This is a genomic window from Marinibacterium sp. SX1 (genome assembly GCF_050389775.1).
GTDB lineage: Bacteria > Pseudomonadota > Alphaproteobacteria > Rhodobacterales > Rhodobacteraceae > Marinibacterium.
The window spans coordinates 57,672-112,956 of the sequence record NZ_CP177148.1 but is presented as its reverse complement, the minus strand read 5'-3'; the positions used below and the strand labels follow the sequence as shown (position 1 = coordinate 112,956).

The window sequence follows — 55,285 nt, the reverse complement described above, 5'->3', positions numbered from 1 at the left end:
GGCCAAGCTGCTGGCGCTGACCAACGACATCTCGCGGCGGCTTGGGGCCGGGGCCACCAGCCGCTAGGAGCCCATGAGCAAATCCGGAAGCGCGGTGACGGTCTGTGGCACCAGCACCAGCAGCATCAGCACGGCCAGAAGAGCCAGGAAGAATGGCCAGGCCTCGCGCAGGAAGTCCCCCACGGTCACATTGAGCACCGAGCAGGACGTGAACATCAACGTCCCCACCGGGGGTGTGACGCCCCCGATCGTCAGGTTTACCACCATCACGATGCCGAAATGCAGCGGATCGATACCCAGCTGGGTCACCGCCGGCACCAGGATCGGGGTCAGCAGGATCAGCGCGGCGGTTCCTTCGATCAGCATGCCGATGAACAGCAGCAGCAGGTTGATCAGCAGCAGCAGGATCAGCGGGCTTTCAGTGAGGCTCAGCAGCAGGGCCGCGCCCTTTGAGGGGATCTGCTCCCACGTCATGTAGAAGCCGAAGGCGCTGGCAGCGCAGATGATCAGCATGACGACGGCGGTGGCCAGCACGGTCTCTACGATGATTGCCGGGAAGGCCGAGAGCGTCAGTTCGCGATGCACCAGGAGGCCGATGATCGTGGCATAGACCACCGTCATCGCCCCTGCTTCAGTGGGGGTGAAGATGCCTTGGCGGATGCCGATCAGGATGAAGGCGATGATCGACAACGCCCCGAGCGCCTCGACAAAGGCCTTGCCCAACTCGCGCGGGGGCGCCCGCTCGGGACGGGTGGGGCGGTATCCGCGCTGACGGGCGCGCAGCCGCACCACCGCCATCAACGCCAGGGTGATGAGCAATCCGGGAAGGACGCCGGCGATGAACAGCCGGCCCACGGAAACATCCGCCAGGAAGCCGTAGAGGATCAGGCCGATGCCCGGCGGAATGATCGGCGTGATCACCGACGAGCAGGTGCAGACCGCCGCTGAGAAGCCCGGGGAATAGCCTCGCCGGACCATCTCGGAGCCCAGCATCTTGGCCTGCATCGCCGCATCGGCGTTGGCCGAGGCCGACAGCCCGCCCATCAGCGCGGACAGAACCACGTTGGCCTGCGCCAGACCGCCGACAGTGTGGCCCACCAGCGCGTCGGCAAAGCCCAGCAGGCGCCGGGTAATGCCGGCGTGGTTCATGATCGTGCCGGCACAGATGAAGAAGGGCACCGCCAGCAGCGGGAAGCTTTCGGTGGTGGCCGCCATCTTCTGGATGAAGGCGGTGACCGGCAGGCCCCCGCCCAGGACAAAGAAGCTCAGCGCCGCCATCGAGATGGCAAGGGCGATGGGTACGTTCAGCACGAAAAGCCCCAGGAGGATCGCGATCGGTGTCAGGCCCATGCGTCGGCTCCGTCGGTCTTGTCATCGGTCTGGTCGCCGTCCTGCCCGTCAGGCGTGTGGCCGCCGCGCCACCGGCTCCAGGAAAGAGCCGCATAGCGCAGCGCCATGCAGGCAAAGCCGGTCATCACGGCGGCGTAGAGCACCGCGCGCGGCCACCGCAGGATGGGCAGGGGATCGTCCATCGAGGCAAGGCAGAAACCGACACCGAGCCAGGTGGCATAAACGAGAAAAGCCAACACCAGAACATCGACAGCCGCCCCCAGCCAGCGGCCGAGAGCGCTCGGCAGCAGACGCCAGACAAGGTCTATGCTCATGTGCATGCCGTGCCGGAAGGCTGCCGCCGCGCCCATGAAGATCAGCCAGGCAAAGGCAACCGACGAGATGTCGCCGACCCAGGCCGCAGATGTCTGCGAGACGTAGCGCGTGACCACCCCCCAGCAGACACTGCCGATCAGAACCAGAAGGGCGAGCCCGGCCACCACCTCTTCGGCGTGGCGCAGGACGCGAGAGTGAAGCAGGCTCATTCAGCGTCGAGGATTGCGCGGATCTCGCCATAGAGCCCGGGCGTCCAGTCGTCGAAGGCCTCGTAGACCCCGGCGGTCTTCTCGCGGAAGGCTGCAAGGTCCACGTCCTCGACGATGGTCAGGCCGGCGTCGCGGAACTGCTGTTTGTAGGTCTCTTCGCGTTCCAGCGTCAGGCGGGTCGAGAGTGCGCCCGCCTCCTCGCCGACCTCGAGCATGATGGCGCGAATGTCCTCGGGCAGGCCGTCGAAATAGTCGCTGTTGATGACCCAGAAGGTAAACGCGGTGAAATGGCTGGTCATCGACAGCGTGTCTCGGGTCTCGTGCAGTTTGGACCCCTGGATCGAGCCCAGCGGCGCCTCGGCGGCCTGCACGACATTCTGTTGAAGCGCGCTGTAGACCTCGGCCCATTCAACGGTGGTGGGGCGCGTGCCCATTGCTTCAAACGTCTTGATGAAGACGGTGTTCGGCGGCACCCGCACGGTCATGCCCTGCACGTCCTCGGGGGTGCGTACCGGCGTGTTGCTCAGCATGTGACGGGCTCCGAAAAGCGCATCGTCGACGAGGAAGGTGATGCCTTGCGACGCGAACTCAGCTCGGATGCCCTCGAACCACTCCGAGGCGACGATCTTGTCGAACTGGGCCGGATCATCCAGCAGGTACGGGCCTTCGAGCACGCCGAAATCCGGCACGAAGTCGGACAGGTAGCCCGAGGAGGTCACCGAGATGACCGGCGCGCCCTGGCGCATCATCTGGTTGACGTCCTTTTCGCTGCCAAGCTGCTGCGCGGGGAAGACCTGAATCTCGACACGCCCGTCGGTCCGTTTCGCGACCTCTTCGGCAAAGAAGCTGGCGGCGGCGTTTGTGGGCTCTCCCGGAGACAACGAGTTGGCGAGGCGAATGGTGTAATCCGCGGCCATCAGCGGACCGGCAAAGCCGAAGCAGGCCGCTGCAAGCGCGGCGAAAGTCAATCGTGTCACGGTATCCTCCCTGCCCGGCCACACTCACTTTTGGCAGCCGGAACTCTATATGAAAGTTAGTTTCACATATAAACTTTCAGCCTGTCAACTGCCCGCCGCCCGCTAGTGTCGTTGCATCGGGCGCAGCATTGCATCCCACGGCGGGCCGTCGCTGTGATCGTGCGGCTGAGTCAGGGGCCCTGCTTGAGGGCAAGGATCGCTGACCGCAGACCGTCGCGGTCATCAGGCTGTCCTGCGGCATGAAGCGAAAGACGTGGGCGGCGCCCGGCTTTCAAATGAAACCGCGATGGCCGACGAGCATTGCAGGTATGAACCCCGATACGTGGGCGTCATCATGCGCCACATTGCCAAGCCCGCCCTTTCGTTCATTCTTGTCGCCGACGCGGCATCGGCCCAGACAAAGACCGTGTCGTCCCAGCGCAATATCGACGATGCCGACATCGTGGGGGCGGATGCCAAAAAGATCGGTGACATCGAGGAATGAACTGCACCGGGTTTGCCGGAGGCTGCCTGTCTTTGGTCACAAGGCCATGTCGTCAGTTTCCAAAGCCGCGTAGCCGGCACGATGCGCTTCAACGAAAACCACCATTCCTTCGGCCGGCGGTCGAGCTCTGCCATCGCCAGATACGTTGAGCCCGTGCGAAGGACCTTGATCGCCCGGCGAAGGTCCCGGCTCTCCCGCTCCAGCGCCTTCAGTCTTTCGGCAATCTCGCTCCAGACACCTGCGCGCTTGCTGCTGTCCACCTGGGCCTTCTTGGTCCAGCCGCTCCACGTGTCCGCCGAGCAACCAATCTTCGTTGCAATCGAGGTGATCACCTGACGGCGAGATCCGTGATGGCCCTCGTTGTCGAGAACCATCCGCAGCGCGCACCCAAGAGGCAAACCTGTTCGAGGCCTTGCTCACGATGCTCCACCTTGCTCAGGAGTTGGAGCCTCCGGCAAACCCGGGGCGGTCCGGACGTTTGAGCAATTTGATGGCTCCCCTCCCGGCGCGCTTGGGTCTGGCAGGGAACCAGAATTTCCAAGTCCGACCTGCAAAGCCTCGTTTAGAATGAGCGATCAGCAGCGGGCAGGTCAGTCAGGGTGTCAGATGGGCTGAACATGCACGGCCAAAGCTGTTCACGGGGCCAGTTCTAGATGGCTCTTGCGCCGTGCGTTCGCCTAGCCTGCGGGATCTGACTGACTTCACATTTGCAGAATCCCGCCCTCATCGGGTGGGGCATGTTCAATTCCGATCATCTGACTTTTGCCCATCCTCCAAGTTCAGCTCAGGCGCCGCCAAGGTGCGTTGGACCGCTCTGTCCCCCCAAGGGGATGTGCTCACCGGGTCCCTCCCCGGCGCATGCCAATGCGCCCGCCCGATTGCAAACCACGGGGCACAAGTGCCGAGCCCCCTGCCGGCTTATTCGAGCGACCGCGGGCGCCTAGGTTCGGATGGATCTTGCCAACGGAGACCCACATGAACCTCTTCACCCTTGTCACGACCATCGCCGCCGGACTTGCAGGCGCAGCCAGCGCCGCAGATTTCGATGCCGCCCTGATGGCCCCGGTGCAAGCCTATGAAACGGCCGTGAATGCCGGGGACATTGCGGGCATCAAGGCCGTGTTCACGCCCGACGCCGTCCTGATGGCCCAGAACGCAATGCCTGTCGACGGTGACGCGGTCATCGCCTCATACCAGGGGCTTTTCGGCGCACTCGACCTCGATATCGATTTCACGTTCGAGGAAACAACCGACCTGGGCAATGGATGGGCCATCGTGCGCACCCGGTCGGGGGGCGGCGTCACGGTGAAGGCCAACGATGCGGACCTGCCCAATGCCAACCAGGAATTGTTCGTCCTGCAGGACATCGACGGCACCTGGAAGATCGCGCGCTACATCTATGCCACCACCGCTCCGATGCAGTGATCGTGTGGCTGCCATGCCAAGTCACCCGGCGCGGACAGGCGCCACGGCCGGGTGATCACATGTCAGGGAAGGGACCGCCATGGAAGGACACTGGTTGCTTGGGCCGATACTGGCGGCCATTGCGGCCAACTCCGCGACTGCAGATGTCGGTGCGGGCGCGACATCGGAGCCGATGACCGGCGCAGCGCCAAACCCGGTGGATACCAACCTGGAAGGCGCACAGGCAGCACGGCATGGGCAAGCCGGCGGGCCGATGCACGCCGACACCGACCCGCGAACCCCGGCGCGACAGCCGGATCCGGGCTCGACGGTATGAGCACCGGTGCATCCGGGGGTTGAGCGATGGACACAGTCAGGCCGGACCGTCGGACAGAGCGAGCCAGGCGTAAGGCCCGAACCGCCGCCCGGCGGGGCCAGGCTGGCAGGGCGACATTTCCGTCATCGAAGCGTTTCGTTGCGGTATCAGGCAATACCGCCCCGGGCATTGGGTCCGGGTCATGGTTTGCAGCAAGGTTGCTGGTGGATGGGGGGAGGCAGCGCAGCAAAGGGCCACGCACCCCCACGACCCGGACAATCAGGAGGAGAGACGTCTCATGGGTATCGTGAACAAGGACAACATCACCGACGTCGTCATCGAAAGCCTTGGCCAACACGGCGAGATCAGCGCACGCGATCGGCAAATCATGACAGGCCTGGTCAAGCACCTGCACGCCTTCGTCAAGGATGTGGAACTGCAACACAGCGAGTTCCTCGTGGCCTGCGACTACCTGGCCCGCGCCGGCAAGCTGTGCAGCGACAACCGTCAGGAGTTCATTCTGCTGGCCGATATTCTCGGGGTCGAAGTGCTGGTCGACATGATGACCAACCCGGTCGATGGCGACGAAAGCGAATCCACCGTGCTCGGCCCGTTCTACCGGGAAAACCCGCCGGTCCTGCCCAAGGGCGGCACGACCATCCAGATGCATTTCGACAACGAGGAAACGGCCTATTACGAGGGCTACATCCGCGATGCGGACGGCAAGGGCATCGCCGGGGTAACGCTGGATGTCTGGCAGGACGCGCCCAACGGGGTTTACGAGAACCTCGACCCGAACCAGCCCGAATACAACCTGCGCGGGCGGTTCGAGACCGACGAGACCGGCCACTACGCCTTCACCGCCGTGCGGCCGGTGCCCTATCCCATCCCCGAAGACGAAACCGCCGGGGAATTGCTGCGGTTCATGGGCCATCACCCGAACCGGCCCGGTCACATGCACTTCATCATCTCCAAGGACGGATACCGCCCGCTGATCAGCCAGATCTACGATGCCGACAGCGAATGGCTGGAAAACGACAGCGTCTTTGCCGTCAAGGAAAGCCTGATCGGCAGGTTCAAGCCAGCCCCGGCCGACATGGGCACCGATCTGCATTTCGAATTCGATTTCGTCCTCAAGTCGAAAGCCGGTGCACAGGCCGTGGCCGCAGAGTAACCCGGCCGATATCCCGCGAAAGCCCCCGATCCCGGGGGCTTTTTTCGTGCGGACACGGTATGGTGGAGTTCCGAGGGGGAAACGGGGGGAGCCGGTGAACTTCAAGCAACTGACCTATTTCATGGCCGTGGCCGAAGAGCTGCATTTCGGCCGCGCGGCCGATCGGCTCGACATGGCGCAACCGCCGCTGAGCCGGCAGATCAAGCAGCTGGAAACCGAGCTGGGCGCCAAGCTGTTCAACCGGGGCCGCAGCACCATTTCGCTGACCCAGGCCGGAGAACGGCTGTTCGAACGCGGCGGTTCGATCCTTCGCCAGCTCGACGACACCCGGCTGGAGGTCCGGCGGCTGGGTCAGGGTGCCGAAGGCCGGCTGCGCATTGGTTTTGTCGGTTCCGCGACCTATGGCATCCTGCCCAACATCGTGAAGTCCTTCCGGGCGAATTACAGGGACGTGAACCTGTCGCTTGTGCCGATGAACAATGCCCAGTTGCACCGCGCGCTGGTATCGCGCGAACTGGACGTGGCCTTTGCCCGGCCGGCCCTGAAGGATCCCGAGTTCAAGACGCTGGAACTTCTGGAAGAAAAACTGGTCCTGGCCCTGCCCGACACGGTGGACACCGACGGGCGCAGCGTGGCCCGGCTCGAACGCCTGGCCACGCACAACCTGATCCTCTATCCCGAATACCCCCGGCCCAGCTATGCCGATCTCGTGCTGAACGCCTGCATTGACGCGGGCTTCGAGGTGCCCTTGCGGATCTGGTGCATGGATCTTCAGACGGCGATGAGCCTCGTGGCGGTCGGTGAAGGTGTCTGCATCGTCCCGGAATCCGTGCGGTCTACCCCGCGGATCGGCGTCAAGTTCCTCAACATCGAGCCCGAGATTGCCCGCACGGCGCTATCCGTCAACTACCGGGTGGACGAGCAGGCCGTGCACGTCCAGCACTTCGTGCGGGTGGCCCAGATGGTGGCGCGCAAGGTGCTCTAGCCTCGCGCCCGCCAGCCGCTTCAGACCCCCAGCCAACGTGCCTGGGCCTGGGTGTCGCCCCGGATGCCCGCCGGATCGCCCGCCCACACCACCTGCCCGCGCGAGACCACGGCCACGTCATCGGCCAGCGAGGTTGCGAACCCGAAATTCTGTTCGACCACGATCATCGACAGCCCGCCCTGGCGCAGCTCCTGCAACTTGTCGTGGATCAGCCGCACGATGATCGGGGCCAGCCCTTCTGTCGGTTCATCCAGAATGAGCAGGCGCGGGTTCATCAGCAGCGCACGGGCGATCGCCAGCATCTGTTGCTCGCCGCCCGACAGCTGGGTGCCGCCGTTGTCCAGCCGCTCGCCCAGCCGCGGGAACAGGTCAAGCACCCGTGCCATGGTCCAGTCCCCACCCCCCCGGCCACGGAACCGGGCTTCGGCGATCTCAAGGTTTTCGCGCACGGTGAGCGACGGAAAGATGTCCCGTGTCTCCGGCACGTAGGCGATGCCATCATGGGCGACCCGGAAGGGCTGACGTTCGATCGGCTTGCCGTCGAAGGCGATGGCCCCCGATTTCAGCGGCAGAAGCCCCATGATCGTCTTGAGCGTCGTCGATTTTCCCGCGCCATTGCGGCCGAGAATGGCCAGCACCCGTCCGGCCTGGGCCTTGAGGGACAGGCCATGCAGCACCTGGGTTTCGCCGTAACCCGATTCCACGGTATTCAGTTCAAGCATCTTCCCAGCTCCCCAGATAGATGTCGGACAACAGTTTCGATCCCCGCGCCTCTTGTGGCAGCCCGTCGAATACAACCTCGCCGTAATTCAACACGGTGATCGTGTCCGCCACGTCGAAGGCCAGGTCCATGTCGTGTTCGATGATCAGCATGGTCAGATCGCGCGGCAGGTCGTTGAGCAGATCGTGGAACCCCCTGGACATTTCCGGGCCGACGCCGCTGGTCGGTTCGTCCATCAACAGGACCAGAGGGCGCGTGGCCAGAGCCACGCCGACTTCCAACTGGCGGCGCACGCCGTAGCTGATCTCGGACACCCGGGCATGCAGGTACGGCATCAATCTGACCTGCTCTGCCACCTCGGCCACGGTGTCGCGCACCTCCGGCCGGGTCAGGCTGTCGGACCACAGCCGCGTGGCATGCCCGGCCTTCACCGCGGCCGCCAGCCCGAGGTTTTCCTCGACGGTCAGACCGTCGAAGAGGGTGTTTTTCTGGTAGCTGCGCGACAGACCCCGGCGGCTGCGCAGGGCGACGGGCAACGCGGTGACGTCTTCCCCGGCCAGCAGGATGTCTCCGCTGTCGGGCGTCAATTCGCCCACCAGCAGGTTGAACAGCGTAGTCTTGCCCGCGCCGTTGGGCCCCAGTATCACCCGCCGTTCGCCGCGTTCCAGCTTCAGCGACACATCGCGGGTGACGTGGATCGAGCCAAAGCTCTTGTCCAGGTTCCGTGTCTCAAGCATCGGTCAGCGCCTCCTCGGACTTGGTCTTGCGTGTCGCCTCGGTCAGCCGGCAGTCAAGCCGATCCCCCCAGCGGGCTTCGACCCAACCGAAGATCCCGTTGGCCCGGCTCATCACCACGGCGATCAGGACCAGGCCGACCACGAGGTGCCAGTAGCTGGTCAGCGCGCTGACCTCGTGCTTGAGCAGGACAAAGGCCGCCGCTCCGACAAGCGGCCCGACCAGCGTGCCCAGCCCGCCAAGGATCACGACGACGAGCGCCTCGCCCGAAACGGTCCAGCCCAGCAGCCCGGGCGAGATGTACATGATATGCTGCGCCGCCAGCACGCCGGCCAGGCCCGCGATCATGCCCGACAGGCCGAAGACATCTGCCTTGACCCGCCAGACGGTCAGCCCCAACGCGCGCATCCGCTGTTCGTTGTGCATGACGCCGCACAGCGACCGGCCCAGTCCGGAGCGCAGGATCAGCACCGCCGCGCCATAGACCGCGCCCAGCACGGCCAGGCAGAACAGAGCAAAGCTGCGGCTGTCGGTCAGGTCGATGCCGAGCCCGGTCAGATCCAGCCGCGAGATGCCGCCCAACCCGTCGTCGCCACCGAAGACGGGCGCGTCAAAGATCCAGGAATAGGCCATCTGCCCGAAAGCCAGCGTGGCCATGATGAAATAGATCCCGTGGCTGCGCGCGCAGATGGCCCCGATGGCCCATGAAACCACCCCGGTCAGGGCCACCGCGCCGGCCATGGCCAGCGGCGGCGCCAGCCCGGCATGGGTCGACATCATTGCATAGCCATAGGCGCCGATGCCCATCAGGGCGCCATGGCAAAGCGACACCATGCCCCCGAACCCGGCGACCATGTCCAGTGCCAGTACCAGGATGGCCAGGATCAGGATTTCCGTGAGGATCTCCAGCCCGAAATACTCGGCCGAGAAGGCCTGAAACAGCGCGGCAGCCAGAAGCAGGGCCAGCGTGGCGTAGCGCAGGGTCGTGTGGCGGAACATGGCTTATCCCCTTGCCGGAAAGAGCCCGACAGGGCGGATCACCAGGATCGCGGCAAGCAGGGCGTAGATGAGAACCGAGGCCAGCTGCGGCGCAATCACCGCGCCGAAGGTCTGCACGAAGCCGTAAAGCAGCGACCCGGCGATGGCTCCCTTCAGGGATCCCAGCCCGCCGATCACGATGACGATCAGCGTCGGGATCAGGATCTGCAGGCCGATCTCGGGCGTGACGCTCAGCAGCGGGGCGGCAACGGCCCCCGCGAGACCGGCAAGCGCACATCCCACGCAGAACACCACGAAGAAAAGCCGTTCGACATTGATGCCCAGGCAGGCGGCCATGGCATCGTTGTCGACGCCCGCGCGGATCATCGCACCGATCTGCGTGCGGCCGAGGACAAAGGCCAGCGCACCGAAGACCGCGAAACCCAGCAGAATGATGAACAAGCGATAGGTCGGGTATTCGACACCCAGCAGGTTCAGCCGCCCGTCGAGGACCGCGGGCACCTCGATGGCCAGGGCCAGGTCGCCCCAGATGATGCGGGTTAGGTCGAGCAGGGCGAAGATCAGACCGAAAGTCACGAGAACCTGCGCCATCGGCCCGGATTTGCGCATCCGCCGGATCAGGCCCGCGTAGAGCAACACGCCCACCACGGCGACCAGCAGGGGCGCCAGCAGGAACCCCAGCCAGTAACCGCCGATCCCGGCGAGCGTCGCCGCGAAATACGCGCCGAGCGCATAAAGTGCGCCATGGGCGAGGTTGACGAAATGCATCAGGCCGAAGATGACGGTCAACCCGATGGAAAGCAGGAAGAGCAACATGGACAATTGCAGCGCATTCAGCGCCTGCAGGGTCCAGAAGCCGAGATCGTGTGCCATGGATGGCCCCCTTTCGGATGAATGGTCCGGCCGCGCGATGGCCGCCGGACCGCTGCGCCTCAGTTCGAGACAGGCGCCATCTGGCAGCCGTTGACCGGATCACGCTCGGCCGGCAGCTCGGCCAGGACGGTCTGCGTCATGCCTTCGGCCCCTTCGACCGTCTCGTAGACATAGATCGGCTGGACGACATTGTTGGTGGCCGGATCGATCGACAGCTGGCCGCGCGGCCCCTCGAAACTGACCTGCCGCAGCGCGTCGGCCAGCGAGGCCCGGTCGGTCGCGCCGGCCTTGGTGGCTTCGATCAGGGCCCGGGCCGCGTCATAGCCCTGAACGGCGTATTCCGACGGCACGCGACCGGTCTCGGCGGTATAGGCCTCGGCAAAGCTGCGGTTGGCCGCGGTGTCGATGGTCGGCACGTAATGCAACCCGGTGATGACACCGGCCGCGGCCGGTCCTTCGGCATTGACGTATAGCGGTGAGGTCAGGAAGCCCGAGCCATACAGCGGCAGATCGGCCTTGAGTCCGAAACTGTCGTATTGCTTGACGAAGGATATCGCCTCGCCGCCGGCATAGAAAACAAAGACCGCATCCGCCCCGCTGGCCTTGGCCTGTGCAAGGTAGGGCCCGAAATCCTGGGTCTTCTGGAAGGGCGTGAACTCTTGCCCCACGATCTCGCCACCTGCGGCGGTGAAGGTCTGGACGAAACCGTCGATCATCTGCCGACCGGCCGCGTAATCGGGAGCCAGGGTATAGACTTTCCGAATGCCCTGTTCGTGCATCCAGGTGCCCATCGGGCGGTTCACCTGACCGTTGGAAAAGGACATGCGCGTGATGTAGGGCGAGCAGTCTGACCCGGTGGCATCGTCATTGCCGGCATTGGCCACGATCAATGGCACCTGGGCGCCGTGAACAAGGTCACGCACCGCGCCCAGCACGCCCGACGACACGATACCGGCGATGACGTCGACCTTGTCCTGCAAAATCAGCTTCTTGGCCTTGCCAAGGGCGACCGGCGGCTTGACCTCGGTATCCTCGCGCACGATGTCGAAGGTTGCGTCGGTTTCGCTCCCGAACTGGGCGATGGCCAGGTTGAACCCGGCTTCGATATCGTTGCCGAGCGCGGCATAGACCCCGGAATAGGGCAGCAGCAGACCGACCTTGATGTCCTCGCCCGCAACCGGCGCGGCCAGGCTCGTGGCAAGCCCCAGGGCTGCCAGGATTGCACGTTTCATTTGGTTCTCCTCCTGTTGTCGGGTGGCCCCCTCCGCAGGGCCTATCCCAGGTCTCCGCCCCCGACCGGCACCGTGACGCCGGTGATGTAGGACGCATCATCCGACGCCAGGAACAGGATTGGCCCTGCCTGTTCGTCGAGCGTTCCGTATCGCTTCATGAAGGACGACCCGACCGTCTGATCGACGATGGTCCGATACCAGTCCTCGCGCTGTTCCTCGGCCGCATTGGGGTTGCGCGGCACGATCCTGGGTGGTGCCTCGGTGCCGCCCGGGGCGGTGGCCACGACGCGGATGCCCCGTTCGGCCACTTCCCATGCCAGGCTGGCGGTGATCGCGTTTACACCTCCCTTGGCCGCGGCATAGGGCACACGGTTCAGTCCGCGCGTCGCAATCGAGGAGACGTTGACGATCACCCCGGCCCCCTGCCCCAGCATGTGGTCGATCGCGGCCCGGCAGCAATACAGCGTCGGGAAGAGCGACCGGCGGACCTCGATGTCGATCTGTTTCGGCTCGTAATGCTCGAAGGGTTTGGCCCAGATCGTGCCGCCTACGTTGTTGATCAGGATGTCGATGCGCCCCCAGAGGTCGACGGCTTTTGCCATTGCCTTGTCGCAGCCGCTCCATGTTTCCAGGTTGACCGACAGCGCTTCGGCCGTGCCGCCGGCGTCCCGGATGGCGCGCACGACGTCCTTGCGGGCGGCCGAGCGATCGACGATCAGCACCCGGGCACCTTCGGCCGCAGCGCGTTCGGCGACCTGGCGTCCAATGCCCTGTGCCGCGCCTGTCACGACCATCACCTTGTCGTCGAACCGGCGGGTCATGCCGCGGCAGCTCCGGCCTCGGTGGGGTTGAACTTCTCGTAATGGAAGCTGGCCGGTTCGATGCCCAGCCCGCCGAAATGTGCACGCACCGCATCGACCATCGGCGGCGGGCCACAGAGATAGACATCGCAGTCACCACCGTTCAGGTCGTCGGCCCCCAGGTGATCGGTGACAAAGCCCTTGCGGTCATGTGTTTCGTCGGCGGCGGCCAGGATGGTCACGACGGTGACCTTGCCGATGCGGTCAGCCAGGGCCGTCAGCCGGTCAAGTTCCACCAGGTCGGCCGCGCGGGTGACGGCATAGTAAAGCGTGACCGGATGGTCGATGCCCTTGTCGGCCACCTGCTCAAGCATCGACAGGAAGGGCGCCAGCCCGGTGCCACCGGCCAGCCACACCTGTGGGCGTTCGACGGGACGCAGGTAGAACGCGCCCATCGGCCCGGTCAGGGCCAGGGCGTCACCAGGCGCGGCACGCTGACCAAGATAGCTGCTCATGACACCGCCGGGCAGGTTGCGGATCAGGAAACGGGCCTCGTTGGACCCGGGCGCCGAAGAGAAGGAATAGGACCGCTGGGCATCGGTGCCCGGCACGGTGACATTGACATACTGGCCGGGCAGGAAGCTCAGCGGGCGGGCCAGTTTCACACGCAGGCCGAAGGAGGTATCCGACAGCGCGTCCACGCCCAGCACCTCACCCTCGACCGTCTCGGGCGCGGTCTTGCACAGGGCCGACGTGGCGGGCACCTGCAGCACGCAGTCGCTTTCCGGTATCATCTGGCAGGTCAGGACGTAGCCTTGCTCTGCCTCCTCGTCGCTCATGGATTCATCCATGTAGAATTCAAGCTCGTACTCGCCCTTTTCGGCGAAGCACTTGCAGGTGCCGCAAACCCCGTCGCGGCAATCCATCGGCAGGTTGATCTTCTGCCGGAATGCGGCGTCGGTCACCTTTTCGTCGTCATCACACTGGATGACCCGGGTGACGCCATCCTCGAAATTGAGGGCGATCGTGTAGCTCGTCATTGCATGCTCCTCCCTTGTCCGCGCGCCCCGGGACGGGGCGCGCGCCTGGTCATGGTCGGTCCGATGGGCCGGGTCAGATGTGGTAGACGTCGATCACGTGGTGGATGTGGTCGTTCTTCAGAACGACTTTCTTCGACGTGATCAGCGGCTGCGGGCCACTGGTGTCGATGGTGTAGAACGACGTGCCCCAGTGCTGGTCCGACACCCCGTAGCGGAAGGTCAGCGTGTTCCAGTTGAAGCGCACCTCCAGCACCGCGCCCTCCCGGCCCGTCACCTCGATGTTCGAGATGTTGTGGTTGGTCCGCGGTTCCGGCAGCGACGTGGCAGAGGACCGGTCGGTCTTGATGCGGAACACCCGGTCCTCGATGCCCTGCCGGTTGGGATAAAACATCAGCGACATCTCGTTGGCCGGATCTTCGGTCAAGGTGTCGTCGTCATCCCATGCCGGCATCCAGAACGGGCAGTCCGCATGGTAGAAGGTCAGCCAGGTGTCCCAATCGCGGTCGTCCAGTGCACGGGCCTCGGCGAACAGAAAGCTCTGCAGCTGGTCGAAATCGAAGGCCGGCGCGGTGTCGGGGCGGTCGAGCGTTGCAAGGGTCATGCTCTGTCTCCTCACTCGGCGGCCGTGGCCATGTCGGGGGCACCATCGCGCTCGCTGGCAATGGCCTGCGCCATGCGCTGCGACCAGTTTCCGTGCTGGACGACAAACAGCCCTTCGTCCTCGGTCCGTGCTCCCGACAGCAGAGGCGACACGCCAAGTGCCCGGGCATCCTCGTCCGGCCCCTTGATCCACTGCGTTGCGCCACGGGTCAGGTCGTTCCACCGTGCGTGGCCGGCCCCGGCATACCCGCGCTGGGTGGCCCGGAATTCCTCGGTGTCGTCGGGGGTGGCCATGCCCGAGGCGTTGAAGAAATCCTCGTACTGGCGGATGCGGCGGGTGCGGGCCTCCTGGCTCTCACCCCGCGGCGCGATGCAATAGATCGTGACCTCGGTCCTGTCGACACTGATCGGGCGGAACACCCGGATCTGGCTGCTGAACTGGTCCATCAGGAAGACATTGGGATAAAGGCAAAGGTTGCGCAGCACGCCAACCATCCATTCCGCCTTGGTCCGCCCGTGCTTTGCGGTCCATTCCTCCAGCCGGGGATAAACCGGCCGGTTGGTCGGATCGGCCCATTCCGTCCAGAGCAGGATGTGGCCGTTTTCATAAGCATGGAACCCGCCGCGCTGCTTGGCCCATTTCGAGGCATCCGTGGCCTTGATGTTGTCTTCCTTGCCATCGTCCGTGCGGTGCGCGGTGGTTGCCACGTAGTTCCAGTGCACGGCCGAGACGTGGTAACCGTCAGCACCGTTTTCGGCCTGCAGCTTCCAGTTGCCATCATAGGTATAGGTCGAGGTGCCACGCAGCACTTCCAAACCCTCGTCGGCCTGGTCGACGATCATGTCGATCATCTTGCAGGCCTCCCCCAGATAGTCCTGCAACGGCGGCACATCGGCACTCAGCGATCCGAAGAGGAAGCCGCGGTAATTCTCGAACCGGGCGACCCTTGTCAGGTCGTGGCTGCCGTCCTTGTTGAACTGCTCGGGATAACCGGCGCCCTTGGGATCCTTGACCTTCAGCAGCTTGCCTGTGTTCGAGAATGTCCAGCCATGGAACGGGCAGGTAAAGGTCTTCTGGTTGCGGCGCTTGAACCGGCACAATTGCGCGCCCCGGTGAGAACAGGCATTGACCAGCGCGTGCAGCGCGCCGTCCTTGTCCCGCGTGATGACAACCGGCGTGCGGCCCATGTGAAGCGTGAAGTAGTCACCCGGCTCGGGGATCTGGCTTTCATGGGCCATGTAGATCCAGTTGCCCTCGAAAATGTGCTTCATCTCCAGCTCGAAGAGGTCCTCGTCGGTGAAGATGTCGCGCCGGCACCGGAAAATCCCCGCATCGGGGTCTTCCTGGATGGCGCCGTCCAGGCGCCGTTCCAACGCGTCGAGCGAGCCTTGGGTGAACATGTCTTGGCCTCCTCCTGCCTGCCGCATGGCGCCCCCGCGCCGCGGTCTGGTTGTGCCGTCCTGCGTCGCGGTTCACACCGCCGCGACGGCCTTGATGCTGGTGCCGCCATCGCGGCGGTAGAACGCGATCTTGTCGGGATCCAGCGCGACCCCGATGCCCGGCCCCCGGGGGATTTCGACGCAGAAATCCGAATAGACGATGGGGGTGGCCAGGATCTCGTCGGTCAGCAGGAGCGGGCCGAAGAACTCCGAGCCCCAGTCCAGCGTCTCGACCGTCGCAAACAATTGCAGCGCCGTCGCCGTGCCCAGCCCGGTCTCGAGCATGGTGCCGCCGTAGAGCCCCATGCCTGCCGCCCGTCCGATGGCCACGACCTCGGCTGCGCGTTTCAGCCCGCCCGATTGCGCAACCTTGACGGCAAAGACATCCGCCGCCCGGATTGCTGCAACCGACAGCGCATCTTCGGGGCCGTTCAGCGCCTCGTCGGCCATCACGGCAATCTCGTTGCCCGCGGTCAGCTCGGCCATGGCCTCGCGATAGCGGGCCTGCACGGGCTGTTCCACCAGTTCGCATCCGACATCCTGCAGGGCGCGCAGGCCATGGCGGGCATCGGTCAGGCCCCAGGCCTGGTTCACGTCGACCCGGACACTGGCCGCATCGCCGAGCGCAGCTTTGATCCGGGCGACATGGGCCACGTCCTCGGCCACCGCCCGCTTTCCGATCTTCAGCTTGAAGATGTTGTGGCGGCCGGTTTCGATCATTTCCTCCGCCTCGGCGATATCGGTGTCGCTGTTGCCCGAAGCCAGCGTCCAGGCCACCGGCAGGCGGTCGTGGACAGCCCCGCCGAACAGCTGGGACACCGGTGCATTCAGCCGTTTGCCCAAGCCGTCCCACAGCGCGGATTCAACGGCCGCCCTGGCTATGCGGTTGCCCTTGACCAGCTTGTCGACCAGGTTCAACGCGCCGTTGATGTCATCGCCATCACGCCCGATCAGCACCGGCGCGATGTAGCTCTCGATGGCCGACACGATGCTCTCGGGGCTTTCCGGGCCATAGCTCAGCCCGCCGATCGTCGTGCCTTCGCCCAGCCCCTCGGACCCGTCCGAGAACCGCAGGCGCACCAGCACGGCGGTCTGGGTCCGCATGGTGGCCATGGACAGGACATGTCCCCGGATGGTCGGGATGTCGAGGATGGTTGTCTCGATCAGGTCGATCTTGGTCACGGGTCTCACCGGGTCTTCTGGTTTCGGTTGACCCGCAGAGTGGTGCCTTCAGTGTCGTTCTGTCGATGACGGTTGGGGTCTCGGGTGATACCTCTCGATACAAGTTCGGCGCAGGCGGATCGGGGCGTGGCGCAACGAGACCGGCACGTGCATGCACCCCGGTGTTCAGGGGCAAGCGGTGTGACGCATCCTGTCAGGACGTTTCGACGCCAGTGCCCTGCTACTCGCGTGCTGCCCGCCGTGCCCGGGCGACACCGAATGCCCGGACTTGGCCGGCCTGGAATGCCAGGCCACCCGCCTCATTGGCCTCGGCCCGCAATTCGCCGGCATGCAAGCGCCGCCATCGTCGGACCACGAAACAGACCCATCCAGCCTGTCTGTCGTGCCCGCCGTCGACACCCCGCGTCCCAGGCGGATTGCGCAGCCTGTCCGACATCTCAACTGGAACCTGCCGAACGGCTCATGTCATCCCCCGATGGCACCGTCACGACGGGTACGAGGCTGCGCAATCGGACCGGTTGGTGCGCCTAGGTTGCCCGCGATGGCTCCTGACGGCGCGAAACCGGCCCGGCCCGCCCCTCACCCGCCGGAACGGCCGCCGCCGCAGGCCCCAGCGCCAGGACATTGTCGGCCGTATTGCCGATCAGCGCATGGTCATGGCTGACCAGCATCAGCGCAACGCCCTCCTGTTCCGCCGTATCGGTCAGCAGGGAAATGACACGGGCCTGGGTGATCGGATCCAGCCGCGAAGTCGGCTCGTCGGCGAAGATGAAAGCCGGTGCGCGCAGCAGGACCCGCAGCAGCGACAGGCGCTGCAATTCGCCCCCCGACACCGATCCGGGCAGGCGCGACAGCAGCACGGGATCCAGCCCGAGCCGGTCGAGCAACGGCGCAACCCCGCTGGCCGGACAGCCGGTGATCTTCAGCAGGTCGGCGATTGCATCGCCGATGCGGCGCTTGCGGGGAAAGGCCGCGATCGGATCCTGGTAGAGCTTCTGGAACGCGGTCGGCCGGTCGGCGGGATCGCGCAGGACCTGCCCCCGCGACGGCGCCAGCAGCCCGAGCAGCGCATCGCCCAGCGAGGACTTTCCGCAACCCGACGGGCCGGTCACGCCAAAGACTTCCCCCGCCCGGATCTGCAACGACACGTCCTCGAAAATCCGGGCCTCACCCCGGGCAACGGCCAGATCCTGCGCCCGGATGACCGGGTCACCGCCCCGGCCCGCGCCCGTCCGCTTTGGCCAGTTCTCGGGGTCGGCGGCAAAGAGGCTCTTGGTATAGGCCGCGCCCGGGGCGGCAAAGACCTGGGCCGTCGCGCCGCTTTCGACCACCTCGCCGGCGCGCAGGACGATCAGCCGCCCGCCCATCCGCCGGGCCAGGGCCAGGTCGTGGGTGATGACCAGGAGGCCGCCGGTTTGGCCCATTTCGTCCAGCAGCAGCCTGGCCACGTCGTCGCGGCGCGAGGCATCCAGCCCCTTGGTCGGCTCGTCGGCGATCACGATCCGGGCGCCGCCGGCCCGCGCTGCGGCAATCGCCACGCGTTGCGCCATGCCACCCGACAATTCATGCGGATAGCGCGCCGCCGCCCCGGCCAGGCCCAGGTCATTCAGGTCGGCCACCGCGCGCTGGCGCGCCTCGGCGGCGGGCAGGCCGCGCACCAGGGCATGGGTTTCGGCTACCTGCCCCCGCGCCCGCATCAGCGGATCGAGCGACAGCCAGGGTTCCTGCGGCAGCACGCCGATCTCGCGCCCCCAGAGCCCGCGAAACCCCTCGGGCGCGGCGGCGCTCAGCACGCGCTGGCCGATGGCCACGCGGCCCTTGGCGGCCAGCCCGTCGGGCAGAATGCCCATGATCGCCTGCGCCATCAGGCTCTTGCCCGAACCGGTTTCGCCCAGGATCACCAGCGGCTCGCCGGGATCCAGATGCAGCGACAGCGGCGACAGCAGCGTGTGGGCCCCGTCGCGGACGGAAATGTCCTCGGCTTTCAAAAGGCTCATGTCTCGCGGCTCCCGGCCAGAAGGGTGAGGCCCAGCAGAAGGGCAAATGTGGCGATGACGGGCGACAGCAGGGCCAGCGGGGCCTCGCGCCAATAGGGCAGCAGCTCGACCATCATCAGGCCCAGTTCGGGCGTCGGCGCGCGCATGCCAACATGGACAAACCCCAGCGCGGCAATGGCCATGATCGCCGTGGCCGTGCCAAAGGCCGCGGCAGTCAGCATCATCGGCGCGATCTCCGGCCAGACATGGACGCGAAATATATAGGCCGCGCGAAAGCCCAGCAGGCGCGAGGCCTGCACCGCCGGCGAAGCCAGCGTTTCGCGGGTGGCCGCGCGGGTCAGGCGGAAGAACTCGACCCAGAGCACCAGCGACAGCCCGGCCCAGAAGCCAAGCGCCGTGCCCGGCACCATGGCCAGCACGATCAGTACCAGCAGCAGGCCCGGCAGCGCCAGCAGGGCATCGGCCAGCGTCGACAGGATGCGATCGGTCCAGCCGCCCCTCGCGGCGGCCAGCGTGCCCAGCACCAGCCCGGCAGCGCCGGCGGTCAGGACGGCGGCCAGGGCGATCAGAGGCGACAGGCGCAGGGCATGGGCCAGGCGGTGAAAGACCGAGCGGCCCAGGTGGTCATGACCCAGCGGCGCCCCAGCCCCGGGACCCGACAGCGCGTCGAGCAGCGATTGCCGGAACGGATCGCCGGGGATGAGCAGCGGCCCCAGCAGGGCAAAGGCCGCGACCAGCAGCACCAGCCCCGCCCCGATCAGGCGAGTGACCGGCAGGCCGGGCGCGCGGGTCGGCGCAAGATCCAGCGCGCTCATGCTGCCGCCCTCGGATCAAGGCGCCGCACGGCCAGGTCGATGACCGCGTTGACCAGCACAAAACCCAGCCCCAGCACCAGCGCCGTGCCCTGCACCATCGGCACATCGCGCGAAAAGATCGCATGGACCAGCGCATGGCCGATCCCGGGCCAGCCGAAGACGGATTCGATGACGATGACGCCTTCGACCAGCGTGACGAATTGCAGGCCGAGATAGGTGATCAGCGGCACCGACACGTTGCGCAGCCCGTGGCGCATCAGGGTCTGGCGCTCGGTCAGACCCTTCCATTGCGAGAACCGCCAGAACGGCATGCCGGCGATCCGGGCCATGGCATCGCGGGTGATCCGCGCGTTGACGGCCGCCAGCCCAAGGGCCAGCGTCAGCGACGGCAGGATGAAATGGCGGGCCTCGCCATGGCCGGCGGCGGGCAGCCAGCGCAGCTGCACGGCAACGATGACGATCAGCACCAGGGCCATCAGGAAAAGCGGTATGGCCTTCAGCCCGGTCGAAGTGACCAGCAGCGCCCGGTCCAGCACCCCGCCGGGCCGCAGGCCGGCCAGGATGCCCAGGGGCGGACCGATCAGCAGCGACAGCAGGACCGCCACGAGGGCCAGCGCCGCCGAGGCGCCCAGCTGGTGCGCGATCTCTCCCATCACCGGCTGGCCAGTGACCAGCGAGGTGCCGAAATCCAGCCGGGCCAGGTCACCCAGCCAGCTGAGCAGCGCAGGCAGCGCCGGGCCGTCCAGCCCCAGCTCTGTGCGCACGGCATCGGCCGAGGCGGCATCGACATGATCATAGCCATACCGCCCGGCGGCGATGCGCCAGGCGGCATCTCCGGGCAGGCTGCGCATCATGACAAAGGTGGCGGTGCCGATCAGGACCGCGACCATCAGCGCCTGCACCAGGCGCGACACAAGGGTGTTCATTCCGCCCACCGGATGTCCTGCAGGCCAAAGCTGCGTTCGAACGGGTCGATGGTTGCGCCGTCGATGCGGTCGGTCACGGCCAGCGTCTGCTGGTACCAGGCGATGGGAATGATCGGCAGGTCGGCCTGCAGGATGGCGGCCGCCGCGGCCTTGTCGGCGTCGCCCCCGTCTCCGCGGGCGATGGCGCCGACCAGCGTGGTGAAATCCTCGTTCTGCCAGTTCATCGCTCCCCAGTCGCCATTGCCGACGTAATCGCCCAGCACCGTGCCGATCGGATCGGGGATCAGCGAGAAATTCCGCGCGATCAGGCCCAGGTCCAGCGAGCCGTCCTGGTGGCCGGCCGGGATTTCCGAGGAATTGGTCGTGTTGATCGTCAGTGCCACGCCGATGTCGCGGAACTGCTGTTCCAGCACGGCCGAAACCAGCGGCAGCTCGGGCCGGTCGGGATAGGTGGTCAGGGTCAGGGCAAAGGGCTGGCCATCGCGGGTCAGGATTCCGTCGGCGCCCGGGGTCCAGCCCAGGTCGGCCAGCAGGGCGCGGGCCGCTTCGGGGTCGAAGGCCAGCGGCGCCATCTCATCGTTGTGCCAGCCGGCGATGGACGGCGGGAACAGCTGGTCGGCCCCTTCGGGATAGCGCAGCACGGCCCGGGCAATCCCGGCCCGGTCGATGGCCAGGCTCAGCGCCTTGCGGGCCTCGGGCTCGGACAGGAAGGGATGGCCGGCATTCACCTTGATCAGCAGCGTGCGGGGGATGGCAACCGACAGCACCTCGACATCGTCCAGCCGGCCCAGCCGCGTGACGCTGGCCGGGTCGAGGCCGAAGACGAACTCTGCCTCGCCCGATTCCGCCATCAACGCGCGGGTCTCGACCCGGCTGACCCCCGAATAGGTCACGTCGGCGATATGCGGCGCGGCGCCCCAATAGCCGTCGAATGCCGTGGCATCCAGGCTGAGCGGCGGCTCCATCGCGGTGATCCGATAGGGCCCGGTGCCGATCACCGCCACGCCCGCGCCATCTGGGCCGTAGGAGTCCGGCGCCAGGATCTGGTAGCGGAAATAGGCCAGGTAGGCCGGGAAGGCGGCCAGCGGTTCGGACAGGGTGACGTCGATCGTGCCGTCGCCCGCCGCGATGCCGGTGATCGGCAGGTCGTTCAGCGGGCCGGGCTTGGCGCGGGCGATCTCCAGCGCGTTCAGCACGGTGTCGGCGGTCATCGGCGTGCCGTCGTGAAAGACAACCCCGTCGCGCAATGTGAAGGACCAGGTCAGCCCGTCTGCTGACACCTGCCAGCCGGTGGCCAGGCCGGGGGTCAGGTTGCCCTGGGAATCGGCGTTCACCAGGGTTTCGGCGATGCCCATGCGGGTGAAGATGTAACCGCTGGTCGAGGGTTCGGGCGACTGGATCTCGAACTGGGCGACCACGTCGAGCGTGTCGTCGGGCTGGGCGGTCAGCGGGCCGGCCAGCAGGGCAAGGGCGGCGCTTGTGGCCAGGAGCGATCGGATCATGGGGCGTGTCCTTTTCGACGGCCCCGGGGAACGGGGCAAGGGGATTGGCGGGGCTGGCGCCGGATGGGCCGGCCCTGGAACCGGCAACCACGGGGACACCTCGCGGGCCTGTGATGATATGTTATAACGTATCTCTTACTGGTCCGGCAAAACCGGGTCAATTCCCCCCGATGCCCGTTCCGCCGGCTTTCCCCGCGGTCATTCCGCGCGCCATGGCTTTCGCCGGTTCCACGCGGCCGGAAAGGGTTGCATCCCGCGCCTGCTTCGCGCATTCGGGCAGCCTGCCGGCCCGGCCGGACACGGCCCCGGGCCGGGCCATGCCTTGCATCGGCGGCGTGAGCACCATTGCCGCAGATCAGGCGATAGGGCCACGGGACGGCCCATTCACCGACAACTACATATTGACATCCCCACCCCGCAAACCCCAATATAGAGTTGCTTTGGTGCCCGTGATTCACGTCTCGGGCTAAGAGGGAAACCGGTGCGGCCCGATGGATCAGGTCCGGACAGCCCAAGCCGGTACTGCCCCCGCAACTGTAAGCGGCAAGCGACGCTGACATGCCACCGGCACCCCCCGGGAAGGCCAGCCGAGCGCCGAGCCGCAAGTCAGGAAACCTGCCAGGGCGAGGACAACGACGACCGTCGGCGGAGGGCCGCGGGATGCGTGACAGGACGGCCGGCCCCGGGCTTGCCGTTGCCTTGCGTGTCCCCCGTGCCCCGAGCCGGCCCAGAAGGGACATGGGATGACCATCACCGTCTATTCGAAACCGGCCTGCGTTCAGTGCACGGCCACCACGCGCGCGCTCGAAGCACGGGGCCTCGATTTCGAGGTCATCGACCTGACCCAGGACGATGCCGCGATGACCCGCGTGACCGAGCTGGGCTATCGCCAGGCGCCCGTCGTGATCGCCGGCGAAGACCACTGGGCCGGGTTCCGCCCCGACCTGATCGGCCGGCTGGCCTGATCCCTTGGGCGGGCTGGTCTATTATTCCTCGCGGTCGGGGAACACGGCGCGGTTCGTGCAGGCGCTTGGCCTGCCGGCCGACCGGATCCCCCTGGACGAGGGCGACCCGATGCCCGCCCCTGCCGACCCCTTTGTGCTGATCACGCCCACCTATGCCGACGGCCAGGGCCGCGGCGCGGTGGCGAAACAGGTGATCCAGTTCCTCAACGATCCGGCCCGCCGCCGCCTGCTGCGCGGGGTCATCGCCGGCGGCAACCGCAATTTCGGCGCCACCTACGGGCTTGCGGGCGAGGTCATTGCCCGCAAGTGCGACGTGCCCATGCTGTACCGGTTCGAGCTGGCCGGTACCGACACCGACATCACCCGCCTGCGTGCGGGATTGCAGACGTTCTGGAGGACGCAATGCTTGACCACGGCCTGAAGGACGACGCATCGGCGTCGGGGCTCGACTACCACGCGCTCAACGCCATGCTGAACCTCTACGACGACGAGGGGCGCATCCGGTTCGACGCCGACCGCATGGCCGCGCGGCAGTATTTCCTGCAGCACGTGAACCAGAACACCGTGTTCTTCCATTCGCTGGACGAAAAGCTCGGTTACCTGGTCGAAGAGGGCTATTACGAGGCCGAGGTCCTTGACCAGTACTCGCGCAACTTCCAGCGCAAGATCTGGGACGCGGCCTATGCCCGCAAGTTCCGCTTCCCGACCTTCCTCGGCGCGTTCAAGTATTACACCTCCTACACGCTCAAGACCCGCGACGGGCAGCGCTATCTCGAACGCTATGAAGACCGTGTCGTCATGGTCTCGCTCGCACTGGCGCGCGGCGACGAGGCGCAGGCGATGGCCTACATGGAAGAGATCATCTCCGGCCGCTTCCAGCCCGCCACGCCGACCTTCCTGAACGCCGGCAAGGCCTCGCGCGGCGAGCTGATCTCGTGTTTCCTGCTGCGGCTGGAAGACAACATGGAGAGCATCGGGCGGGGCATCAACTCGGCCCTGCAGCTCAGCAAACGCGGCGGCGGCGTGGCCCTGATGCTGACCAACATCCGCGAGCACGGCGCCCCCATCAAGGGGATCGAGAACCAATCCTCGGGCGTGATCCCGGTGATGAAACTGCTCGAAGACAGCTTTTCCTATGCCAACCAGCTGGGTGCGCGTCAGGGCGCCGGGGCGGTGTACCTGAACGCCCACCACCCGGACATCCTGCGGTTCCTCGACACCAAGCGCGAGAATGCCGACGAGAAGATCCGCATCAAGACGCTGAGCCTCGGCGTGGTGATCCCGGATGTGACCTTTGAGCTCGCCAAGAAAAACGAGGACATGTACCTGTTCTCGCCGCATGACGTGGAAAAGGTCTATGGCGTGCCGTTCTCGGACATCGCGGTGACCGAGAAATACGACGAGATGGTCGACGACAAGCGGATCCGCAAGAAGAAGATCAACGCGCGGGCGTTCTTCCAGACGCTGGCCGAGATCCAGTTCGAAAGCGGCTATCCCTACATCATGTTCGAAGACACGGTGAACCGCGCCAACCCGATCGCGGGGCGGATTGCCATGTCGAACCTGTGTTCCGAGATCCTGCAGGTGAACGAGGCGTCCGAGTTCGACGAGGATCTCAGCTACAGCCATCTGGGCACGGACATCTCGTGCAACCTGGGCTCGCTGAACATCGCGGCGACGATGGACGGGCCGGATTTCGGTGCGACCGTGGAGACCGCCCTGCGCGCACTGACCGCCGTGTCCGAGATGTCGGCCATCGACAGCGTGCCCTCGGTGCGGCGCGGCAATGACGAGGCGCATGCGGTGGGGCTGGGCCAGATGAACCTGCACGGGTTCCTGGCGCGGGAACATATCCATTACGGATCGCCCGAGGGGATCGAGTTCACCGGCGTCTATTTCGCCGCCGTGGCCTATCACGCGATCCGGGCCTCGAACGCCCTGGCGCGTGAAAAGGGGCAGACGTTCAAGGGGTTCGCGGATTCGGCCTATGCCGACGGGACGTTCTTCGACAAGTACACGACCCGCGACTGGCTGCCCGAGACCGAGACGGTGAAGGCGCTTTTCGAACGCTTCGGCATCATCCTACCCACGCGCGACGACTGGGCGGCCCTGCGCGCGGCGGTGATGAAGGACGGGCTTTACAACCGGAACCTTCAGGCGGTGCCGCCGACCGGGTCGATCAGCTATATCAACAACTCGACCTCGTCGATCCACCCGATCGTGTCCAAGGTCGAGATCCGCAAGGAAGGCAAGATCGGCCGGGTCTATTACCCCGCGCCCTTCATGAACAACGACAACCTCGAGTACTACCGCGACGCCTACGAGATCGGCCCCGAGGCGATCATCGACACCTATGCGGCGGCGACGGAACACGTGGACCAGGGCCTGTCGCTGACGCTGTTCTTCCCGGCCGAGGCGACGACGCGGGACATCAACCGCGCCCAGATCCATGCGTGGAAATCGGGGATCAAGACGATATACTACGTGCGACTGCGCCAGACGGCGCTGGAAGGCACCGAAGTGCAGGGTTGTGTCTCCTGCACATTGTGAACCACGTGGCGGGGTAAACCCCGCCCTACGGGGCCAGTGTAGGGCGGGGTTTACCCCGCCGCCCCTCCAACCGACCGTGACGATTGCCCCATTCAACCGGAGACGGCCATGTTCGACCATCTGGGCTTCATCACCGCCGACGCGGCGCGGGCGCTGGCCTTCTACGAGGCCGCGCTGGCCCCGCTTGGCCTGAGCATCGTCCAGCGCCACCCCGACGGCGCCTTCATCGTGGCCGGCGAGGGCGAACGTTTCCTCTACGTCGGGCCGGATGCGCCGGAGTTCTGGCGCGACGGCCACGCCCCGGCGCGCAGCCCGATCCACCTTTGCTTCACCGCCCCGTCGGCGGCGGCGGTCGATGCCTTCCACGCCGCGGCCCTCACCGCCGGCGGAACGGACAACGGCCGCCCCGGAGAACGCGATCCCGGCTATTACGCCGCCTATGTTCTCGACCCCGACGGCAACAACATCGAAGCCGCCCACCGCGCGGCATGACAGGACCCGACCGATGAAAGACACCGCGCCCCGCGCCGTTCCGCGCGCGATCAACTGGAACCGGCTCCAGGACGACAAGGACCTCGAGGTCTGGAACCGCCTGACCGTCAATTTCTGGCTGCCCGAGAAGGTGCCGCTGTCCAACGACGTGCAAAGCTGGGCCACCCTGCGCCCGGACGAGCAGGAACTGACGATCCGCGTCTTCACCGGCCTCACCCTGCTGGACACGATCCAGAACAGCGTTGGCGCGCCTGCCATGCTGGCGGACGCCCAGACCCCGCACGAAGAGGCCGTGCTGACCAACGTGGCCTTCATGGAGGCCGTGCACGCGCGCAGCTATTCGTCGATCTTCTCGACGCTCTGCTCCACCCGCGAGGTCGACGAGGCCTTCCGCTGGTCCGAGGAAAACCCGCATCTGCAGGCCAAGGCCCGGCTGGTGCTGGACGAATACGACGTCACCGCCGACCCGAACAAACGCAAGATCGCCAGCGTGTTCCTGGAAAGCTTCCTGTTCTACTCGGGCTTCTACCTGCCGATGTACTGGTCCAGCCGCGCCAAGCTGACCAATACCGCCGACCTGATCCGCCTGATCATCCGCGACGAGGCGATCCACGGCTATTACATCGGCTACAAGTTCCAGCGCGCCTGCGAAACGCTTCCCGAGGCCGAGCGCGCTGCGTTGAAGGATTTCGCCTTTGCGCTGATGTTCGACCTCTACGAAATCGAGGCGCGTTATACCGAAGAGCTCTACGACGGCATCGGGCTGACCGAGGACGTCAAGGCCTTCCTGCATTACAACGCCAACAAGGCACTGCAGAACCTCGGGTTCGAGGCGCTCTTCCCGGCCTCGGCCTGCGAGGTGAACCCCGCGATCCTCGCCGCCCTGTCCTCGGACAGCGAGAACCACGATTTCTTCTCGGGCTCCGGGTCGTCCTACGTGATCGGCAAGGCCGTCGCGACGGAAGACGAAGACTGGGATTTCTGAGCAGCGACCCCGCAACTCGCCAAGGACATAAGGCCCGCCATCTGGCGGGCCTTTTGCCTTTCATGGGGCAATGCGTTCGGGCCGGTAGCGGGTCGGATGCTGCCAAATGTCAGGGGCACACCGGGCCATCGCCGGGCCGCCACTTACTGGCGTTGTGGACGGCAGGTCTCGATCGCCTTGACCACCAGCTCGGGCAGGGTATCGACCTCGAGCTTGGATTTCAGGATCGAACAGATGTTGGCCACGGTCTTGTAGCTGATCCCCAGCGCGGCCGAGATGCTGCGATAGGATCTGCCCCGGGCCAGCAACACCAGCACATCGCGCTCGCGGCGCGTCAGATCGTTCCGGATATCCCGCGTTTCCGTTTCGGGCAGCAAGGCCAGATCGGCCGCCAGGTCGCTGGCAACATAGCGGCGGCCGGCCCGGATACGGTCAAGCGCATGTTCGATTTCCCGGGGCGGGGCGTCCTTGTTCAGATAGCCCGTGGCCCCTGCCGACAGGGCCCGGCGGACGATGATCGGATCGCAATGCATACTGAAGGCCAGGATCGGATCGCGCGGCGACAGGGCGTGAATGCGGCGGATAAAGGACAGCCCGGCCAGCGTTCTCTGGTTGAAGGACAGATCGACGATCACGATGTCGGGCCGCGTGGCCCGCCAGGTGCGGAACCCTTCAAGCAGGCTGTCGGCCGCCAGGATCTCGCAGGCCGCCCCGGAGGACAAGAGCGCGCTGCAGCCCTGGGCGACAATGGGGTGGTCGTCGATGATCAAGAGCCGGCTCATTGCGGCCCCCGGCCAATAGCCCGCGCGGTGACAACGGACAGATGCATCTCGGTCCGGGTGTGCCCGTCCTGGCGCCAGGGGGCCCGCAGCTGGCCATCAAGCACGCCAACGCGTTCGGCCAGGCCCAGCAGGCCATAGCCCGGCCGGGTGTCATTGGGGTTCGGCCCCGCGCCATCGTCGGTGACGACAACCGACAAGAGGCCGTCTTGCGCGTCTTCGCGGATCTCGACGGTCACCAGCCCGGCCTTGCCATGGCGGATGGCGTTCAGCGTGCTTTCCTGAACAAACCGATAGACGGTCAGGTCGACGGCCTCGCCGAAGGTGCGGTTGCATTGCCCCGCCATCAGGTCGATGCGGGTGTCGGGCGCCATCCGCCGGATCGCCGCTATGCCGTTGCGCACCAGGTCACCGACCGACAATTCGCCAAGCGCCATCGGGCGCAAATCGGAAATGATGCGCCGGCTTCTGGTCTGGATCGCCTGGGCCGTGTCGGTCAGCCTGGCAATTGTCGCCCGGGTCTCGTCCGCACCAGCCCCGGCATCGATCTGGCGCTCCAGGCTGTCCAGCGACGCGCGCAGCCCGAACAGATAGGGTCCAAGTTCGTCATGCAGCTCACGGGCCACGCCCCGGCGTTCGGTGTCCTGCGCCCACAAGAGCCGGCGCGCCAGGTCGCGGTTTTCCCGCTCGCGGGCACAAAGCGCTTCCGACACATGGTTGAAACAGCTCACGATCGGCGCCAGCTCGGGGATGTCGGGGCGTGCCAGCTGTTCGCCCGTGGGGCCGTCGCGCAGGCGCAGCAGCGCCCGGGACATGGTCTTCAGCCTGTTGAACAACCCGTTCAGAAAGAACACCGCGGCGGCCACCAGGACAACCGTGTAGCCCATCGTGATCGGCACGATCAGCCGGAAGTCTTCCCAGACCTCGTTGATTTCATCCCTGGAATGGCTTTCCAGTACCAGGTCGTAGACCCCGCCGTCGGCCACCGCCACGGAAAAACCACGGCGAAGCGGCGCCACATCCGTGAGGGCGACGAACCAGTCCGGTGCTTCGGCATCGTCGTCATCCCCGTCACCCGCCGTGTCGGCGTCGCGGGCCTGCAACATCCCGCCTTCGGGCCCCCGCGCGGTCACCTGCACATGGCGCAGGCCGTCCGGCCCGGCGGCCATGCGCATCACGCTGTCACCATCGGCCACCGTGGGGCCGGCCTCCCGCAGGCTGGCCTCGATGGTCTGGCCGGCCATGTCGAAGGAATGGCGGATCTCGCGTTCGACGGCGATGCGCGCATTCAGGACCAGCACGCTGGCCAGCAGCAGCCAGACCAGCCCTCCAAGAAGCGACAGGCCCGCGATCACCCTGAACCGGAAGGACAGGCGCGACAGCGCCGTGCCCGACGCCCGGTCCGCGCCCCGGTCGGTCGTCACCCCTGCAACGGTCATTTCCTCGTTACCCCTTCACCAACACGCTGCCGCACCATCTGCACCGCTTCGTCATGCGCCCGGCCACTGCGGCGCAGCTCGATATAGGCCTGGGCGACGATGCCAAGCCATTGCCGTCCCACCTCTTCGGGCAAAGCCAGATCCGCCAGGATCTTTTCGGGCAGCAGCGGCGTACCATGCTCGCCGGTGACATCCACGATCTGGGCGACCCGGTTCGCAATCATCCGGCGGTTTTCATGGTAGGCCCGCTCGGCGCCGGTTAGCAACGCCGAGACCTGTTCGACCCGCATATCCTCGGAAGACTCTGAGAATCTGTGAGTTCTCCGAACCAGCCAGAGCGCGGGCGGGCGCGGGTCGTTGACGTCGAGCCAGGCATCGGCACCCTGCGCCGGGGTGACATCCGGCCCTGCCACGGGCGCCCGCGGCGCCATCCCTCCGCCGTCCGGATCGCGCGCGTTCAACAGCAGCGTTCCGGCCAGGCCCAGGGCCGAAACGGCCAGACCGGCCAGGATCAGCCGCGTCCTCATGGGCCGGGCGTCCGGCCGCCGCAAGGCGCTGGCCGATCCTGCGGGCCGGCCGGGGATATCGCGGGCGGGCATGTCGTCATATGGTCCTCCTTCGCCGAGGGCCGCGCCGGTCTTTACCGCGCGCTCCGGGCGCCGGGACGCGGGCCATCACACCCGGCCGTCCCGGCGCCAGCCTGCATCGGATCTTTCCCTGCCGACCAGCCGGATCGGCCCGTCGATGCCCCAACTTTGGTCTTACTTACCGGCTCAAAGCCCAATCGAATCAGCAGTTTGGGAACTTCTTCCCGGGTCGTTGGGAAGTCTTGCCCGGGGGCCGGGTGAAAAGTGCTCAAGACAGGATTCCGGCGTCGTGGCAGCAAGATCGGCAAGAACGGTCGACCCGGCCCCGACAGGGCGCCGACCGCACCCGCCCCGGAGGAGGAGGCGGTGCCGCGGATCATCCGGCCGAACCGTTCTGGACGAATTCGCAACACACCAAGGGAGGAGAACCTGGTATGAAACTTCGGACCTCGACGGCATCGGCGCTTGCGCTGGCGGCCGTGGTCACGGGTGGCCTGGTACTGTCAGCAACCCCGGCCAAGGCCAATGACAAACTGGTCGAGCTGGCCAACGACCCGGCAAACTGGGTGATGACCGGCCGCGACTACAACGCGAACAATTACAGCGCGCTGGAGCAGATCAACAAGGACACCGTGTCCGATCTGCGCTCGGCCTGGTCATTTTCGACAGGTGTGCTGCACGGCCATGAAGGCACGCCCCTGGTCGTCGATGGCATGATGTACATCCATTCGCCCTTCCCCAACACGACCTTCGCGATCGACCTCGACGACCCCGGCAAGATCGTCTGGCAGCACAAGCCCAAGCAAAGCCCGACCGCCCGCGCCGTGGCCTGCTGTGACGTGGTCAACCGGGGCCTGGCCTATTGGCCCGGCGACGACGAGACCGGCCCGCTGATCATGAAGACCCAGCTGGACGGCCATATCGTGGCGCTGGACGCCAAGACCGGCGCGCTGCGCTGGATGATGGAAAACTCGGACATCAAGGTCGGATCGACCCTGACCATCGCGCCCTATGTGGTCAAGGACATGGTGCTGGTGGGGTCGTCGGGGGCCGAACTGGGCGTGCGCGGCTACGTGACGGCCTATGACGTGCACACCGGCGAACAGCGCTGGCGCGCCTATGCCACCGGGCCGGACGAAGACATCCTGCTGGCCGGCGATTTCAACATCAACAACCCGCATTACGGCCAGACCGGACTGGGCCTGGAGACCTGGGAGGGTGACGCCTGGAAGATCGGCGGCGGCACCAACTGGGGCTGGTACGCCTTCGATCCGGGCACCAACATGTTCTACTACGGCTCGGGCAACCCGGCGCCCTGGAACGAAACGATGCGCCCGGGCGACAACAAGTGGACGATGACCATCTGGGGCCGCGACGTTGATACCGGCGAGGCGCATTTCGGCTACCAGAAGACCCCGCATGACGAATGGGACTATGCCGGCGTCAACGTGATGATGCTGTCCGAACAGGAAGACAAGGACGGTCAGACGCGCAAGCTGCTGACCCATCCCGACCGCAACGGCATCGTCTATACCCTGGACCGCGAGACGGGCGACCTGATCTCGGCCAACAAGCTCGACGACACGGTCAACTGGGTGAAGACCGTCCAGCTGGACACCGGCCTGCCGGTGCGCGACCCGGAATTCGCCACGCGGATGGACCACAAGGCCCGCGACATCTGCCCGTCGGCCATGGGCTACCACAACCAGGGCCACGACAGCTATGACCCGGACCGCGAGCTGTTCATGATGGGCATCAACCACATCTGCATGGATTGGGAGCCGTTCATGCTGCCGTATCGCGCCGGCCAGTTCTTCGTGGGTGCAACGCTGTGGATGTATCCCGGGCCCAAGGGCGATCGTCAGAACTACCTGGGATCGGGCCAGGTCAAGGCCTACAACGCCATCACCGGCGAGTACAAATGGGAAGTGCCCGAGCGGTTCGCCGTCTGGGGCGGCACCATGGCCACGGCCGGCGGGCTGACCTTCTACGGCACGCTGGACGGGTTCATCAAGGCCCGCGATTCCGACACCGGCGCGCTTTTGTGGAAGTACAAGATGCCCTCCGGCGCGATCGGCCACCCGATGACCTATGAACACAACGGCACCCAGTATGTCGCCATCTATTACGGTGTCGGAGGCTGGCCCGGTGTCGGCCTGGTCTTTGACCTGACCGACCCGACCGCGGGTCTTGGCGCCGTGGGCGCGTTCAAGGAACTGGCCAATTACACCCAGATGGGCGGGGGCATCATGGTCTTCTCGCTCGACGGCAAGAGCCCCTACACCGAGGACCTCTCGATCGGGGAATGGGAACCCAACGCCCTGTGACACCGAAACGGCCCGGCAGGCGGAGGAGGATCCCGCCCTGCCGGACCGGGGGTGTCGCCGGCCCGCGCATGTCGCGCCGTGCGGCGGCACCCGCCACGGATCAATCCGCGCAAAGGACGGAGACGCCGGGCACGACCGGCAGACATGGGAGAAAAGACATGACCGCGAGATTCACGACATCACTGCTGGCCGGAGCGGCCCTGGCCGCCGCCTGCACGATCGGCGCCGCCCACGCTCAGACCGACGACGCCCTGCGGATCTGCGCCTCGACCAGGGAAGCGCCCTATTCCGAAGAGGGCCAGACCGGGTTCGAGAACAAGATCGCCATCGCGCTGGCCAAGGCGATGGGACGGACGCCGGAATTCGTCTTTACCGACAAGTTCGGCATCTACCTGGTGCGCGATTTCCTCGATGCCGGGCTGTGCGACGTGGTGATGGGCGTCGATGTCGACGACCCGCGCGTGCTGACCACCGGGGCGGTCTATCGCACCGGCTATGTCTATGTCAGCCGCGAGGACACCGGCTTTGACGGCGACGGCTGGCAGGACATTGCCGGCACGCCCTACGGCCGCTTTGCCATCCGGTTCTATTCGCCGGCCGAGACCATCCTGAAATACAACGGCAAATGGGAAGACAACGCGGCCTATCTCTATGGGCTGATCAAGTTCAAGTCGCGGCGCAACCAGTACAACCAGGTCGATGCGGCCAAGCTGGTGTCCGAGGTCACGGCCGGCCATGCCGACATGGCCATCGCCTTTGCCCCGGACGTGGCCCGCTATGTCAAGGCGTCGGGCACCCCGCTGCGCATGACGATGATCACCGACGCCATCACCCGGGTCGACGGGCTGGAGATCCCGCTGCAATACGACCAGGCGATCGGCGTGCGCAAGGACGACACCGCCCTCCTGGCCGAGATCAGCCAGGCCCTGCCCGGGATCCGGGGCGAGATCGACGCCATCCTGACAGACGAAGGCATCCCCCTGCTGCCGCCCGGCAGCTGATCGCCTGTCACACGGGCCGGTCCTTCCCGGCCGGCCCGGCCCTGCCCGACCCATCCAGGAGACCCCGACCACCATGAGCGACCACACCGTGAGACACCGAAACCTGGCCTCTGCCTGCATTGGCGCCTGTATCATCGGGATCGCCGGCATGGGCTTTGCCCTGACCGCCCAGATCCCGCTCTACAACATCGTCACCGGTGATCCGCTGGATCTGGGCGAAGCCTACGAGGACGGGCGCGACACCCCGGCGGTGCAGGAATTCCTGGCCACGGGCCTGAACATCTACAACGAGGATGCCGAAGCCCTGCCCAAGGGCGAAGAGGCCTTCGCCACGGCCTGTTCCGGCTGTCACGGACATTATGCCGAAGGCAAGCTGGGCCCGGGGCTGAACGATGATTACTGGACCTATCCCGAGAACGACACCGACGAGGGCCTGTTCCGCACGATCTATGGCGGGGCATCGGGCATGATGGGGCCGCAATATGCCGCGCTGACCCTGGACGAAATGCTGCTGACCATGGCCTGGGTCCGGCACCTCTACACCGGCCCGGCCGACACGGCCTATTGGCTGACCCCCGAACAACGCGACAGTTTCACGCCTTACGTGCCCGCCGGGCATTGAGGCTCCGCCGTTCCGCGGCCCCTCGGGGCGCGGAGATCCCGGGCCGCGGGCGCATCGGCCGGGACATGGCGAAGACGGCGCCGATTGCCATCGCCGGAGCGCATGCGCCCGGCTTCACGAAGACCTTGGGAGGAAAAGAATGAAACGCATCATGACCGCCGCGTCCTGCGGCCCCCTTGCCCTGACGCTGGCCATGTCCTTTGCCGCGCAGGCCGCCTTTGCCTATGACGGCACGAATTGCCGGGCGCCCGGCAATTGCTGGGAACCCAAGCCGGGCTATCCCGAACAGGTCGCCGGTTCGCAGTATGACCCGATGCACGACCCGATGGAGCTGAACAAGCAGGCCGAGTCGATCCAGGGCATGGAGGAACGCAACGCCCTGCGGGTCAAGCATTTCAGGGAAACCGGCGAATTCGTCTACGATATCCGCAAGATCCCCCAATGACCGGACTTTCGGGCGCGGGGCAAGCGACACGCGGGGGCCGAACGGGTCCGCGCGCCGCATCCCGCGCCCGACCGCCACGGCCGACCGGGCAGTGACCGCGCAACACCCGGGTCTGCTCCCATTGACACGGCAAATGCTTCCTCACGGTTTGCCTGCCGGGTCGGCCTGACCGTCCGCGTGTGCGGGTCACCCCTCGGGCCATGCCCGAGGCGCTCCCCGGCATCGACCTGCACACGCGGACATTTTCTGACAAAGGCGAAGATGACCACGCAATTGACCCTGCCCGCCAGCCCAGAGGCCAGCCTTGACGACTGGCGCCGGATGGCCCTGGCCTTTGAAGAGGCCGTCGGCACGGCCGTGATCGGCCAGGAACGGGCCATCCGCCTGGCGACGCTGGCCGTGTTCTGCCGTGGCCACGTGCTGCTCGAAGGTGATGTCGGCGTCGGCAAGACAACCCTCTTGCGGGCCATCGCCCAGGCCATCGGCGGGCCCTATGAACGCATCGAGGGCACCATCGACCTGATGCCGGCCGACGTGGTCTATGCGGCCTATCTTGGCGAGGATGGCCGCCCGCGGGTCGATCCCGGGCCGATCCTGCGGCACGGGTCCGATCTGGCCGTGTTCTTCTTCAACGAGATCAACCGCGCCCGCCCCCAGGTGCATGCCCTGCTGCTGCGGGCGATGGCCGAACGCAGCCTGACGGCGTTTCAGCGCGAGCATGCCTTTCCCCATCTCCAGGTCTTTGCCGACCGCAACCGGGTCGAACGCGAGGAGACCTTTGAACTGCCCGCTGCCGCCCGGGACCGGTTCTTCATGGAAATCGACATCGCCGCGCCCGCCGATCCCGACCAGCGCCGCCGGCTGATCTTTGACCCCGTGTTCCACGACACGGACCGGCTGATCGAGGCCGTGCCCCGGGTGATCACCGATTACCGCCGGCTCGATGACGCCGCCCGCGCCATCCAGGCCGGCGTGGATGTCAGCCCGACGATGCAGAGCTACCTGTTTGCGCTCTGGGACGTCCTCAGGGACCCCGCCACCGCCGGGCTGTCGCTGCCCGATGTGGCGATGGACCGGCTGGTCCTGGGCGGGGCCAGCCCACGCGGCGTGTCGGCCATGGTGCGCGCGGCGCGGGCCCAAGCCTGGATCGAAGGCCGCGATTACGTGGTGCCCGGCGATGTGGCCGCGATCCTTGCGCCCAGCATGGGCCACCGGATCTTTCTGACGCCGGTCTACGAAGCCCGCCGCGACCGGATCGTGCCCGACCTGCTGAACGCGGTGCTGGCCCATGTGCCGGTGCCGGCATGACGGGGGAACAGATGGACCGGTCTCCCCTGACCGACGACGTGCTGGACGCCTTCGCCGATATCGCCCTGGCCACGCGGGGGCGCGTCTTTGGCCTGCGCCCGGGAGGGCATGCCAGCCTGTCCCACGGGGCGGGCGGCGCGCATGCCGGGCTGGCGCCGCTGCTGGCCGACCCCGATCCCCGCCGCATCGACCTGCGCGCGACCCTGCGCGACCCGTTCGGCACGGTCTGGGTCCGCCGACAGCGCCAACTGGCCGAGATCGACGTGATCGCGCTGGTCGATTGCAGCGGGTCCATGGGCTTTCACGGCCGGGCCTCGCGGCCAGAGCTGGTGCAGCATCTGGTGACGGGGCTGGCCCACGCGGCATCGCGGTCCTCGGATCGGTTCGGGCTGGTGCTGGCCGGCGCAGATCTGCGCGAGCCGCTGTGTCTGCCGCCCAGCCGGCGACGCGACCTGGCCGCCACGGTCTGTGCCCGGATAAACGCCGCCACCCCCCGGGGGCATGGTGTCGACGGCATGATCGCCGCCCGGGACCACCTGCCCGGGCGGCGATCCGTCGTGCTGCTGGTCTCCGATTTCGCCTGGCCGGATCGGGACCTGCACCGGGTTCTGGAGGCGCTGAGCCATCACGACCTGCGCCCGCTGATCCTGGGCGACAGCGCGCTGGACAGCCCCGATCCGCGTCCGGGGCTGCTGGACCTGGCCGACCTGGAGACCGGCCGCCGCAGGATGGTTCTGATGCGCCCGCGCCTGGCCGCCGACTGGGCCCGCGCCGCCCGTGCGCGGCGGCAGCGCCAGGACCGGATCTTTGCGGTACATGGGCTGGAGCCCCTGCTGATCCGGGACCAGATCGACACCGACGCGCTGTTCGATCACCTTGGCAGCGGAGGGCCGGGATCATGACGCGCCTTGCGCTCGTGCTGCTGCTCTTGCTGGGCTCTACCTTGCAGGCACAGACCCCGCAGGTCACGCTGGACACGCCGCGCGCCAACGGCTGGTGGGTCGGCGACGTGATCACGCTGACCGCCGAGGTCGAGGTGCCACGGGCTTTCACCCTGGACCCCGCCGCGCTGCCACAGCCCCGCGCGGTGTCCTACTGGCTGGACCTGCGCGAGCTGGAGATCAGCGACCGCCGCCAGGGTGACATGCGCAAGGTCACGCTGCGCTTCGACTACCAGGTCTTCTATGTCGCGCTCGATCCCCGCGAACAGACGATCCCGCCGGTCACGCTGCGCTTTGTCGGCCCGGACGGCGACCTGCTGGCCCGGATACCCCCGTTTTCCATGGTCGTCTCGCCCCTGCGCCCGATCCTGGCCCCGACCACCCTGTCCGAACTGGCCCCCCTGCGGCCCGTGCGCCTTGTGTCACCGCGCCCGGCCAGGCAGGGTCTGATCGCCGGCGGAGCTCTGGCCCTGGCCGGCGTCGCGGGCCTGCTGTGGCACCTGGGCCTTGGCCCGTTCCGCCGCGCCGACCGTCCGTTCACACGCGCCGCGCGCGACATCGCCCGGCGGATGCGCCGGGATGGCCCGCAGGACACCGCCGCCTGGCTCAGCCTGCACCGGGCCTTTGACGCCGTGTTCGGGCGGCGGATGATGGCCGGCGATGTCGACGGGTTCGTCGCCGCTCATCCGGCCTTTGCCCCCGCCCATGGCGATATCGCCCCGTTCTTCCACGCGTCCGAGGCCCGGTTCTTCGGCAGGGGCGCCCCGGATTGGCCCACCGCGCGGCTGGGCGCGCTGGCCGCCCGGCTGGGCCGGTTGGAACGGAGCCGTCCGTGATGGCCTTTGACCGCCCCCTTCTGCTGGTCTTCGCCGCCCTGGCGCTGATCCCCCTGATGATCCGCCCGCAGCGCCCGGCCCCCCTGCCCCGCCTCCCCGGCTTGGCGCCCGACGGGCTGTCGCGCGGGGTCTCGCTGGCCCTGCCGTCGCTGGGCGCGCTGGCGGTCCTGGCGCTGGTCACCGCCCTGGCCGGGCCCTATCGCGGCGGCGGCCTGGTGCTGCGCGACGGCATCGGCGCGCATATCGTCCTGCTCTTCGACCGGTCGTCCAGCATGAACGACAGCTTTGCCGGCCGCCGCCCCGACGGCGGAGAGGAGTCGAAATCCGCCGTCGCCCGGCGGCTGATCCTCGATTTCATCGACAAGCGCCCGCACGACCGGATCGGCGTGGCCGCCTTTTCCACCTCGCCCATGGTCGTGATGCCGCTGACCGATCACCTCGACGCGGTCCAGGGCGCCGTTTCGGCCATCGACCAGCCCGGGCTGGCCCATACCGACGTGGGCAGCGGCCTGGCCCTGGCGCTGGGACTCTTTCCCGACGACACGCCACCGGACAGCCGGGCGCTCATCCTGGTGTCCGACGGGGCCGGGGTGATCGAACGGCGGGTGCAGGACCTGTTGCGCGCCCGGATGGCCGAGAACCCGGTCAACCTCTACTGGCTGTTCATCCGCACCCGGGGCAGCCCGGGGATCTTCGATGTGCCGGACAGATCATCCGAAGACACCCCCCATGCCCGGCCCGAACGGCATCTGCATCTCTTCCTGCAGGATCTTGGCGTGCCCTATCACGCGCTCGAAGCGGAAAGCCCCGAGGCCATCGCCGAGGCCATCGCGCGGATCGACCGGCTGGAATCCCATCCCGTCACTTATCGCGCGCGGGTGGCCCGGCGGGATCTTGGGCCGCTGTTCTACCGCATCGCCGCCCTTTGCCTGGCCGTTCTGGCCCTGGCAGCGGGGATGGAACGCGACCTCTGCCGCGACGGGCGCGCGCGCCTGCCGGTGCTGCGGCGCGGGGCGGAATGATGGCGCGGCTCCTCCGGCTGGACCCGGTGTCCTGGCTTCTTGGGCTGATCGTTGCGGCCGGGCTGGCGCTGGCCGTCGGTTCGGCCTGGCACTGGCATCGGATCGACCGGGCCAACCGGGACATTCGCGCGCTGGCCCTGGGCCGCGACATTGCCATCGCCGATGCCGCCCCGCCCGAGCTGGTCGCGGCGCGGGGCGATTTCCTGGCCCGCTACGAGCGCCCGGACGAGGCCGAGACGCTGGTGGCCGGGCTGATCCGCGCCGACCGGCCGGACCTGACGGCGGATCTTTTGCTGGCCATCGGCAATGCCCGGATGGCCGCGGCCTTTGCCGCCGCCGACCGCCAGCAGCTGGACACCACCGCCGCCCATGTGCGCGTGGCCAAGGCGGCCTATCGCAAGCTGCTGACGCTGCAGCCAGAGGCCTTTGACGCCAAGGTCAACCTTGATGTCGCCTCGCGCCTGGTGCGCGATTTCCCCGATGCGCCCGACGCCGCCGGTGGCGATCCCGAACAGCCGGAGCCGAAGAATCTCTGGACCGACCTGCCCGCCCTGCCCCGGGGCTTGCCATGATCCGCCGCGTGACAGCCCGCCCGGTTCTGCTGGCCTGCGCGGCGGCGGCCGCGCTGACGGCCTCGTTCCGGCCCGGCCTGCCCGGCGAGGGACGGGTCTTTGACCTGATGCTTGTCGTCGACATCACCGGCAGCATGATGGCCCGCGACTATATCGTCGACGGCGCCCCGGCCAGCCGCCTGGACATGCTGCGCCGGGCCTTGCCGGGCCTGCTGCAACAGCTGCCCTGCGGGTCGCAGGTGGGCCTGTCGATCTTCTCGGAACGGCGCAGCTTCGTGCTGTTCGACCCGGTCGAGATCTGCGCCGGCTACGATCCGGTCACCCGCGCCATCGGGGCGCTGGACTGGCGGATGGCCTGGGAAGGCGACAGCTATGTGCTGCGCGGCCTGACCAGCGCGCTGGACACGGCGCGGGACCGGGGCCATGGCATTGTGTTCTTTACCGACGGCCATCAGGCCCCGCCGCTGGCCGACCGCCCCCTGCCCGGCGGCGATGGCACGCCCGGGTTGATCGTGGGCGTCGGTGGTCTGGCGCCGGTGCCGATCCCGAAATTCGACGACCTGGGCAACGAGACCGGCTTTCATCAGCCCGATGACGTCGCCCAGGCCAGTTCCGGCTGGACGCCGCCCACGGCCGCGGCCGGGTCCGATTGGGATCCCCGGGTGGACAGCCCCGGCAGCACTCGGCCCGGCGAAGAACATCTGACCCGCGTGCACGAAGCCACCCTGCGGGCCCAGGCCGGGGCCCTGGGCCTGGGCTATGCCCCTCTCGCCCCCGGCACCGATCTGGCCACGCGGGTGATGGACCATTTCCCCGGGCGCCGCGTGCCGGTCACCCGCCCGCTGGCCGACTGGCTCGGCCTGGCCTGCCTGCTGCTCTTCGGGCTGGCCCATGCCTGGCGCTTTGCCGGGCGGCGGCCGCCGCCAATTCCCCCCAACCAGCGCAACGAAAGGATCCTCAATGCAAGACATGCGCTTTTCCGCCCTGGCCGCCTGGGTCATGGGCCTGGCACTCTGCGCCGGCACGGCTGAGGCCCACGGCCCGACACCGCAAAAGGTCGACCGGCAGATCGACATCAACGCCCCCTGCGAACTGGTCTGGTCGACCCTGCTGGATTTCGGCGACATCGGCGGCTGGCACCCCGATGTCACCGCCGTCGAGGCGACCGGCGCCGCCGAACGGGGCTCGAAACGCAGCCTGACCCTGACCAACGGCGAAAGCCTGACCGAAATGCTGGTCACCATGGATCGCGGGGCGCAATCCCTGTCCTATCGGCTGGCCCGGGAAAACATCCATGCCCTGCCGGTCAGCTTTTACACCGCGCAGATGACGCTGGAACGGACCGGCACCGCCGGGCGGGTCTGCACCGTGGATTGGTCGGCGCGGCTCTATCGCGCGGACACCACGAATTCTCCGCCCGAGGAATTCAACGACGAAGCGGCGATCACGGCGATATCGGCCTTTTTCGACGACGGTCTGGCCGGGCTGAAAGAGGCGGTGGAGTGACGGCCCTGCCCCGCCGGCTGCTGCTGGTTCTGGCGGCGGGGCTTGCCCTTCCGGCGGGTGCCCTGGCCCAGGCGCTGGTCGTGTCGCAGGGCGCGGCGCGGCTCAGCCAGGTCGGGCCGGCCGGCGCCACCCGGGCGATGGCCCTGGATGCCGCTCCGGCGGCGGTGGCGATCACGGCCGATGGCCGGCGGGCCGCGATCAGCCATCCGGACATCGGCCGGATCAGCCTGGTCGCGCTGGACAGCTTCCTGCCCGCCGGGCAGATGGATATCGGCGACCAGCCCTTCGGCCTGGCCTTCCTGCCCGACGACAGCCTGCTGGTCACCGACTGGAGCGGCAACCGGCTGTCGCGCGTTGCCCCGGATGGTGGACAGCGGCACCTGGCCGTGGGCCGGGCCCCTTCGGCCGTGCTGGTCGATGCGGCGCGGGGCCTGGCCTATACGATAGACCGTGAAAGCGACCGGCTGACGCGGATCGACCTGGACGCCTTTGCGGTGACCGGCGTCGCCGCGCTTGGCCAGGCGCCCTTTGCCGGGGCGCTGTCGCCCGACGGCCGCCGGGCCTTTGTCGCCAATGTCCGAAGCGGCGACCTCAGCGTGATCGACCTGGAGCGCATGACCGAAACCGCCCGCCTGCCGCTGACCGGCATGCCCTATGGCGTGGCCGTCGATGGCGCCGCGCGGCTGGTCCTGGTGACCGACCAGGAGGCCGGCACATTGGTGGCCTTCGACCTCGACGACCTGCATCACCGCTGGACCGCCCGGGTCGGCGATTACAGCGAAGGCGTGGGCATCATCGCCCCCGGCCGCACGGCCATCGTGGCCAACTGGGGCTCGGATTCGGTGTCGCTCGTCGATCTGGTCACCGCGCGGTCCCGGGCCTTCGACCTGCCCGAAGGCCCGCGCATGATCGCCACCCACCCTGCCCTCGAAGGAGCCACCCGATGATTGGCCTGCGCATGCCCCTTGCCCTTGTCGCCCTGCTGGCCTCGGCCGCCGCCGCAGGACCGGCCGAAACCGTATCGGCCGATGCCTCGCCCGTAGAGACACGCCAGCGCCTGATGGTCGCGATGATCCGGGCCACCAAGGTGCCCCGCGCGATGGTCCGGGGCGACCGGGACTTTGACGCCGAGGCCATCGACGCCGCGATGACGCAGGTCATCAAGGCCGGACGGCAGATGCCGGATCTCTTTGCCGACCCCGGGGCCGCCGGCCCCACCGCCACCCTGCCCGCGGCCTGGGACAACCTGGCGGAGTTCACGGCCGCTTTTGCCACCCTGGAACGCGAAGCCCTCGGCCTGGCCGAAGCCGCCCGCCAGGGACCCGAGGCCATGGCCCTGGCCTATCAGCGCTACGAGGCGGTCTGCGACGGCTGCCACATGCGCTATCGCAAGGACGATTGACCGCAGCGGGCCGGGCGAAGACACGACGGCAGCGGACGGGATTGGCCGCCATGCCCGATCAGCGAGGGCCGTCACCGCCCCCGTCACCACCGGGCATGCCCGCCAGAAGCCAGGCGCGAAAGGCCTCGATCTCTTCGCGGGCGGGCGGGTCTTCGGGGGTGACGGCGTAATAGGCCGCGCGCATGGGCAGGCGGTATTCGAAGGGCAGAACCAGCTCGCCCCGCGCCAGGAAACCCGACAGGAAGCTGCGGTGGATCAGCGCCGTGCCGAACCCCGCGGCCAGGGTCTGCAGGGCCATCAGCGAGGAATCGGCAGTCAGCCAGACCGGCGGCTCGGGGCAGCCCAGGTCGAACCGGTCGGACAGGCGGCGCCATTCCGGCTCGGAACCCTGCACCGCGATGATCCCCGCGCCCAGCACGTCCTGGACCTTCGGATCGGGGCCGAAGGACCGCAGGTGATCGGGATGACAGACCAGCACGGCCTCTTCATCGCCCAGGGGCCAGATGCCCGGTTCCTGCCAATGGCCGGTGCCATAGCGGATGTCGATGTCGATCGCCGCGTCGTCCATCCGGTCCGACCAGACCACCGTCGACAGGGTGATCTCGGTGCCCGGATGCAGATCGTGGAACCCGGCCAGGCGCGGGGCCAGGATCAGCGCCGCATAGCTGATCGACGCCCGCACCCGCAGGCTGCGCCGGCGCCGCATGGTGAACAGCCCGTCGGTGGCATCGGTCATCTCGGCAAAGGACTTGCGGATCGGCAGGGCATAGGCCTGGCCCATGTCGGTCAGCACCACCCCGCGCGGCAGGCGGCGGAAGAGCGGCGTGCCCAGGTGCTGTTCCAACAGCCGGATCTGCTGGCTGACCGCCGCCGGGGTCAGGCCCAGCTCGTCCGCGGCATCGGAAAAGCTGCTGTGGCGGGTGGCGGCCTCGAAGGCGCGCAGCCATGTCACATGGGGCAGTCGCATAGGTCACCTTCCATCCGGTCCGGGGGCGCGGCCATCATGGCCGGCGCGGCCGGAATGTGAAAGCGGGCAGCGGCAAAATGAACCAACCCTGAGGCGCAATATCGGTTGCTTGTCACCGGCCCCGTGCCGCGCCCACAACCGGGCAGGCGGCAAGGGAGCGCCCGGGAATGGCAGCGGCGCAGACAGCGGCACAGTCCGGAGCGGCGACGGGAGCATGGGACGGGGCAAATACGGTGGCAAGAACGGGGGCGGCGACGGCGACAATGACGGAACCATCACCGGAGGCCGCGTATGACTACATCGTCGTCGGCGCCGGATCGGCCGGCTGCGCGCTGGTCGAACGGCTGACCCGCGACGGCCGCACCCGTGTCCTGCTGATCGAGGCCGGGGGCAGCGACCGCCGGTTCTGGATCAAGGTGCCGGTCGGTTATGCGATCAACTTCGCCAACCCGCGGCTGAACTGGAATTACCACGCCGAGCCCGATGCGGCGCTGGCCGGGCGCAGCCTGTACTGGCCGCGCGGCAAGGTCATCGGCGGGTGCAGTTCGATCAATGCCATGGCCTATATGCGCGGGCTGCCGCAGGATTTCGACGATTGGGCCGCGATGGGTGCGGACGGCTGGGGCTGGAGCGAGGTGGGCCCGGCCTTTGACGCCATGGAACGCCGGTTGGAACGGGGCGTCGACGGCCGGCCCTGCGAACGCGGCGCCGGGCCGGTGGCCGTCAGCGACCTGCGCGACCGGATGGATGGCTTTTCCGCCCGGTTCCTGGACGCCGCCGGCGAATGCGGCTGGGCGCAGTGCGACGATCTCAGCGCGACCACGGCCGAGGGCGTGGGATACTACCGCAGCACGGTGCGCCGGGGGCTGCGCTGGTCGGCGGCCGATGCCTTCCTGGCCCCGGCCCGGCGGCGGGGCAACCTGCGGGTGATGACCCATGCCACGGTCGAGCGCCTCACCTTCGACGGCGCCCGGGTCCGGGGCCTGCGCCTGCGGACGGCGGCCGGGCCGGTCGAGCTGACCGCCGGGCGCGAGGTGATCCTTTGCGCCGGGGCGGTCAATTCGCCCAAGCTGATGCAGCTGTCGGGCATCGGCCCGGCCGAGCTGCTGCGCGGGCTGGGCGTGCCGGTGCGCCATGACCTGCCCGAGGTCGGGCGCGGGCTGCAGGACCACCTGGCCATTTCCCATGTCTTCCGCGCCACGGTGCCGACGCTGAACAACGTGCTGGGCCGGCCACGGGCGCGGCTGATGGCCGGGCTGCACTACCTGGCCCTGCGGCGCGGGCCGCTCAGCGTGCCGGTCAACCAGGTCGGAGGCTACCTGCGCAGCGATCCGGCGCTGGACCGGCCCGACATGCAGATCTATTGCAACCCGCTGTCCTACACCGCCGCGCCAGACGGCCGGCCGATCCCGGATCGCGATCCGGGCTACCTGCTCTGCGCCCAGCCCTGCCGGCCGACCAGCCGGGGCACGATCACCATCCGTTCGGCCGATCCCGACGATCCGCCCGTGATCCGGCCCAATGCCCTGGCCACCGAGCGCGACCGCCAGGAAGCCCGCCGGGCCATCGCGCTGATCGCCCGGCTGGCCGCGGCCCCGGCGCTGGCCGGGGTTACCCAAAGCCGGCTGATGCCCCCGCCCGAGACCTGCGACCCCGAAGCCCTGATGGCCGATTTCCGCGCCCGGGCCTCGACGGTCTTTCACCCGACATCGACCTGCCGGATGGGCGCCGGGCCGCAATCGTCGGTGCTGGACGCCCGGCTGCGCGTGCACGGCGTGCCGGGGCTGCGGGTGGTCGACAGTTCGGCCTTTCCGGCCGTAACCTCGGGCAACACCAATGCGCCGACGATGATGCTGGCCACCCGGGCGGCCGAGATGATCCTCGAAGATGCCGCCACCGCAACCGCCGACACCAGGAGAGCCCATGCGTCTTGACCGGATCGAAACCTTTGTCTTCGGCAACCCCCCGCCCCGCCACGGCGGGCGCTATTTCATATTCGTGCGGCTGACCACGGCCTGCGGGATCACCGGGGTGGGCGAGATCTACAATGCCACCTTCGGCCCCGACCTGGTCGCGGCCATGGCCGTCGACATGTTCGCCCGCCAGTTCGACGGGGCCGATCCCCACCACATCGAGCGCCTGTGGCGGCAGAGCTATGGCGCCGGGTTCACCCAGCGGCCCGACGTGACGGTCATGGGCGTGCTGAGCGGGCTGGAAATGGCCTGCTGGGACATTATCGGCAAGGCCGCCGACCAGCCGGTCTACCAGTTGCTGGGCGGCCGGGTGCATGACCGGCTGCGCAGCTACAGCTATCTCTACCCGCCCGAAGGCGATGTCTATCCCGAGCCCGGCGCGCCCAGCGTCTACGACGATCCCGACCTGGCCGCCGGGGTTGCCGCGCAGATGGTCGAACGGGGCTTCACGGCGGTCAAGTTCGACCCGGCCGGGCCCTATTCGATCCACGACGGCCACCAGCCGCGCCGGGCTGACCTGGCCCGGTCCGAACTGTTCTGCCGGCGCATCCGCGAGGCCGTGGGCGACCGGGCCGACCTGCTCTTTGGCACCCACGGGCAATTCACCGTGTCGGGCGCCAAGCGCATGGCCCGGCACATCGAGCCCCACGACCCGCTGTGGTTCGAAGAGCCCGTCCCGCCCGAGAACCCGGCCGACATGGCCGAGGTCGCGCGGTTCACGTCGATCCCGGTGGCCGCCGGCGAACGGCTGTGCACCAAGCATGAATTCGCCCGGCTGCTCGAAGCCGGCGCGGCCTCGATCCTGCAGATGAACCTGGGCCGGGTCGGCGGCCTGCTGGAAGCCAAGAAGATCGCCGGCATGGCCGAGACCCGCCAGGCCCAGATCGCCCCGCATCTCTACTGCGGGCCGGTGGTCGCCGCGGCCAACATCCAGCTGGCCACCTGCAGCCCCAACTTCCTGATCCTGGAAAGCATCGGCACCTTCGACGGGCCCTACATGTCCTGCCTGAAGACGGGGATCACCTGGGAAGACGGCTATGTCATTCCTTCCCGCGCCCCGGGCCTGGGCGTCGAGCTGGACGATGCGGCGATTGCCGCCCTGCCCTATCGCGGTGACGAGCTACACCTGACCATGGCCACCGACCCGGTCGTGCCCTGACGGCCACCGGCTGCCCCCCGCCTATTGCGCCGCGACGGGGGGCACCCGGCCGGGGGGAAAGACCTCGTAGCCGGGTTCCTCGGGCTCGTCGTCGACCAGCTCGGCGGGAAAGCCGTCGGCCAGGATCGACAGGCCGGTGGCGTCTTCGAGCCGGCGAATGATGTCGTCGGTATTGGCCCGCAGGCCGTAACGCTGCTGGCCGTCCTTCATGATGTCGATGACCATCGGCGACAGCTCAAGCGGCACGTTGTTGCGCTCGGCCAGGACCTGGAACAGGCCCAGGTCCTTCAGGATCAGGTCCATGGTGAAATTCACGTCGCGCGAACCGTTCAGGATCAGCTGGCTCTCGGTCTCGTGCACGAAACTGGTGCCCGACGAGATCTTCATCGCCTCGTAGGTCGTGGCCAGGTCCATGCCCGCGGCCTTCATCGTCACCAGCGCCTCGCAGCAGGTCAGCAGGTTGGCCGTGGCCAGGTAGTTGGTCATGACCTTGAGCGTCGAGGCCGAGCCGATCGGGCCGGTATGCAGCACCCGCCGACCGAGCAGCACGAGCAGCGGCAGCACCCGCTCGAACGTCGCCCGGTCGCATCCCGCGAAGATCGAGATATTGCCCGTGTCGGCCCGGTGACAGCCGCCCGAGACCGGGCAATCGACGGCCGTGCCGCCCCGCTCGGCCACCAGCGCACCCAGGCGGCGGATCTCGGCCTCGTCGGTCGTCGACATTTCCATCCAGGTCTTGCCCGGGACCACCTCGGGCAGCATCTCGTCCATCACGGCGGCCGAGGCGGCGGGCGAGGGCAGGCAGGTGATGACCACGGCGCAGTCACGCATCAGGGCGCGGGCATCTTCGGCCACCCCGGCGCCCCGGGCGGCAAAACCGGCCGTCAGCTCGGGTTTGCGGTCCAGGACAACAAGGTCGATCCCGTTGCGCAGCAGGCTGCCCGCCAGCTTGCCGCCCACGTTTCCAAGGCCGATGAACCCGACTTTCATGCTGTGCTCCGTTGCGCCGATGACATGCCGGGCCAGCTTGGCAAGGTTGCGGCGATCGGGGAAACGATTGCTTTTGGCGCTGAGGGGCCGTTCCCGTTGAAACGGGCGGGCCTAGGGCGCGGGATCGCCGGGCATGGCCAGCCGGGTCTCGTCAGCGGCGTCAAAGACCGACAGCCGGGCGGGATCGGCATGCAGGGTCACCGGATCGCCGATGGCAATGGCGGTATCGGCCGGGACGGTCATCGTGACATGGCGCGCGCCCAGGGCGACCGAGACGATCTTTTCCGGCCCGGTCAGCTCGATCAGGTCGACCGTGCCCTGCACCGTCAGCCCACCGGCCACCGGCGCCAGGCGGAAGGTCTCGGGCCGCACGCCGATCAACGCGGGCGCGCGGGCCGCGCAGGGCAGCACGGTGTCGGTGCCCTCGATCCGCAGCCCGCCGGCCACCGGCTCGGCCGGCAGCATGTTCATCGGCGGCGCACCCATGAACTCGGCGACGAACCGGGTGGCCGGGCGGTTGTAGATCTCTTCCGGCGTGCCCAGCTGTTCGATCCGCCCGTCGCGCATGACGGCGATGCGGGTGGCCAGGGTCATGGCTTCGATCTGGTCATGGGTCACGTAGACCACGGTGACCCCCAGCATCTGGTGCAGGCGCTTCAGCTCGCTGCGCATTTCCATGCGCAGCTTGGCGTCGAGGTTGGACAGCGGCTCGTCGAAGAGGAACAGCTGCGGCTTGCGCACCAGCGCCCGGCCGATGGCCACCCGCTGGCGCTGGCCGCCCGACAGGTCGCCGGGCTTGCGGTCGAGCAGGTGGTCGATGCGCAGGATCTGGGCGGCCTCGGCAATGGCCGCCTCGCGGTCGGCCCGGGCGACGCCGCGCATTTCCAGGCCGAAGCCGATGTTGCGCCCGACGCTGAGGTTCGGATAGAGCGCGTAGCTCTGGAAGACCATGGCGATGTCGCGGTTCTTGGGATGCACGCCGTTCAGCGACCGGCCGTTCAGCACGACCTCGCCCGAGGTCGGTTCGGACAGGCCGGAAACCATGCTGAGCAGGGTCGATTTCCCGCAGCCGGACGAGCCGAGCAGGACCAGGAATTCCCCCTGTTCCAGCGTCAGGTCGATGCCCTTGAGGGTCTGCGTCGCGCCGAAGCTCTTGGTGATGTTGCGGATGTCCAGCGTGCTCATGCAAAGATCTCCCGGGGTGTGAACTGGCGCGGCCGGGTCGATACCGCCCGGGACGCGCAGGCCACCGCCTGTTCCAGCGCCGCCTGTGGCCGGCCGCCGGCGGCCAGGGCCGCCAGGAACGCCGCGTTGAACGTGTCGCCGGCGCCGATCGTGTCGATGACATCGACCGCCGGCGCCGCGGCTGTCAGGGTCTGGCCGCCGGCCCGGGCCGTTGCGCCGGCCGGGCCGCGCTTGATGACCACGATGCCACCACCCGGCTGCCCGGCGGCCAGGTCGGACAGGTCGGCCAGGGCCGGGGCGATCTCGGCCCGGTCGGTCAGCGACATGGCCTCGATCTCGTTGAGCAGCAGGACGCCCGACCGGGCCACCCATTGCAGGCACCGGGCCCGGGTGTCGGCCGTCCAGCCCTGCGGCGGCCAGCCGGTATCAAGGGCGACGGTGATGTCATGGGCCTCGGCGGCGTCAAAGATCCGGTCATAGGCGGCAGCCAGCCGCGGCGACAGGAACGACCCGCACAGCAGCAGGTAGCCCCCGGCCAGCGCCGGCCAGTCGAGCTGGGCCGCGACGTCGTCCCAGCAGAAATCCGGCAGGTGCCCGGCGGTCGACAGGAAGGTACGCTCGCCGTCCGGGTGGGTCACGCCGACGGAAATCGTCGTGCGGCCCGCGGTCCGGGGCCAGCCGGCCGACACCCTGGGAAAGCCCGCCCGCAGCCAGTCGCCGTAATGGTCGCTGCCGGTGGTCGCCGCGATCTGGAATGGCACGCCCAGGGCCTGCCAGGCCAGGGCGACATTGCCCGCCGCCCCGCCGACGCGGGTTTCGTCCTGCGCGCAGAGCACCTCGGTCCCGGGCTGGGGCCAGGGATCGAGCGGGCCCATGATCAGGTCGACATTGACGTTGCCGACGGTGGCAAGCGGGCGCGGCATCATTCGACCGTCGTCACCTTGGTACAGCGCAGGGGCGTGCCCGCGTCGGGCATGCGCGAGGCGGCGAAATCGACCATGAACCGCTGGGCCGAGGGCAGCATGGCAAAGGCTCCGGCCAGCCCGGCGGCCGTCGGGCAGGTCACCGTGTGGGCGCCGGCAACCGGCGGCAGGCCGGAGGCATCGAAGATCACCAGCGGCGAGGGGCTGTTGGCCACGACGAATTCGGCCAGGCTGGTGACATAGCGGGCCGAGGGATCGGCATCGCGGAACATGACCACCCCGACATCGGCATTCAGCATCTCGACCGGCCCGTGGCGCAGCTGGCCGCCTTCCAGGCTGAAACAGGGCAGCCGCGACAATTCGGTCAGCCCCAGCGCGATGGCCTCGGCCACGCCCTGGGCCGTGCGCCCCGAGGTGACAAGGCAGCGCGCACCGGCCAGGTGGTCGATCGCGCCCAGCACATCGGCCGTGGCGGACTGGTCGATCACGTCCAGCACCGGGCCGAGATCGGCGCCCAGCTCGGACAGCACGGCGGCATGCAGCGACAGGGTGACGGTCAGCGACCGGGTGGCCGCAAAGGGTTTTTCCGAGCCCCCTGCCCCGATCAGGCACGGCGCCAGCCCGGCCAGGGTCGAGCCCGGTTCCATCGTAAGGCCAAAGGTATGGGCCGGGTTCAGCCCGTCGCGGAACCAGCGCAGGACCTCGGCGCTTTCGCCCGATTGCGAGGTCACGATGACCGTGCGCCCGGCCAGGTCCAGGGGCTTGTCCAGCTGTTCCGACAGGGGCAGCGCCACGGTGTCCACGCCCAGGGCGCGGTAGCAAGGTTCCAGCACCCGGCCGACGGCATGCGAACCGCCCATGCCCAGCAGCACCAGCCGGCCATCGGCCCGGATCATCGCGGCGATCTCGGCGGCGCGGGTGGCGTTCTCGGCGATCGACGCCCGGCTGTCGCGCATCTGGCGGGCCATTTCGTCATAAAGCGGCTGCAGCTTTTCGGGCGGGGTTGCGAGCTGTGTCATCCTTTGACACCTCCATTGGTCAGCCCCGAGATCAGGGCGCGTTGCATGAGAAGGCCGACAAGCACGGGCGGCAGGGCGGCGATGACCCCGGCGGCCGCGATCATGCCGTAATCCGACACCCGGCCGCCGGCGAGATCGGCGATGGCGACGGACAGGGTCTTGGCGTCCTGGTTGGACGTGAAGAGCAGGGCATAGAAGAATTCGTCCCAGGCCAGCAGGAAGGCAAAGATCAGCGCCGTGGCGACGACCGGCAGGGCCAGCGGCAGGATGACGATGCGCAGCAGCTGATCCAGCCGGGCACCATCCATCGCCGCAGCCTGTTCCAGGTCGCGCGGGATCGGGTCGAACCCGGCCTTCAGCAGCCAGGTCACGAAGGGCGCGAGGATGCTGAGATAGACCAGCGACAGGCCGAAGACATTGTTGAGCAGGCCGAACCGGGCCAGGATCAGGTAGAGCGGCACCGACAGGGCGACCGGCGGCAGCATGTAGGTGGCGATCACGGCGCCCAGCGTCCAGCCCAGTTGGGGCTTGCGCGAGGCGGCCCAGCCGGCCGGGATGCCCACGGCCAGCGCGGCCAGGGTGGCCATGCCGGCGACAACCACACTGTTGCGCAGCGAGGCCAGGAAGGCCTGGCCGGTCTCGCGGTTCAGCAGGGTCCGGTAGCGCGAGAAATCAAAGGTTTCGGGCCACCAGGCCAGGGGCTTGGCCGACAAGTCGGCATTGGACGACACGCTCATCACGAAGAGCCAGGCCAGCGGCGCCAGCACGACCAGCGCAACGATCAGCGCCGCCAGGTGGATGAAGATCGTCAGGGCGATCGGGCGATGTTCCATGGTCTACCCCCGTGCCCCGGCCGCCCGCCGCATCAGCGCCAGGTAGGCCACGGCCAGAACGGTGATGATCAGCGTGATGATCAGGGCCAGCGATGCGCCGGACCCGGCGCGCTGGAAGGCAAAGGCCTCCTGGTAGACCAGCAGCGACAGCGAGCGCGTCGAATTGGCCGGGCCGCCGCGGGTCATGATCCAGATCAGGTCGAAGACCTTGAAGGCCTCGATCGTGCGCAGCACCAGCGCGACCATCAGCGGCCCGACGAGATAGGGCAGCGTGACAAAGCGGAAGCGTTGCCAGACATTGGCCCCGTCCGACACCGCCGCGGCCTGGATGTCGCGGGGCACGGCCTGCAGGGCGGCCAGCGCGATCAGGGCGACCAGGGGAAAGTTCTTCCAGACATCGGCCACGATCAGGGCGGTCATGGCCGTGCCGGGCTGGCCCAGCCAGCTCTGGTAGGCATCCAGCAGGCCGATCTGGGTCAGCGCGGCATTCAGCGCGCCGTATTCGGGATTGTAGATCAGCCGCCACAGCGTGGCATTGACCACGGTGGGCAGCGCCCAGGGCAGGATCATCAGTGCCCGCAACAGGGTCCGCCCGTGGAACCGCTGGTTCAGCAACAGGCCCACCAGCACGCCTAGCACCAGCTCGGCCCCGACCGACCAGAAGGTAAAGGTCAGCGTGGCCCAGAGCGCCCGGGCAAAGTTCCGGCTGCCCAGCATCCGGGTGTAATTGTCGAGGCCTACGAACTCGCCCCCGGTGCCGACCAGGCGCGCATCCGTAAAGGACAGGCGGACCGTGTCGGCCAGGGGCCAGCCGATGACGGCGACCATGACGGCCACGAGCGGCAGCATCAGCAACCAGGCCCGCAAGGTGAGGCGGTCTGTGAACATCTGACTCCGGGGGGTTGGGAAAAATCGGGGATGGCGGGGCGCCGAACGCGCGCCCCGCCGGCGGGATCAGAGCCCGCTGTTCTCGGCCGCGGCGTCCAGCGCATCCTGCGGCGAGGCCATGCCCAGCAGGGCCTCCTGGATACCCTGTTGCAGGGCCATCGACATTTCCTGGTAATTGGCGGTCATCGGGCGCGGATACATCACCGCCAGCCCTTCACCGGCCGCCGCGATCAGCTCTTCCTGGCCGTCGGTCACCGCCGGGTCGGTATAGGACGAAGCCCAGATCGGCAGGCTCAGGCGGGCATAGTCGTTCTGCACCGGCTGCGAGGTCATGTGCACGATGTAGTCCCATGCCTCGTCGGGATGTTCCGAGGTGGCCGGGATGCCCAGGCCCATCGACCCGTTGACGGCGCTGTGCTCCGACACGCCTTCGACGCCCGGCGCGGCCACCACGCCGACCTTGCCCTTGACCGAGCTTTCGTCCGACGCATTGGCGAGGTTGTACATGTAGGTCCAGTTGAGGGCAAAGGCCGCATCGCCGTTCTGGAACACAGCGCGCACGTCCTCTTCGAGGAATTCCCGCGAATTGGGATTGGTCAGCCCGGCTTCGAGGCTGGCCGCCATGTAATCCAGCGCCTCGAGGCCACCGCCCGATTGAAACGCCGGTGCACCGTCCTCGATGAACGCGCCGCCAAAGGCCGCCAGCAGGGTGGTATAGTCGCAGACCGCCGCTTCGGCCTGGGCCCAGCTCCAGGCGATGGGGTATTCGACGATGCCGGCCTCCTTGATGCGGGTCGCGGCTTCGGTCAGCTCGGCCCAGGTGGCCGGCGGCGTGTCGATCCCGGCTTCGGCCAGCATGTCCTTGTTGTAGAACAGGTACTTGGTATCAAGGATCCAGGGCAGCCCATAGGACGCGCCATCGTAGTCGACCGTTGTCCAGGCGCCCGGCAGGATGCCCGATTTCATCTCGTCGGTGATCTTGTCGGTCACATCCAGAAGGATGCCGTTCTGGGCGTATTCGGCCGGCCAGATGACATCGAACAGCACGACATCATAGCCCCCGCCCGAGCCCATCGACAGCACGGTCTTGTCGTGCAGACCCTCGTAGGGCACGAATTCCAGGTTCACCTTGACCTCGGGATTGGCCGCCTCGAAGGACGCCGTCATCGCCCGGATGTCATCCTCGCTATAGGCCGCCTGGGCCATGAACAGCGCGTTCAGCTCGGTTTCCGCGAATGCGGCCGTGCCGGTCAGCGCGGTGGCGGTCAGAAGCACCGCCTTCAGGGTCGTTTTCATCTGTGTCTCTCCTGTTGGGGCACCCACGGCTGCGGATACCGAAGATTCGCTTGCCGGAGCCTTTTTCATTTTTAGTCCAGCAATTGGACTTAATGATTGTCGGGGCCGCATCGCGGTGTCAATATGTTTTCATGTCGAACCACCGGAACCCCATTCGCGCCGTGCTTGGCTCGGGCCTCGGCGCCGCCGCGGCGCACAATCGTCGGGCAGTGATCGACGCGATCCGGGTCAACGGGCCGCTCAGCCGGGCCGCCTTGGCCCGGGCCACGCGGCTGGCCAAGCAGACGCTGTCCAACATCGTCGAAGAGCTGGAATCAGGCGGTCTGCTGGTGGCCGGCGACCCGGTGTCCGACGGACGGGGCAAGCCGTCGATCCCCTATGACCTGGCGGCGATGGGCGCGCTGTCGATCGGGTTGCAGATCGATCGCAATGTCGCCCGGACGGTCGTGATGAACCTCAAGGGTGCGGTGGTGTTGCGGCTGGATGCGCCGCTGAGCAGCCGCGATCCGGTGGCCGGGCTGGCCACGCTGAAAACCCTCCTGGCCGATACCCGCACCGCCCTGGCCCGCGCCGCGCCCGAGGCCGCCGACCGGCTGGTCGGGCTGGGCATCGCCATGCCCGGGCCCTTCGGCCCCGACGCCGCGCCGGCCAAGGACAATTACACCATGGCCCATTGGCACCGGGTCGACCTGACCGACCGGCTGGCCGAGGCCACCGGGCTGGACGTCGCGCTGCAGAACGATGCCGGGGCCGCGGCCATTGCCGAACGGCTGACCGGCCGGGCCCATGGGCTGCGCAACGCCGTCTGTCTCTACCTGGGTTACGGGCTGGGCGCCGGGCTGATCCTGAACGGCGAGCTGTTCGGCGGGCGCCATGGCGATGCCGGCGAGATCGGGATGATCCCGCTGTCACCGGGCGACGGTGCGGTTCTGGAACACCGGGTCGGGCTGGCCGGGTTCTGCGACCGGTTCGGCATTTCCCTCAGCGAAGGCCAGATGTTCGACGAGATCGAGAGGGTGCTGGCGCGCAATGATCTCGCGCTTCAGGACTGGATCGCCACCGCCGCCGGCCAGCTGGGCTGGGCAACGCGGATGCTGCGCCTGGTGATCGATCCGCAAGCCGTCATCCTCTGCGGCACCGCCCCGCAGGAGCTGCTGTCGCGGCTGGCCGCCCAGGCCGGCGGCGGTTTGGTCGTGGGCCACGCCAACCCCTGGGTCGTGGCGCTTGGCGCGGCGGCCGAGCCCATCGCGCGGAACTTCGATCCGAAATATGCGGCGCTTCTCAAGTCCTGACCGATGGGGCCGGCCCCTGCCCCGCCGCCCGCTGCGAATCCAGCAGGCCGACCGGTGATTATGCCCCTGCGACTCGCGCCTGTTTTGCCCCGGGTTATCCGGCGCCCAGAGCGCCCTGACCGGCAGTTGGTTGAAGTGATAGTACAGAAATATCGACTAAGTCATTGAAATTTATAGACTTATGAAAATCGGCATTCCGGGCGCATCTCAGCTGCGCCGATCCATATCAACAAAGTCTGGATTTTCCCAATCTCACTGATATAAGGTCCGCAATAAGAACGAACAGAGCAGTGGAACGAGGCACGTGGCAGATCTTCTGGCATCGGAGCAGCTCATGCGTTTCAGCGGGATCATCGAGACCGCGCTGACGCAGCAGAAAGAGCTGTTGCATTCCCCCGACAAGCGCAAGTCGGACAAGCCGATGCGTGCGTTTTCCGTGCGCGAAGTCTCGCATGCGCTGCGGGTGAAATACAACAGCCTGCGCCAATACCTGAACACGCTCGACGGCATGCCCGCCGGCACACTGGAGGCCGGCAACCGCAAGTATTTCACCGCCGAAGAGGTCAACCAGATCCTCGACGTGCTGCTCTCCGAAGGCAAGATTGGGCTGGAACGCTACCCCCGCCGCCTGCCCGAAGATCCGCAGGCCCGGCTGGTTGTCTACAACCTCAAGGGCGGCGTTTCCAAGACCTCGCTGTCGGCCAACCTGGCCCAGTTCCTCGCCCTGCGCGGCTATCGCATCCTGGTCATCGACCTCGACCCGCAGGCCAGCTTTTCCGACATGTTCGACATCCAGGCCGATGTCGACAACCTGCCGTCGATCTACGATGTGCTTAAATACGAAGACCCGGTGAACGACACCGGCCCGATCCCGATTACCGACGCGATTCAAGCGACTTACGTGC

At 67.4% G+C, this 55,285-nt stretch carries 55 protein-coding genes and 1 riboswitch (2 of these 56 only partly in view); of the genes, 26 read left to right on the top strand and 29 right to left on the bottom strand.

Features of this window, described 5'->3' with window-relative positions:
• Positions 1-67, top strand: partial view of an IclR family transcriptional regulator gene (locus ACK3BB_RS24950; protein WP_428929429.1) — the 3' end only. 728 nt of this gene lie to the left of the window's left edge; 67 of the gene's 795 nt are visible here — the last part of the coding sequence; its start codon lies beyond the left edge, outside the window; it ends in the stop codon at positions 65-67.
• Here the strand turns inward: ACK3BB_RS24950 and ACK3BB_RS24945 are convergent.
• The 4 genes from ACK3BB_RS24945 to ACK3BB_RS24930 form a co-directional block, all read right to left on the bottom strand.
• Entirely contained in the window at positions 64-1,350 is a 1,287-nt protein-coding gene (locus ACK3BB_RS24945) for a TRAP transporter large permease (RefSeq protein ID WP_428929428.1), read from the bottom strand. The two genes, ACK3BB_RS24950 and ACK3BB_RS24945, sit on opposite strands and share 4 nt — an antisense overlap.
• A complete protein-coding gene (locus ACK3BB_RS24940; protein WP_428929427.1) occupies positions 1,341-1,874 on the bottom strand; it encodes a TRAP transporter small permease in 534 nt (177 codons plus the stop codon). Before ACK3BB_RS24940 ends, ACK3BB_RS24945 begins: the two co-directional genes overlap by 10 nt.
• Positions 1,871-2,851: a C4-dicarboxylate TRAP transporter substrate-binding protein gene (locus tag ACK3BB_RS24935; protein WP_428929426.1), complete on the bottom strand. Its 981-nt coding sequence runs from the start codon at positions 2,849-2,851 to the stop codon at positions 1,871-1,873. The genes ACK3BB_RS24940 and ACK3BB_RS24935 overlap by 4 nt, the downstream gene beginning before the upstream one ends.
• Positions 2,852-3,073: 222 nt before the next feature.
• The gene (locus ACK3BB_RS24930) at positions 3,074-3,709 is read right to left on the bottom strand and encodes a hypothetical protein (protein WP_428929425.1); all 636 of its coding nucleotides are present in this window, start codon (positions 3,707-3,709) and stop codon (positions 3,074-3,076) included.
• 601 nt (positions 3,710-4,310) lie between these two features.
• Between ACK3BB_RS24930 and ACK3BB_RS24925 the strand changes: the two genes are divergently transcribed.
• From ACK3BB_RS24925 to ACK3BB_RS24915, 3 genes are all read left to right on the top strand, one after another.
• Positions 4,311-4,760: a YybH family protein gene (locus tag ACK3BB_RS24925; protein ID WP_428929424.1), complete on the top strand. Its 450-nt coding sequence runs from the start codon at positions 4,311-4,313 to the stop codon at positions 4,758-4,760.
• Between the two features lie 593 nt (positions 4,761-5,353).
• The gene (locus ACK3BB_RS24920; protein WP_428929423.1) at positions 5,354-6,229 is read left to right on the top strand and encodes a dioxygenase; all 876 of its coding nucleotides are present in this window, start codon (positions 5,354-5,356) and stop codon (positions 6,227-6,229) included.
• Positions 6,230-6,323: 94 nt separating this feature from the next.
• The gene (locus ACK3BB_RS24915) at positions 6,324-7,214 is read left to right on the top strand and encodes a LysR family transcriptional regulator (RefSeq protein WP_428929422.1); all 891 of its coding nucleotides are present in this window, start codon (positions 6,324-6,326) and stop codon (positions 7,212-7,214) included.
• A 20-nt stretch (positions 7,215-7,234) separates the two neighbouring features.
• On the opposite strand, the gene ACK3BB_RS24910 is transcribed toward ACK3BB_RS24915, so the two are convergent.
• The 14 genes from ACK3BB_RS24910 to ACK3BB_RS24845 form a co-directional block, all read right to left on the bottom strand.
• On the bottom strand, positions 7,235-7,936 hold the full coding sequence (locus ACK3BB_RS24910; protein ID WP_428929421.1) for an ABC transporter ATP-binding protein: 702 nt from the start codon (positions 7,934-7,936) through the stop codon (positions 7,235-7,237).
• Positions 7,929-8,672 carry an ABC transporter ATP-binding protein gene (locus ACK3BB_RS24905; RefSeq protein WP_428929420.1) on the bottom strand — a complete coding sequence of 248 codons (744 nt, stop codon included), beginning with the start codon at positions 8,670-8,672 and terminating at the stop codon, positions 7,929-7,931. Before ACK3BB_RS24905 ends, ACK3BB_RS24910 begins: the two co-directional genes overlap by 8 nt.
• Complete coding sequence (locus ACK3BB_RS24900) at positions 8,665-9,669, bottom strand: branched-chain amino acid ABC transporter permease (protein WP_428929419.1); 1,005 nt, start codon at positions 9,667-9,669, stop codon at positions 8,665-8,667. The genes ACK3BB_RS24905 and ACK3BB_RS24900 overlap by 8 nt, the downstream gene beginning before the upstream one ends.
• Positions 9,670-9,672: 3 nt before the next feature.
• On the bottom strand, positions 9,673-10,542 hold the full coding sequence (locus ACK3BB_RS24895; protein ID WP_428929418.1) for a branched-chain amino acid ABC transporter permease: 870 nt from the start codon (positions 10,540-10,542) through the stop codon (positions 9,673-9,675).
• A 59-nt stretch (positions 10,543-10,601) separates the two neighbouring features.
• The gene (locus tag ACK3BB_RS24890; RefSeq protein WP_428929417.1) at positions 10,602-11,774 is read right to left on the bottom strand and encodes an ABC transporter substrate-binding protein; all 1,173 of its coding nucleotides are present in this window, start codon (positions 11,772-11,774) and stop codon (positions 10,602-10,604) included.
• Between the two features lie 41 nt (positions 11,775-11,815).
• Positions 11,816-12,595 (bottom strand): benzoate diol dehydrogenase BenD, encoded by a 780-nt coding sequence (gene benD, locus ACK3BB_RS24885; RefSeq protein WP_428929416.1) that lies wholly within the window; start codon positions 12,593-12,595, stop codon positions 11,816-11,818.
• The gene (gene benC, locus ACK3BB_RS24880) at positions 12,592-13,614 is read right to left on the bottom strand and encodes a benzoate 1,2-dioxygenase electron transfer component BenC (RefSeq protein WP_428929415.1); all 1,023 of its coding nucleotides are present in this window, start codon (positions 13,612-13,614) and stop codon (positions 12,592-12,594) included. The genes benD and benC overlap by 4 nt, the downstream gene beginning before the upstream one ends.
• 73 nt (positions 13,615-13,687) lie before the next feature.
• Entirely contained in the window at positions 13,688-14,215 is a 528-nt protein-coding gene (gene benB / locus ACK3BB_RS24875; RefSeq protein ID WP_428929414.1) for a benzoate 1,2-dioxygenase small subunit, read from the bottom strand.
• Between the two features lie 11 nt (positions 14,216-14,226).
• Positions 14,227-15,615 (bottom strand): benzoate 1,2-dioxygenase large subunit, encoded by a 1,389-nt coding sequence (gene benA / locus ACK3BB_RS24870; protein ID WP_428929413.1) that lies wholly within the window; start codon positions 15,613-15,615, stop codon positions 14,227-14,229.
• Between the two features lie 72 nt (positions 15,616-15,687).
• Positions 15,688-16,836, bottom strand: a complete 1,149-nt coding sequence (locus ACK3BB_RS24865) for a muconate/chloromuconate family cycloisomerase (RefSeq protein ID WP_428929412.1) — start codon at positions 16,834-16,836, stop codon at positions 15,688-15,690.
• A gap of 527 nt (positions 16,837-17,363) precedes the next feature.
• On the bottom strand, positions 17,364-18,833 hold the full coding sequence (locus ACK3BB_RS24860; protein ID WP_428929411.1) for an ATP-binding cassette domain-containing protein: 1,470 nt from the start codon (positions 18,831-18,833) through the stop codon (positions 17,364-17,366).
• On the bottom strand, positions 18,830-19,648 hold the full coding sequence (locus ACK3BB_RS24855; protein WP_428929410.1) for an ABC transporter permease: 819 nt from the start codon (positions 19,646-19,648) through the stop codon (positions 18,830-18,832). The genes ACK3BB_RS24860 and ACK3BB_RS24855 overlap by 4 nt, the downstream gene beginning before the upstream one ends.
• Positions 19,645-20,574 carry an ABC transporter permease gene (locus ACK3BB_RS24850; protein ID WP_428929409.1) on the bottom strand — a complete coding sequence of 310 codons (930 nt, stop codon included), beginning with the start codon at positions 20,572-20,574 and terminating at the stop codon, positions 19,645-19,647. Before ACK3BB_RS24850 ends, ACK3BB_RS24855 begins: the two co-directional genes overlap by 4 nt.
• Entirely contained in the window at positions 20,571-22,076 is a 1,506-nt protein-coding gene (locus ACK3BB_RS24845) for an ABC transporter substrate-binding protein (protein WP_428929408.1), read from the bottom strand. Before ACK3BB_RS24845 ends, ACK3BB_RS24850 begins: the two co-directional genes overlap by 4 nt.
• A gap of 424 nt (positions 22,077-22,500) precedes the next feature.
• Positions 22,501-22,713: riboswitch (cobalamin riboswitch) on the top strand.
• Positions 22,714-22,819: 106 nt separating this feature from the next.
• Between ACK3BB_RS24845 and nrdH the strand changes: the two genes are divergently transcribed.
• The 5 genes from nrdH to nrdF all read left to right on the top strand — a co-directional run bounded on the left by nrdH (position 22,820) and on the right by nrdF (position 27,068).
• Complete coding sequence (gene nrdH, locus ACK3BB_RS24840; RefSeq protein ID WP_428929407.1) at positions 22,820-23,041, top strand: glutaredoxin-like protein NrdH; 222 nt, start codon at positions 22,820-22,822, stop codon at positions 23,039-23,041.
• 4 nt (positions 23,042-23,045) lie between these two features.
• Positions 23,046-23,462, top strand: coding sequence for a class Ib ribonucleoside-diphosphate reductase assembly flavoprotein NrdI (gene nrdI / locus ACK3BB_RS24835; RefSeq protein ID WP_428929406.1), 417 nt, complete (start codon positions 23,046-23,048; stop codon positions 23,460-23,462).
• Positions 23,444-25,591, top strand: a complete 2,148-nt coding sequence (gene nrdE / locus ACK3BB_RS24830) for a class 1b ribonucleoside-diphosphate reductase subunit alpha (protein ID WP_428929405.1) — start codon at positions 23,444-23,446, stop codon at positions 25,589-25,591. Before nrdI ends, nrdE begins: the two co-directional genes overlap by 19 nt.
• Positions 25,592-25,699: 108 nt before the next feature.
• On the top strand, positions 25,700-26,083 hold the full coding sequence (locus ACK3BB_RS24825) for a VOC family protein (protein ID WP_428929404.1): 384 nt from the start codon (positions 25,700-25,702) through the stop codon (positions 26,081-26,083).
• Between the two features lie 13 nt (positions 26,084-26,096).
• On the top strand, positions 26,097-27,068 hold the full coding sequence (nrdF, locus tag ACK3BB_RS24820; RefSeq protein ID WP_428929403.1) for a class 1b ribonucleoside-diphosphate reductase subunit beta: 972 nt from the start codon (positions 26,097-26,099) through the stop codon (positions 27,066-27,068).
• 143 nt (positions 27,069-27,211) lie between these two features.
• On the opposite strand, the gene ACK3BB_RS24815 is transcribed toward nrdF, so the two are convergent.
• From ACK3BB_RS24815 to ACK3BB_RS24805, 3 genes are read right to left on the bottom strand one after another with little or no spacing between them, the layout of a single operon-like run.
• Positions 27,212-27,850 (bottom strand): response regulator transcription factor, encoded by a 639-nt coding sequence (locus ACK3BB_RS24815; RefSeq protein WP_428929402.1) that lies wholly within the window; start codon positions 27,848-27,850, stop codon positions 27,212-27,214.
• Positions 27,847-29,286, bottom strand: a complete 1,440-nt coding sequence (locus ACK3BB_RS24810) for a histidine kinase (protein WP_428929401.1) — start codon at positions 29,284-29,286, stop codon at positions 27,847-27,849. The genes ACK3BB_RS24815 and ACK3BB_RS24810 overlap by 4 nt, the downstream gene beginning before the upstream one ends.
• Positions 29,283-29,813 carry a hypothetical protein gene (locus tag ACK3BB_RS24805; RefSeq protein WP_428929400.1) on the bottom strand — a complete coding sequence of 177 codons (531 nt, stop codon included), beginning with the start codon at positions 29,811-29,813 and terminating at the stop codon, positions 29,283-29,285. Before ACK3BB_RS24805 ends, ACK3BB_RS24810 begins: the two co-directional genes overlap by 4 nt.
• Before the next feature lie 494 nt (positions 29,814-30,307).
• On the opposite strand from ACK3BB_RS24805, the gene ACK3BB_RS24800 reads away from it, so the two are divergent.
• The 13 genes from ACK3BB_RS24800 to ACK3BB_RS24740 all read left to right on the top strand — a co-directional run bounded on the left by ACK3BB_RS24800 (position 30,308) and on the right by ACK3BB_RS24740 (position 41,855).
• Positions 30,308-32,200 carry a methanol/ethanol family PQQ-dependent dehydrogenase gene (locus tag ACK3BB_RS24800; protein ID WP_428929399.1) on the top strand — a complete coding sequence of 631 codons (1,893 nt, stop codon included), beginning with the start codon at positions 30,308-30,310 and terminating at the stop codon, positions 32,198-32,200.
• Positions 32,201-32,358: 158 nt separating this feature from the next.
• Positions 32,359-33,201 (top strand): methanol oxidation system protein MoxJ, encoded by an 843-nt coding sequence (gene moxJ / locus ACK3BB_RS24795; RefSeq protein WP_428929398.1) that lies wholly within the window; start codon positions 32,359-32,361, stop codon positions 33,199-33,201.
• 148 nt (positions 33,202-33,349) lie between these two features.
• Positions 33,350-33,823, top strand: a complete 474-nt coding sequence (moxG, locus tag ACK3BB_RS24790; protein WP_428929526.1) for a cytochrome c(L), periplasmic — start codon at positions 33,350-33,352, stop codon at positions 33,821-33,823.
• Between the two features lie 139 nt (positions 33,824-33,962).
• Complete coding sequence (locus ACK3BB_RS24785) at positions 33,963-34,268, top strand: methanol dehydrogenase [cytochrome c] subunit (RefSeq protein WP_428929397.1); 306 nt, start codon at positions 33,963-33,965, stop codon at positions 34,266-34,268.
• Between the two features lie 261 nt (positions 34,269-34,529).
• Entirely contained in the window at positions 34,530-35,576 is a 1,047-nt protein-coding gene (locus tag ACK3BB_RS24780; RefSeq protein WP_428929396.1) for an AAA family ATPase, read from the top strand.
• An 11-nt stretch (positions 35,577-35,587) separates the two neighbouring features.
• Positions 35,588-36,478, top strand: a complete 891-nt coding sequence (locus ACK3BB_RS24775; RefSeq protein WP_428929395.1) for a hypothetical protein — start codon at positions 35,588-35,590, stop codon at positions 36,476-36,478.
• Positions 36,475-37,353 (top strand): nonribosomal peptide synthetase MxaA, encoded by an 879-nt coding sequence (locus ACK3BB_RS24770; protein ID WP_428929394.1) that lies wholly within the window; start codon positions 36,475-36,477, stop codon positions 37,351-37,353. The genes ACK3BB_RS24775 and ACK3BB_RS24770 overlap by 4 nt, the downstream gene beginning before the upstream one ends.
• The gene (locus ACK3BB_RS24765) at positions 37,353-38,375 is read left to right on the top strand and encodes a vWA domain-containing protein (protein ID WP_428929393.1); all 1,023 of its coding nucleotides are present in this window, start codon (positions 37,353-37,355) and stop codon (positions 38,373-38,375) included. Before ACK3BB_RS24770 ends, ACK3BB_RS24765 begins: the two co-directional genes overlap by 1 nt.
• The gene (locus tag ACK3BB_RS24760) at positions 38,375-38,947 is read left to right on the top strand and encodes a hypothetical protein (RefSeq protein ID WP_428929525.1); all 573 of its coding nucleotides are present in this window, start codon (positions 38,375-38,377) and stop codon (positions 38,945-38,947) included. Before ACK3BB_RS24765 ends, ACK3BB_RS24760 begins: the two co-directional genes overlap by 1 nt.
• On the top strand, positions 38,944-39,978 hold the full coding sequence (locus ACK3BB_RS24755) for a vWA domain-containing protein (protein ID WP_428929524.1): 1,035 nt from the start codon (positions 38,944-38,946) through the stop codon (positions 39,976-39,978). Before ACK3BB_RS24760 ends, ACK3BB_RS24755 begins: the two co-directional genes overlap by 4 nt.
• The gene (locus ACK3BB_RS24750; protein ID WP_428929523.1) at positions 39,908-40,453 is read left to right on the top strand and encodes an SRPBCC family protein; all 546 of its coding nucleotides are present in this window, start codon (positions 39,908-39,910) and stop codon (positions 40,451-40,453) included. Before ACK3BB_RS24755 ends, ACK3BB_RS24750 begins: the two co-directional genes overlap by 71 nt.
• The gene (locus ACK3BB_RS24745; RefSeq protein WP_428929522.1) at positions 40,450-41,400 is read left to right on the top strand and encodes a YncE family protein; all 951 of its coding nucleotides are present in this window, start codon (positions 40,450-40,452) and stop codon (positions 41,398-41,400) included. Before ACK3BB_RS24750 ends, ACK3BB_RS24745 begins: the two co-directional genes overlap by 4 nt.
• On the top strand, positions 41,397-41,855 hold the full coding sequence (locus tag ACK3BB_RS24740; protein WP_428929521.1) for a c-type cytochrome: 459 nt from the start codon (positions 41,397-41,399) through the stop codon (positions 41,853-41,855). Before ACK3BB_RS24745 ends, ACK3BB_RS24740 begins: the two co-directional genes overlap by 4 nt.
• Before the next feature lie 58 nt (positions 41,856-41,913).
• Here ACK3BB_RS24740 and ACK3BB_RS24735 read toward each other — a convergent pair whose 3' ends face one another.
• Positions 41,914-42,822 (bottom strand): LysR substrate-binding domain-containing protein, encoded by a 909-nt coding sequence (locus tag ACK3BB_RS24735; RefSeq protein WP_428929520.1) that lies wholly within the window; start codon positions 42,820-42,822, stop codon positions 41,914-41,916.
• A 263-nt stretch (positions 42,823-43,085) separates the two neighbouring features.
• Here ACK3BB_RS24735 and ACK3BB_RS24730 point away from each other — a divergent pair, with 263 nt between their 5' ends.
• Both ACK3BB_RS24730 and ACK3BB_RS24725 read left to right on the top strand, forming a co-directional pair.
• A complete protein-coding gene (locus tag ACK3BB_RS24730) occupies positions 43,086-44,756 on the top strand; it encodes a GMC family oxidoreductase (protein ID WP_428929519.1) in 1,671 nt (556 codons plus the stop codon).
• Positions 44,746-45,954 carry a mandelate racemase/muconate lactonizing enzyme family protein gene (locus tag ACK3BB_RS24725; RefSeq protein WP_428929518.1) on the top strand — a complete coding sequence of 403 codons (1,209 nt, stop codon included), beginning with the start codon at positions 44,746-44,748 and terminating at the stop codon, positions 45,952-45,954. Before ACK3BB_RS24730 ends, ACK3BB_RS24725 begins: the two co-directional genes overlap by 11 nt.
• Positions 45,955-45,975: 21 nt before the next feature.
• Here the strand turns inward: ACK3BB_RS24725 and ACK3BB_RS24720 are convergent, their stop codons facing one another.
• From ACK3BB_RS24720 to ACK3BB_RS24690, 7 genes are all read right to left on the bottom strand, one after another.
• Positions 45,976-46,944 carry an NAD(P)-dependent oxidoreductase gene (locus tag ACK3BB_RS24720; protein ID WP_428929517.1) on the bottom strand — a complete coding sequence of 323 codons (969 nt, stop codon included), beginning with the start codon at positions 46,942-46,944 and terminating at the stop codon, positions 45,976-45,978.
• A 111-nt stretch (positions 46,945-47,055) separates the two neighbouring features.
• Positions 47,056-48,129: an ABC transporter ATP-binding protein gene (locus ACK3BB_RS24715; protein WP_428929516.1), complete on the bottom strand. Its 1,074-nt coding sequence runs from the start codon at positions 48,127-48,129 to the stop codon at positions 47,056-47,058.
• On the bottom strand, positions 48,126-49,052 hold the full coding sequence (locus tag ACK3BB_RS24710; protein WP_428929515.1) for a carbohydrate kinase family protein: 927 nt from the start codon (positions 49,050-49,052) through the stop codon (positions 48,126-48,128). Before ACK3BB_RS24710 ends, ACK3BB_RS24715 begins: the two co-directional genes overlap by 4 nt.
• Positions 49,052-50,071 (bottom strand): SIS domain-containing protein, encoded by a 1,020-nt coding sequence (locus ACK3BB_RS24705; RefSeq protein ID WP_428929514.1) that lies wholly within the window; start codon positions 50,069-50,071, stop codon positions 49,052-49,054. Before ACK3BB_RS24705 ends, ACK3BB_RS24710 begins: the two co-directional genes overlap by 1 nt.
• Positions 50,068-50,904, bottom strand: coding sequence for a carbohydrate ABC transporter permease (locus tag ACK3BB_RS24700; protein ID WP_428929513.1), 837 nt, complete (start codon positions 50,902-50,904; stop codon positions 50,068-50,070). Before ACK3BB_RS24700 ends, ACK3BB_RS24705 begins: the two co-directional genes overlap by 4 nt.
• Positions 50,905-50,907: 3 nt before the next feature.
• Positions 50,908-51,792 carry a carbohydrate ABC transporter permease gene (locus tag ACK3BB_RS24695; protein WP_428929512.1) on the bottom strand — a complete coding sequence of 295 codons (885 nt, stop codon included), beginning with the start codon at positions 51,790-51,792 and terminating at the stop codon, positions 50,908-50,910.
• Positions 51,793-51,858: 66 nt separating this feature from the next.
• Positions 51,859-53,088 carry an extracellular solute-binding protein gene (locus ACK3BB_RS24690; RefSeq protein ID WP_428929511.1) on the bottom strand — a complete coding sequence of 410 codons (1,230 nt, stop codon included), beginning with the start codon at positions 53,086-53,088 and terminating at the stop codon, positions 51,859-51,861.
• Positions 53,089-53,297: 209 nt separating this feature from the next.
• Here ACK3BB_RS24690 and ACK3BB_RS24685 point away from each other — a divergent pair, with 209 nt between their 5' ends.
• Together ACK3BB_RS24685 and ACK3BB_RS24680 are read left to right on the top strand one after the other, a co-directional pair.
• Positions 53,298-54,380, top strand: a complete 1,083-nt coding sequence (locus ACK3BB_RS24685) for an ROK family protein (protein ID WP_428929510.1) — start codon at positions 53,298-53,300, stop codon at positions 54,378-54,380.
• A 334-nt stretch (positions 54,381-54,714) separates the two neighbouring features.
• On the top strand, positions 54,715-55,285 hold the beginning of the coding sequence (locus ACK3BB_RS24680) for an AAA family ATPase (RefSeq protein ID WP_428929509.1). It continues 620 nt past the right edge of the window; the window shows 571 of its 1,191 coding nt (coding positions 1-571); the start codon lies at positions 54,715-54,717; the stop codon falls past the right edge of the window.

What these genes read in the sequence shown, in the direction of transcription:
- ACK3BB_RS24920 (WP_428929423.1), top strand. Translation starts at nt 5,354, where the DNA reads ATGGGTATCGTGAACAAGGACAACATCACCGACGTCGTCATCGAAAGC.
- nrdH (WP_428929407.1), top strand. Translation starts at nt 22,820, where the DNA reads ATGACCATCACCGTCTATTCGAAACCGGCCTGCGTTCAGTGCACGGCC.
- ACK3BB_RS24730 (WP_428929519.1), top strand. Translation starts at nt 43,086, where the DNA reads ATGACGGAACCATCACCGGAGGCCGCGTATGACTACATCGTCGTCGGC.
- ACK3BB_RS24785 (WP_428929397.1), top strand. Translation starts at nt 33,963, where the DNA reads ATGAAACGCATCATGACCGCCGCGTCCTGCGGCCCCCTTGCCCTGACG.
- ACK3BB_RS24750 (WP_428929523.1), top strand. Translation starts at nt 39,908, where the DNA reads ATGCAAGACATGCGCTTTTCCGCCCTGGCCGCCTGGGTCATGGGCCTG.
- ACK3BB_RS24755 (WP_428929524.1), top strand. Translation starts at nt 38,944, where the DNA reads ATGATCCGCCGCGTGACAGCCCGCCCGGTTCTGCTGGCCTGCGCGGCG.
- ACK3BB_RS24850 (WP_428929409.1), bottom strand. Translation starts at nt 20,574, where the DNA reads ATGAACACCCTTGTGTCGCGCCTGGTGCAGGCGCTGATGGTCGCGGTC.
- ACK3BB_RS24845 (WP_428929408.1), bottom strand. Translation starts at nt 22,076, where the DNA reads ATGATCCGATCGCTCCTGGCCACAAGCGCCGCCCTTGCCCTGCTGGCC.
- ACK3BB_RS24855 (WP_428929410.1), bottom strand. Translation starts at nt 19,648, where the DNA reads ATGAGCGCGCTGGATCTTGCGCCGACCCGCGCGCCCGGCCTGCCGGTC.
- ACK3BB_RS24810 (WP_428929401.1), bottom strand. Translation starts at nt 29,286, where the DNA reads ATGACCGTTGCAGGGGTGACGACCGACCGGGGCGCGGACCGGGCGTCG.
- ACK3BB_RS24925 (WP_428929424.1), top strand. Translation starts at nt 4,311, where the DNA reads ATGAACCTCTTCACCCTTGTCACGACCATCGCCGCCGGACTTGCAGGC.
- benC (WP_428929415.1), bottom strand. Translation starts at nt 13,614, where the DNA reads ATGACGAGCTACACGATCGCCCTCAATTTCGAGGATGGCGTCACCCGG.
- ACK3BB_RS24775 (WP_428929395.1), top strand. Translation starts at nt 35,588, where the DNA reads ATGGACCGGTCTCCCCTGACCGACGACGTGCTGGACGCCTTCGCCGAT.
- ACK3BB_RS24805 (WP_428929400.1), bottom strand. Translation starts at nt 29,813, where the DNA reads ATGAGGACGCGGCTGATCCTGGCCGGTCTGGCCGTTTCGGCCCTGGGC.
- ACK3BB_RS24910 (WP_428929421.1), bottom strand. Translation starts at nt 7,936, where the DNA reads ATGCTTGAACTGAATACCGTGGAATCGGGTTACGGCGAAACCCAGGTG.
- ACK3BB_RS24720 (WP_428929517.1), bottom strand. Translation starts at nt 46,944, where the DNA reads ATGAAAGTCGGGTTCATCGGCCTTGGAAACGTGGGCGGCAAGCTGGCG.
- ACK3BB_RS24825 (WP_428929404.1), top strand. Translation starts at nt 25,700, where the DNA reads ATGTTCGACCATCTGGGCTTCATCACCGCCGACGCGGCGCGGGCGCTG.
- ACK3BB_RS24860 (WP_428929411.1), bottom strand. Translation starts at nt 18,833, where the DNA reads ATGAGCCTTTTGAAAGCCGAGGACATTTCCGTCCGCGACGGGGCCCAC.
- ACK3BB_RS24780 (WP_428929396.1), top strand. Translation starts at nt 34,530, where the DNA reads ATGACCACGCAATTGACCCTGCCCGCCAGCCCAGAGGCCAGCCTTGAC.
- ACK3BB_RS24890 (WP_428929417.1), bottom strand. Translation starts at nt 11,774, where the DNA reads ATGAAACGTGCAATCCTGGCAGCCCTGGGGCTTGCCACGAGCCTGGCC.
- ACK3BB_RS24895 (WP_428929418.1), bottom strand. Translation starts at nt 10,542, where the DNA reads ATGGCACACGATCTCGGCTTCTGGACCCTGCAGGCGCTGAATGCGCTG.
- ACK3BB_RS24930 (WP_428929425.1), bottom strand. Translation starts at nt 3,709, where the DNA reads ATGGTTCTCGACAACGAGGGCCATCACGGATCTCGCCGTCAGGTGATC.
- moxG (WP_428929526.1), top strand. Translation starts at nt 33,350, where the DNA reads ATGGGCTTTGCCCTGACCGCCCAGATCCCGCTCTACAACATCGTCACC.
- ACK3BB_RS24690 (WP_428929511.1), bottom strand. Translation starts at nt 53,088, where the DNA reads ATGAAAACGACCCTGAAGGCGGTGCTTCTGACCGCCACCGCGCTGACC.
- nrdE (WP_428929405.1), top strand. Translation starts at nt 23,444, where the DNA reads ATGCTTGACCACGGCCTGAAGGACGACGCATCGGCGTCGGGGCTCGAC.
- ACK3BB_RS24695 (WP_428929512.1), bottom strand. Translation starts at nt 51,792, where the DNA reads ATGTTCACAGACCGCCTCACCTTGCGGGCCTGGTTGCTGATGCTGCCG.
- ACK3BB_RS24905 (WP_428929420.1), bottom strand. Translation starts at nt 8,672, where the DNA reads ATGCTTGAGACACGGAACCTGGACAAGAGCTTTGGCTCGATCCACGTC.
- ACK3BB_RS24770 (WP_428929394.1), top strand. Translation starts at nt 36,475, where the DNA reads ATGACGCGCCTTGCGCTCGTGCTGCTGCTCTTGCTGGGCTCTACCTTG.
- ACK3BB_RS24735 (WP_428929520.1), bottom strand. Translation starts at nt 42,822, where the DNA reads ATGCGACTGCCCCATGTGACATGGCTGCGCGCCTTCGAGGCCGCCACC.
- ACK3BB_RS24940 (WP_428929427.1), bottom strand. Translation starts at nt 1,874, where the DNA reads ATGAGCCTGCTTCACTCTCGCGTCCTGCGCCACGCCGAAGAGGTGGTG.
- ACK3BB_RS24715 (WP_428929516.1), bottom strand. Translation starts at nt 48,129, where the DNA reads ATGAGCACGCTGGACATCCGCAACATCACCAAGAGCTTCGGCGCGACG.
- benA (WP_428929413.1), bottom strand. Translation starts at nt 15,615, where the DNA reads ATGTTCACCCAAGGCTCGCTCGACGCGTTGGAACGGCGCCTGGACGGC.
- ACK3BB_RS24900 (WP_428929419.1), bottom strand. Translation starts at nt 9,669, where the DNA reads ATGTTCCGCCACACGACCCTGCGCTACGCCACGCTGGCCCTGCTTCTG.
- benD (WP_428929416.1), bottom strand. Translation starts at nt 12,595, where the DNA reads ATGACCCGCCGGTTCGACGACAAGGTGATGGTCGTGACAGGCGCGGCA.
- moxJ (WP_428929398.1), top strand. Translation starts at nt 32,359, where the DNA reads ATGACCGCGAGATTCACGACATCACTGCTGGCCGGAGCGGCCCTGGCC.
- ACK3BB_RS24945 (WP_428929428.1), bottom strand. Translation starts at nt 1,350, where the DNA reads ATGGGCCTGACACCGATCGCGATCCTCCTGGGGCTTTTCGTGCTGAAC.
- ACK3BB_RS24760 (WP_428929525.1), top strand. Translation starts at nt 38,375, where the DNA reads ATGGCGCGGCTCCTCCGGCTGGACCCGGTGTCCTGGCTTCTTGGGCTG.
- ACK3BB_RS24700 (WP_428929513.1), bottom strand. Translation starts at nt 50,904, where the DNA reads ATGGAACATCGCCCGATCGCCCTGACGATCTTCATCCACCTGGCGGCG.
- ACK3BB_RS24725 (WP_428929518.1), top strand. Translation starts at nt 44,746, where the DNA reads ATGCGTCTTGACCGGATCGAAACCTTTGTCTTCGGCAACCCCCCGCCC.
- ACK3BB_RS24740 (WP_428929521.1), top strand. Translation starts at nt 41,397, where the DNA reads ATGATTGGCCTGCGCATGCCCCTTGCCCTTGTCGCCCTGCTGGCCTCG.
- ACK3BB_RS24710 (WP_428929515.1), bottom strand. Translation starts at nt 49,052, where the DNA reads ATGCCGCGCCCGCTTGCCACCGTCGGCAACGTCAATGTCGACCTGATC.
- ACK3BB_RS24800 (WP_428929399.1), top strand. Translation starts at nt 30,308, where the DNA reads ATGAAACTTCGGACCTCGACGGCATCGGCGCTTGCGCTGGCGGCCGTG.
- ACK3BB_RS24705 (WP_428929514.1), bottom strand. Translation starts at nt 50,071, where the DNA reads ATGACACAGCTCGCAACCCCGCCCGAAAAGCTGCAGCCGCTTTATGAC.
- benB (WP_428929414.1), bottom strand. Translation starts at nt 14,215, where the DNA reads ATGACCCTTGCAACGCTCGACCGCCCCGACACCGCGCCGGCCTTCGAT.
- ACK3BB_RS24815 (WP_428929402.1), bottom strand. Translation starts at nt 27,850, where the DNA reads ATGAGCCGGCTCTTGATCATCGACGACCACCCCATTGTCGCCCAGGGC.
- ACK3BB_RS24765 (WP_428929393.1), top strand. Translation starts at nt 37,353, where the DNA reads ATGGCCTTTGACCGCCCCCTTCTGCTGGTCTTCGCCGCCCTGGCGCTG.
- nrdF (WP_428929403.1), top strand. Translation starts at nt 26,097, where the DNA reads ATGAAAGACACCGCGCCCCGCGCCGTTCCGCGCGCGATCAACTGGAAC.